Origin of the sequence: Patulibacter brassicae (assembly GCF_033949425.1) — a bacterium.
In the GTDB taxonomy this organism is placed as follows: Bacteria; Actinomycetota; Thermoleophilia; order Solirubrobacterales; family Solirubrobacteraceae; genus Patulibacter; species Patulibacter brassicae.
Genome location: NZ_JAXAVX010000010.1, coordinates 1 through 56,672, shown reverse-complemented (window position 1 = coordinate 56,672; position 56,672 = coordinate 1). Strand labels below are relative to the sequence as shown.

The following is a 56,672-nucleotide window of genomic DNA, read 5'->3' as shown; positions in this document are numbered from 1 at the left end:
ACTTCGCGGAGCTCTGCATCACGCGCCGGATGATCACCGCGATCAAGGCCGACAACCGGCACAAGGCGAAGCTCCTCAACGACGCCGTCTCGCTCTCCTCGCCGCCCCCGGGCGCCAGCGAGGGGGAGGGCACGTTGCACGAGGTCATCGCCGGCCCGGCGAAGCACGACCCAGCGCGCCTGGCCGTCGATCGCGACGAGCTGCGCGCGCTCGTCTCGTCGGTCCCCGACCTGCTGAGCGACCTCGAGTCGCGCGTGCTGGCGCTGTACCTGCGCGGGCGCACGTACGAGCAGATCTCGGAGACGCTCGGCTCGGACACGAAGCGCGTCGACAACGCCCTCCAGCGCGTGAAGCGCAAGATCGGCGAGTTCCTGCGGGAGCGCGAGGGCCTGCCGCGGGCCGCCTGACCGCCGAGCCCGCGCCCGCCACGGAGCGCGCGCTCGGCCCACCACCGGCGACGTCACGTCGCCGCGCGGCGCCGTAGCATCTGGCGTGATGCCGCTCGCAGCCGTCGCCGCCACCTCCACAGGACCGATCGCGACCACCGGGCCGGCCACCGTGCCACTGGCCGTCTCGGTGGTGGGCATCGTCCTCCTCGTCGTCCTTCTCGTCGTCGTGCTCCTGGCCGTCACGGGGTTCGTCGCCGGCCGTCGCCGCGCCGACGCGCACATCGACGAGGTGCTCGCCCGCGTCCGCGCGGCGAACAACGCGCTGGCCGCCGCGCACGCCGCCGATGAGGGCTGGGACCGCGCCCACCTCGAGACCGCCGCCCGCGAGGCCGCCGCCGCCCGCGGCCTCGATCCCTCCGGCGTCGAGCTCGTGCTCGTCGAGGTGGACGACCGCCCCGGCGTCGACGACGATCGCGCGACGTTCCAGATCGTCGACGGCGACCGTCGCGAGCAGCTCGTCCTCGGCCGCGTGGACGGTCGCTGGACCGCGGTCTGACCGTGGCGCTCCGGCACCGGACGGCGCCCGGCGGCGCCGCGTAGGCTGGCGCCCGCCATGGGTCCGCTGCTGCCCGACGACAGCCCGCGCGGAACGCGCTACCTCCGCCGCGTGCGGGGGATCGCCATCGAGCTGCTGGCGCTCGTCCTCGTCACGGTGCTCTCGCCCGTGCTGCAGCTCGGCGCGCTGCTCGTCGACGTGGCCCTCTGGCTCCGCCGACGCAAGCCGTGGGTCGCGCTGCGGCTCGTCGCGATGCTCTGGTGGTTCCTCGTCGGCGACCTCCTCGGGCTCACGCGCGTGCTCCTCATCCGCGCCGCCGGGCTCGGACGGGACAGCCCCACGCGGCGCTGGCGGCTCTACCGGCTGCGGATGTGGTGGGCGGGCTGGCATTTGGCCGGCGTCCGCCGCCTCTTCGGCCTGCGGCTCGAGGTCGAGGGCCAGGAGCTCGCCGGGCCCGGACGCGCGATCTACCTCGTGCGCCACGCGAGCATCATCGACAACACGCTGCCCGACGTCGTCCTCGCGCGGCCCCACGGGATCGGGCTGCGGTTCGTCGTCAAGCGCGAGCTGCGCATGATCCCGACGCTCGACCTCGGCGGCGAGCTCGTGCCGACGTCCTTCGTGCGCCGCGGGTCCGGCGACACCGACCGCGAGCTCGAGCAGCTCCGGCAGCTCGCCGTGGACCTCGGCCCGGACGAGGGGATCCTCATCTACCCCGAGGGGACCCGGATGACGCCGCGCAAGCTCGCGCGCGCGAAGGAGATCGTCCGCGAGCGCCAGCCCGAGCTCGCCGACCGGGTCGAGCGCTTCGAGCACGTCCTGCCGCCGCGGCTCGGCGGGCCCCTGACGGTCATGGCCGACGCGCCGGAGGCCGACATCGTGCTCTGCGGGCACGTCGGGTTCGACGGGTTCGTGAGCGTCGGCGACGTGTGGCGCGGCGGGCTCCTGCGCACGACGATCCGGGTGCGGGTCTGGCGCTACCCCGCCGCCGAGGTCCCGGCCGGCGAGGCCGAGCGGGCGACGTGGCTCTACGACCGCTGGCTCGAGGTCGACGCCTGGGTCGGTGAGCAGCAGCGCGCGCTGCTCGCCGCCGGCGAGGACGCGACGGCCGTCGTGCCGCACGAGTAGGCGACCGTGACCCGGATCGCGGCCATCGGCGATCTGCACGGGCATCTGCCGCCCGTGCCCGACTGCGACGTCCTCGTGCTCGCCGGCGACCTGACCCCGGCGCACGACCACGACCCGGCGTTCCAGCGCACGTGGCTGGACACGACGTTCCGCGCCTGGCTCGCGGCGGCGCCGGCCGGGCACGTCGTGGCGATCGCCGGCAACCACGACTTCCTCTTCGAGCGCGCGCCGGTGGACGTCCCCGAGCTGCCCTGGACGTACCTCGAGGACGAGCACGCGGAGGTCGCGGGCCTCGTGTTCTGGGGCTCCCCGTGGACGCCGTGGTTCTTCGACTGGGCGTTCAACGCGCCCCGCGGCGATGACGAGGAGGCGTTCCTGCGGGAGCGCTGCGCCACCGCCCCGGACCGGCTCGACGTCGCGGTCGTGCACGGACCGCCGCGCGGCTACGGCGACCGGACCGCGGCGGGCCTCGACGTCGGCTCCCGCGCGTTCCTCGATCTCGTCGACGATCGCCGGCCGGCCCTCGCGCTGTTCGGCCACATCCACGAGGGCCGCGGGCGGTGGCAGCGGGACGGGACGATCCTGGCGAACGTCGCGGCGGTCGACCTCGAGTACGCGCTGCGCCCGGAGCCGTTCCTCGTGGTCGACCTCTGAGGCCGTGCCGGGCCGCGCCTCGTCGCCGCGGGCGCGACGGCGCTAGCCGGTGGCTCCGACGACCTCGCCGGTCTGGACCGCCCACAGCGCCGCGTAGCGACCGCGGGCGGCCACGAGCTCGTCGTGCGTCCCGGACTCCACGACGCGTCCCTCGTGCAGGACGTGGATCCGGTGCGCGTGCCGGATCGTGGACAGGCGATGGGCGATGACGATCGTCGTCCGCTCGCGGCTGACCCGCAGGAGCGAGCGCTGGATCGCGGCCTCGGTCTCGTTGTCGACGGCGCTCGTCGCCTCGTCGAGCACGAGGATCGCCGGGTCCCGGACGAGGGCGCGGGCGATCGTCAGGCGCTGGCGCTGGCCGCCGGAGAGCTTCACGCCGCGCTCGCCGACCGGGGTCTCGTAGCCGCGCGGCAGGTCGCGGACGAAGGCGTCGGCCTCGGCGAGCTCGGCGGCGTGGCGCAGCTGCTCGTCCGTGGCGTCCGGCGCGCCGTAGCGGAGGTTGTCGGCGACGGTGCCGTCGAAGAGGAACGTGTCCTGCCCGACGTAGCCGATCGCGCCGCGGAGGCTCGGCAGCGAGAGCTCCTCGACGGGTGCGCCGTCGACGGCGATCGTGCCGGCGTCCGGCGCGTAGAGGCGCAGGAGGAGCTTCACCACCGTCGACTTGCCGGCGCCCGTCGCGCCGACGATGGCGTGGGTCTCGCCGGCCGGGACGTCGAGGTCGAGACCGCGCAGCACGAGCCGGTCCTCCACGGCGTCGGACGCCGGAGCCGGCCCCGCGGCGCCCGGCGGGACGGGGCGGTACGAGAAGCGCACGTCGTCGAAGCGGACGGCCCCCGGCGTCGCCGCGGCGAGCTGCCGCCCGCCGGACCGGATCCCGATCGGGGTGTCGAGCAGGTCGAGGATCCGGCGGATCGAGGCGACCCCGCGCTGGTACAGGTCGAGCGTCTCGCCGAGCTCGGTCAGCGGCCAGAGCAGGCGCTGCGTCATGAAGACGAGCACCGAGTAGAGGCCGACCTCGAGGTTCCCGTCGAGCGCCGCCTTGCCGCCGAGCACGAGCGTCACGACGAAGCCGGTGAGGATCGCCATCCGGATCAGCGGCACGAACGCCGAGCTCAGCGCGATCGCCGATCGGTTCGCCGCGGCGTACTCCGCCGAGGCGCCCGCGACGCGCGCGGCCTCGCGTCGCTCGGCGCCGAACGCCTTGATCGTCGCGATCCCGCCGAGGTTCCCGCCGAGCAGCCCGCCCACGCGGCCCGCGGCCTCGCGGACGGCGGCGTAGCGCGGGCCGAGCCGACGCTGGAAGAGCAGCGAGCCTCCGATGATGACCGGGATCGGGACGAAGGCCAGCAGCGCGAGCGTGGGCGAGATGGCGAGGAACACCGCGCCGACGGCCACGACGTTCGTCGCGGTCAGGACGATCTTGCTGGCGCCGACGTCGAGGAAGCGCTCGAGCTGGTTGACGTCGTCGCCGAGGATCGTCAGCAGCCGGCCGGACGCGCGATCCTCGAACCACGCGAGGTCGAGGTCCTGGACGTGCCGGTAGGCGTCCATCCGCAGGTCGTGCTGGAGATCCTGCGACAGCCCGCGCCACATCCGGTCCGACACGTACTGGCTGACCGACTCCAGCACCCAGGCCACGACGGTGATGGCGGCCAGCACGTAGAGCTGCTGCTCCCGGTCCTCGACGCCGAAGATCTGGGCGACGAAGCTGTCGTCCGTCCGCACCACGACATCGATCGCCACCCCGATGAGGAGCTCGGGCGCGATGTCGAAGAGCTTGTTGAGGACCGTCGCCACGACCGCGGTGACGATCCGGCGCCGGAACTCCGTGGCGTACGCCCAGAGGCGGCGCAGGGGGTGCACGACCGGATCGGAGGGCGCGGGGGAGGCCATCGACGCCGGAGCCTACGGACCCCGGGACCTCCGGCTCCGCGCGGTCGATCGGGCGCCCCAGCACCCCCGGCTTGGGGGTGCGGACGCGCCGGGAACGAGAGCCGGCGACCGGATTCGAACCGGTGACCATCCGCTTACAAGGCGGGCGCTCTACCAGCTGAGCTACGCCGGCCGGAGGCGAAGCGTACCCCGCAGGCCGGGCGACGCCCGGCGGCCCGCTCGGGCAGCCACCGGCCACGGCGGCGTCCGGAAGTCGTGATCGTCCTGTAACCGAGCCGACCGACCGGGGTCGTTGCGTGCGATGGCGCACGATCGACCTTCCCCTGCTCCCGCGACCGACGAGGCGCGTCCGCTGCCCGTCCCCGCGACCGAGGAGGCGCTCGGGCGTCCCGACATCGACCGCGACCAGCGGCTGGCCCTGCACGGCAACGTCACCGGCAAGGGCGTCAACCCGATCGTCTACTGGGTCGTCCGGGCGTTCTTCCAGCCGTTCTTCCACACGTACTTCCGGCTCTCCCGGATCGGGCGCGAGCACGTGCCGACCGAGGGCGCGGTGATCTTCGCCGCGAACCACCGGAGCTTCCTGGACCCGTTCGTCATCGGCGCGATGAGCCGCCGGCCGCTGTACTTCGTCGCGAAGAAGGAGCTGTTCCGCAAGCCGCTGCAGCGGTGGTTCCTCAACAGCCTCGGCGCGTTCCCGATCGACCGCGGCAACGCCGACGGCGACGCGATGGCCACCGCCCGCGCGATCCTCGAGCGCGGCGACTGCGTCGTGATCTTCCCGGAGGGCACCCGCACGCGGCCCGGCGGCATCGGCCGCCCGAAGCGCGGCGTCGGCCGCCTCGCGCTCGAGACCGGGGCGCCCGTGGTCCCGATCGCCGTCCACGGCACGACCCACGTGCGCAAGGGCTGGCGGATCCGGCCGCACAAGGTGCTCATCCGGGCCGGTCGCCCGCTGACCTTCCCGCACGTCGAGCAGCCGACGAGCGAGCTGGCCCGCCAGGTGACCGACCGGATCTGGCCCTGCGTCGAGCTGCAGTGGCACTCGCTCGGCGGGCACGCCACCGAGCGCGGCATCGGCGTGGACCCCGAGCTCCTGCGGCCCGAGCTCGCACCGGGCCCCGAGGCGCGCGAGCTGCCCGCCCCGTCCGTCGACCAGGAGGAGACCCGGGTCGCGAGCCGCTGACGTCGCGGCGGCCGTCGGCCGTCCGTCCACCGCCCGCCCGGCACGCGGTCCAGGCGCCCGGGCGCGCATGGGCCGCCTGTAGGCTGGCCCGGTGGACAAGGGCGAGCTCGACGACCGGTTCTCCGAGCTCTACCGCTCGCACCTGCGCGACGTCTACTCCTACGCGTACTACCGGGTCGGCAACCACCACGACGCGGAGGACCTGACGGAGCAGACCTTCCTCCAGGCCTACCGGCACTTCGAGCGCGCGCTGCGCGAGTCCGACGGACGCCCGCTGCGGCCGTGGCTCATCCGCATCGCGCACAACCTCGCCGCGAACCACTTCCGGGATCGCTCACGCCGACCCCAGACCTCGATCGACGCGGAGGACTCCCTCGTCCGCGGCGGCCTGCGCGCCACGCACACGACCGAGGACCTGGTCGAGGAGCGCGACGAGCTGGCCCGGATCCTGGCCGCCGTGGAGGACCTGCCGGACGATCGCCGCGAGGCCCTGATCATGCGCTTCGCCCTCGGCATGGACAACCGCGAGATCGCGCGCGCCATGGGCCGCTCCGACGGGGCGACGAAGGTGCTGATCCACCGGGCGATCAAGCAGCTGGAGGGGCTCGTCGCCGCCACGCCCACCCCCGGGACCTGACCATGGCCCAGAGCACGTTCGACATCGAGGCCCTCCTGCGGGAGGCGCTGTCCCCGATCGAGCCGCCCGAGCGGCTCGGCTCCCGCGTGGAGTCGACGCTGCGCAACCTCTCCGAGGCGGCGGCCGACGAGCTGGAGAGCTGGGAGCTCGGCGCCATGCGCGATCCGCGCAACTGGGTCCGCCCCGCCGTCGCGGTCGCGGTCGGCGGTGCTGCCGGCACCGGCCTGGCGGTCCTGCGCTGGCGCCAGGCGAGCAAGGCCCGCGCCCGCGCGCGCGGGTCCGTGCTCGACAAGGCCGTCGACGACGTCGCCGTCGCCGTGCGTCGCGGGGTCGAGCGGCTCCAGGACCGCTAGCCCCGCCCCGGCCCGCCGCGCGCGTCGCGTTGCCGTTCAGGGACGGCGAAGCTCGTCCTGGTACGTTCGCGCGCGATGCCCACCTGCTACCGCCACCCGGCGATCGAGACCGGCGTGGCGTGCTCGAACTGCGACCGGCCGATCTGCCCGGATTGCATGACGCCGACGCCGGTGGGCATGCGCTGCCCCGAGTGCGCACGCGACCGCACGAAGGTCCACACCGCCCGGTCGATGACCGCGGGGCAGGGCACGACCGTCACGATCGGCATCATCGCCGTCTGCGTCGTGGCGTTCCTCGCCGGCGGGTCGTTCGGGGTCGGCGAGAGCAGCACGACGAGCTGGCTCTACCGCGAGGGCGCGCTCTGGGGCCCGTACGTCCAGGACGGCGAGCTCTGGCGCCTCGTGAGCAGCGGCTTCCTGCACTCCGGGCTGCTGCACATCGGCTTCAACATGCTGCTGCTGTACTGGCTCGGCAGCGAGATCGAGCAGCGGATCGGCGCGCCGCGCTTCGGGCTGCTCTACCTCACCGCGCTCCTCGGCGGCTCGCTCGGCGCGCTGATCCAGACGACGCAGAGCGTCACCGTCGGCGCCTCGGGGGCGGTCTTCGGGCTCATGGGCTACCTCCTCGTCGAGCAGCGCCGCCAGGGGATCTCGTTCCTCCAGAGCCAGATCGGGATCCTGCTCATCTTCAACGTCGTGCTGTCGCTGCGGCCCGGGGCGAACATCAGCTTCGGCGGCCACGTCGGCGGGCTCGTCTTCGGCGCGCTCGCGGCGCTCGTCCTGCACGAGGCCGACCGCCGCGGTCCGCGGTGGCTCGGCCCGGCCCTCCTCGGCGTCCTCTGCGTCGTCGCGGTGGTCGGCGCGGTCGTCATGGCCGGCCAGCCGGGCATCACCGACGATCAGGTCATCGGGTGAGCAGCCCGCTCTCCAGCGCCCGGGGGCCCGCCTCACCGGGGACGGGACGCCGGCGCCTGCTCGGGGTCGCCGCCGCGGTCGTCGTGCTCGCCGCCCTCGCCCTGGTCCTGTGGCCCGAGGGCGACGGCGACCCGGTCCAGCGCCGCGCGGCGACGACCGCGGTCGAGCGCCTCGCGCGGCAGCTCGACGCCCGTCCCGGGCCCCGGGCGAGCGCGATGTGCCGCGCGGTGGGCCCCGCCACGCGCCGGCGCCTGGCGAGCCTCGCCCCGTTCGACGCGCAGCCCGGCCGCGGATGCGCCGCGCTGCCGCGGCGCGTCATCCGGATCACGCTCGAGCCGCTGGCCGGCACCGCCGACCGGGCGCTGGACGCGTCGGTCGACGGCGACGAGGCCGTGGTCCGGCTCGCCGACGGGCCGGAGGTCTCGCGGGCGACCCGGCGCGCCGGCGGCCGGTGGATCGCCGACCCCGCGGCCGGCGGCGTCGGGGCCTGGCGGCTGGAGACGGCGCGCCGTTGCTCGGCCGCGCTGACGCGCGCGCGACTCGCCCCGCTCTCGCTGGACGCCGACGCCTACCGGACGGCGGTCGCGACGCGCCTGCAGGGCGTCAGCGCCGTGCTGGAGATGCTCCAGCGCGACGCCGCGCCCGAGGCGCTGCGGGACGCGGTCGCGCAGCCCCGCGCCCAGCTCGCCGAGCTGCGCGACGGCCTGCGCCGCGGCCTGCTCGCCGTCGACGGCGGCAACCTCACGCGCGACGCGCCGTCGACGGCGGAGCTGCCGTCGCTGCTGCAGCTGCTGGAGTCCTTCCCCGCGCTGCGCGACCTCGGCGTGCCGTGCCTCGGCGGTCCCGCGGTCCCGCCGTCGGTGATCACCCAGGGGAACGCCGCCTGCGAGGCCGTCCGCCCGGCGATCGAGTCCGCCTACCGCGACGCGGGACGGGCGACGAGCAACCTCGCGGTCGGAGCGGCGTTCGACCAGCTCGCGGGGGCGTGGTCGGGCTTCAGCCAGTCGATCGGCGCCCTGCCGCTGTCCGCCGCGCCGCGCCTGCGACCGGTCCGCGGCGACGCCGTGCGCTCGAGCCGGCGGGCGGGGCAGCTCGCGGCCCAGCTGGCGACGGCGGCGCGCACGAACGCCGACGACACGCCGATCGCCCAGCGGCTCGACCTCGCGCAGCAGACGATGCAGGACGCGCTGATGGCGCTGGGACTGCGCAACTGCGGCGCGATCGGCGTCTGAGCGGGGCGAGCTCCGCGCCCCGGGACCCGCCGTCGGCCGCTCAGGCGACGAGCCGGGCGTAGAGGTCCTGCAGGCGCTCCCCGAGCGCCGCGGGACCGAACCGCGCGCGGACGTCGGCGCGCGCGGCCGCGCCGAGCCGGGCCCGCCGGCCCGGGTCGTCCCGCAGCGCGCCGAGCGCCTCGGCCAGCGCACCGGGGTCGCCGGGCGGCACGAGCAGGCCGGTCGTGCCGTTGCGCAGGATCTCCCCGAGGCCGCCGTGGTCGGCGGCCACGACGCAGCAGCCGGCCGCCGCCGCCTCGAGCGCCGCGTTCGGCAGCGGGTCCGGCTGGGTCGAGGGCACGGCGACGACGTCCGCTGCGGCGTAGAGGGCGGCGACGTCGTCGACGAACCCGGGCAGGCGCAGCTGGTCCTCGACGCCGAGCGCGGCCGCGCGGCCGCGCAGCTCCTCGGGCAGGCGCGGATCCTCCCGCCAGGCGGCGCCGGCGAGCACGGCGACCGTCCGGCCGTCGCGAGCCAGCGGCGCCCGGCCGAGCGCCTCGACGAGGACCGCCTGGCCCTTCCAGCGGGAGAGGCGCCCGAGCAGCGCCACGACGAAGGCGTCGGGGTCGAGGCCCAGTCGCCGGCGCGCCTCGTCGCGGTCGACGGCCGGCAGGTCGAGGGCGAGTCCGTCGGGCACGACCTCGGCGCGCCCGTCCCGCGGCGCCCCGTGGAACTGCGCGCGGACCGCCTCGCTGACGCAGGGCAGCGCGTCGGCGGAGAGCAGCAGGCGCCGGTACGTCGGCCACCAGCGGTCGAAGCCCGCGTAGATCTCGCGCACGTGCCAGACATGCGGCACGCGGGCGATCCGCGCGGTGGCCGCGCCGCCGAGCGTCACCGACGTGTTCGTGTGCACGAGCGCGACGTCGTGCAGGCGCGCGAGCCGTCCGAGGCCCCCGGCGTCCGCCGCGAACGACGCGCCGACGCGCGCGAGGCCGGCGGCGGACATGAGCTCGCGACGGAGGACGGCGAGCGGCCGCACGAGCACCTCGGCACCGAGATCGCGCAGGTCCCCGACGAGCGGGCCGTCCTCGGCCAGCACGACGATCGCCCGGAACGACGCGCGGTCCAGGCCGCCGACGATCGCCGCCAGCTGCCGGTCGGCGCCGTAGCGTCCCGCGGAGCTGTGGAGGTAGAGGACCGGCCGCAGGGCCCCGGCGGTCATCGCGCGGCGGGCACGGGCCGCCCGAGCTCGTGGACGACGTCGGGTGCCTCGGGCACGCGGTCCGGGTGCAGGACGTGGGCCAGGAGCTCGAGCCCGGTGACGAGCCGCGGACCGGGGCGCGAGAAGTACGCCGAGGCGTCGAGCACGACGACGCGCTCGGCGCCCGTCGCCCAGAGGCGGTCGGCGAACGGCGTCGCCTCCTCCAGGGAGCGGTCGGCGTCGTAGCCGCACGGCATGCACACGACGACCTCGGGCTGCTGCGCGGCGAGCTGCTCCCAGGTGACGACCTCGCTGCGCTCGCCCGCGTTGCCGCAGACGTCGAGGCCGCCGGCCATCTCCACGAGCTGCGGGGTCCAGTGGCCGGCGACGAAGACGGGATCGAACCACTCCACGGCGGCCACGCGCGGGCGCGGCGCGTCGCGGACGGCGATCCGGACGTCGTCGGCCCGGCGGCTGATGTCGTCCACGAGCGCCCGTCCGGCGTCCTCCACGCCGCAGATCGCCGCGAGCGTGCGGACGTCGCCGAGCGTCTCGCCGAACGTGTGCGGGTCGAGCGCGACGACCTCCGGGCACCGCGGCAGCTCCCGGGCGACGGCGGCGACCTCGTCGTAGGAGACCGCGCAGACGGGGCAGAGCTCCTGCGTGACGATGAGGTCGGGATCGAGCTCCGCCAGGACGTCGTCGTCGAGGCGGTAGATCGCCTCGCCCTCGCCGGTGCGCTCGCGCACCGCCGCGTCGATCTCGGCCGGGCCGAGGCCGGGCGGCAGCCGGTCGGCGGTGACCTGGCGTCGTCCGAGGGCCTCCGGCGGGGCGTCGCACTCGTGGGTGACCCCGACGACCCGGTCGCCGAGCCCGAGCGCGAACAGCAGCTCGGTGGCGTGCGGGACGAGCGACACGATCCGCCGCGGCGTCCCCTGGCTGTCCTGCGCGCGATCGGCCACGATGTCCTTTATGGCAGACCTGATCGACGCGCGCCGCATGACGACGTGGGCGGCGGACCGCGAGTGGACCGGCCGCGCGGGCCCGGGCGGGGCGCTCGAGCGGACCTGGCGGTTCCCGGACTTCGCCGCCGCGCTGCGGTTCGTGGACGCCGTCGGCGCCCTCGCGGAGGCCCAGGGACATCACCCGGACCTCCACCTGCACGACTACGACCGGGTCACCGTCCGCACGACGACGCACAGCGCCGGGGGGCCGACCGAGCACGACCTCGAGCTCGCCGAGCGCGTCGACGAGCTGCAGTAGCGCCTGCAGCGCCGCGCCCGGCATGGCGCGGTCGGGGGAGGTGCGGGCCCCGATCGGGGGCGCACGCGCCGTGAACGAGTGGCAACGCGCCAACTTCGCGGCCCGTGGGACGATCGGGCTCCTGTCGCTCCGTCGGATGGTCGATACTGAGGGTGTCCGAGCCGATCCTGGTGCGGCTGGACGGGACAACAGGTGCGGTGCCCGGGACGGCTCCGCACCACATGACGGGACGGAGCGCTTCGGTGCTCCCAACCACCACACGCACGACGGCCCCGCGGAGCTCGCTCCGCGGGGCCGTTCGTGTCCCTGGGGTGGGCGGACTCGGCGCGGCGCCGGGCCCGCGCCGGGCTACTTGCGCCAGTCGAGGAAGCCCTCGCCGCTCTTGCGGCCGAGCTTCCCCGCGTCGACGAGCGCGTCGAGCGACGCCGGGATCGGGGCGCCGATGACCTCGCCGATCGCCTTCGAGACGTCGAGGCCGACGAAGTCCAGCAGGGCGAAGGGTCCCATCGGCTGGCCGGTGCCGAGCGTCATCGCGGTGTCGATGTCCGCGGGGCTCACGCCGGTCTGCTCCTGGAGCTCCACCGCGGAGAAGAGGTACGGGAAGAGGAGCTTGTTGACGACGAAGCCCGGGGTGTCGGGCACCTCGACCGCGACCTTCTCCCAGAGCTCCACGAGCGCGCGGACGCGGTCCTTCGTCGCGTCGGTCGCCGCGGCGGGGAAGACGAGCTCGACGAGCTTCATCTTCGGGACCGGGTTGAAGACGTGCAGGCCGACGAACCGCTCCGGGGCGCCGGTGGCCTCGCCGAGCTTCTCGATCGAGAGCGACGAGGTGGTGGACGCGAGGATCGCGTCGGGCCCGGCGACCGCGACGAGCTCGCCGAGCACGACGGCCTTCACCTCGGGATCCTCGGCGACGGCCTCGACGACGATCGAGCCGCGACCGAGCTCGGAGAGCTCCGTCACGACGTCGACGCGCGCGGCGTCGACCTCGAGCTTCGCCGCCTGCTTCTCGATCGCCGCCTTGGCGCGCGCCGCGCTGGCCTCCGACCGCGCCCACAGGACGACGTCGGCGTGGCGGGCGGCGGTGACGGCGAGGCCGGTGGCGATCGTGCCGGAACCGGCGACGGCGACTGTCTCAGACATGCTTCTTCCAGGTCTCGGGGCAGAGGAGGCGGCGGATGCTACCGAGAGTCGCAACCATCGGCCCCCCGGCCGGGGGGCTCGGGGGCACGCGGCCGCCGGGCCGCACGGGCGGGGCGTCGGCGGCGCGCCGCGGGGTGGACCGCCGCTTCGGCGGGGAGCCCGCCGTGGGACCCGACCGGCGCCGGCTCAGTCGCCGGCGAGGCGGAAGCCGGTCGCCGCAGGCGTCAGCCGCAGCGGGGAGCGGTCGAGCGCGTCCGGCAGCTCGGCGTCGTTGAACGCCTTCGGGGCCAGGTCGTTCGGTCCCTCCGGGTGGAAGAGCGCCGCGAGCAGCTGCGCCTGGCCACGGCCGGCCCCGAGCTCGGTCTGGCCGCCGGAGTAGACGCCGATGCCGCGGCGGCGGCAGGCGGCGTAGAGGTCGGAGAGCTCGCGCAGGCTGCCCACGCGCGACGGCTTGAGGTTCACGACGCTCGGCGGGAACGGCAGCTCGTCGAGCCCGGCGACGTCCAGCAGGGGGACGTCCCACGTGAGGCGCTCGGGGTGCGCCGCGAGCAGCTCGCGCGTGGCGTCGGTGACGCCGGCGTCCTCCAGCAGCGCGTCGGGCAGCCGGTCGAGCAGCAGCGCGTAGACCTCGGGATCGATCTCGGTGTCCACCGGGGTCCCGTGGTAGTAGGCCTTGAGGTCGACGGTCGCCACGGCGCCCGTCGGCGCCAGCGCCTCGATCGCGGCCGCGTCCCACGCCGACCCGAGGTCGAGCTTCATCCGCAGGCCGGGCGACCGGTCCCGCAGGTCCGCGATGACGGCCGGGTCGGGCGGGTCGCCGACCCCGCGGCTGGAGACGAACGTCATCGGCGGGACCGGTCGGCCGACGACGGAGGCCAGCGGCCGGCCCGCCTGGCGCAGGGCGAGGTCCAGCGCCGCCGACTCGAACGCCCACCGCCGGTACCGCCGGTAGACGTCGTGGGCCGGCGGAACGGGGAAGAGGTCCAGGGCGCCGAGACGCGCGCTGAGCGCGGCGATCGTCCACTCGCCCCGCAGGTCCGGCAGCGCGTCCCAGGCCATGAGCGCGTCGTGGTCCTGCGGCTCGTAGCAGACGTCCTCGCCCACGCCCTCCTCGCCGGCGCCGCGCAGCCGCACGTGCGTGCAGCGTCGCGTCATCGTCGGCGTCTCGCGCTCGAGCGGCTCGAGCGCGACCTCCTCGAGGCGCAGCGGCAGGTCGGCGACGCAGGCCCAGAGCTCCGGGCCGGCGGTCGGCGGGGGGACCGGGACGGGCACGGGCCGCTCAGCCCGCGGCGGACGGCAGGGGCGGCTGGTCGGGGTGCGTCGACCGCCCGCGGTGCTCGCCGGTGCGGCCGAGCTCGGTGAGGCGCGCGATCTCCGACTCGCCGAAGCGCCGGACCGGATCCTCGGCGGGCAGCGGCGCGATGAGCTTCGCGACCCGGTTCCGGATCTGCTGCGCGAAGTGCGGCGTGGCCGCGCCCGTCAGCTCGCGGAGGTCGTCGAGGGAGACCGGGCGGCCGGTCTCGCGTCGGTCGGCGCGCTCTGCTTCGCTCATCGCTCGTCCTCCTTGGACGGGGGTGGGGTGGGGGTCGCCGTCGTGCCGGTCGTGGCGGTGCCGGCCGGCTCCTCGCGACGCAGGCGCGCGCCGTCGACGTCGACCGACGTGACCTCCATCAGCGCGTCGATCTGCGACTGGACGGCGGGCGAGATCGCGTCGGTGCTGCCGGAGAGCCACGCGCGGTTGTAGTAGCTGTTGACGGGGTCGCCCGCGATCCCCGGCTGGACGTCGAGCAGGTAGCTGCGGACGGGCTCGGCGAGCCGGTCGGCACGGTCCAGGAGCAGCAGCGGGCCGTGGAGGCCCGTGCCCGCCAGCGGCGCCAGGGAGAGCGCCGGCAGCGTGGCGTCGCTGCGGGCGACGAGGAACCCGTGACCCGCGTTGACGATGTTCCAGCCGAACCCGTTGTCGTCGTACCGGGCGAAGGCGATCGCGTTGCTCACCGGGTCCTGGCCGCCGACGCGGCGCACCGTGCCGTAGCGGCGCAGCTGCTTCGTCACCGCGGGCGAGATGACCTTCGAGGGGCCCAGGACGTAGATCGTGGGGTCCTGGTGGTCGCGCAGCTGCCGGACGGTGTCCGCCGGGACCGCGTCGCGTCCGACGAACGCGATCGGCGTGCCGGACTTCGCCGCGTACGCCGCCGCCGGCAGGGCGAAGGCCGGCTGCTCGCTGCTGACGACGAGGACGGCGTCGCTGGCGCGCCGCTTCGCGGCGGCGAGGAAGCGGTCGATCCCGAGGGCGACGCCGGCGGGGTCGCTGCCCTCGATCGCGGTCGCGCGCAGCCCCTCCGGCCGCGGCGCGCCGCCGACCCGGATGACCTGCGCGTTGTCGATGCCGGGGCTGCCGGCCGGGCGCAGCTGCCGCAGCGCGTCGCGGGTGGCGTCGGGCAGGTCGTCCCCGTCCGAGAAGAGGGTCGGCGCGCCGACGGGGTCCGCGTTCAGCGCGCTGGCGGCGAGCGCCACCCGCCAGTCGCGCTGATTCACGAGCGCGACGGCGCGCGCCTGGGTCTCGGCCGCTCCGCCGGAGTACACGGCGCGGGCCACGGCGGCCGCCGCCGCGGGCCCGTCGTCCGTCGCGGTCCGGGTCGTGTTGCGCGTGGCGACGACGGGGAACCCCAGGTCGGTCGCGGTCGCGGAGCGGTCGTCCTTCGGCTCCGGCGCGAACGGCGAGCGGGACGAGTCGTCCTGTCCGCAGCCGGCGAGCACCACGGCGACGAGGCCGAGCGCGAGCGACGGACGGAGGCGCGGGAGCGGAGCCATCGGCGGGAACCTACCGCCTCGGGGCCCGCCGCTCGCCGCCCGCTCCCCGCTGCGGACCGGGGCGCGACGCCGGGTGCTCGTCGCTTCCCGCGCGCAGCCCGCGCACGCGCCCGCGCACGGGGGATGCCCGACGAGCGTCCAGGCCCTGCAGGATCGCCTGCGGACACGGGTGCGAGATTGCGAGGCTCCTGTTACAGTGCCGCAAGCCGAATCACCGGATGAGTCCGGTGAGCGGGGGAACCACAGTTCTTGGGGCTTATCCGTCGCTCTGCGATGGAAGCGCTGGCTCTTTCTGCGCTAGCCCGTCAGCTAACCCCGTAGGCCGACGAAAGAGAGCAGATCGTTGCGCCCCTACACCCGAGCCCTGGCCCTGACCGCTGCGTTCGCGCTGCTCGGTGCCGGCTCAGCGTCCGCGGCCTCGGCCCCCCGGAGCGGCGGCCTCGGCACGACCGGGACCACCACGGCGCCCGTCGCCCAGCCCGCCGCCCCCGGCGCCGTCGCGGTCCCGGCCGGGATGCGCACGACGAACGGCGTGAAGGCCAAGCGGTACAAGGGCAAGACGGTCGACGGCCGCACGGCGTACTTCGCGCGGGTCCCGCTGAAGGCCCCCGCGGCCGTCCAGCAGGCCGTCATCGCCGCGAACAAGATCGTCGGCAAGCCGTACAAGTGGGGCGGCGGCCACGCGAAGATCGAGGACTCGGGCTACGACTGCTCCGGGACCGTGAGCTACGCGCTGATCGGCGCCGGCCTCATGCAGACGCCGCTCTCGTCGTACGAGTTCGACGACAAGTGGGCGGGCGCCTTCGAGGGCCCCGGCCAGTGGATCACCGTCTACGGCAACTCGGGCCACGCGTACGCGATCATCGCCGGGCTGCGGCTGGACACCTCCGCGGCGTACGACCGCGGCGGCGCGAAGGGCCCCCAGTGGCGCCCGAACAACCGCAAGGACTCCAAGAAGTTCGTCGCGGTCCATCCCGCGGACCTCTAGTCCGGCCCGACACCCGCGCGTCCCTCGCGAGCCCCGTCCGGGGCTCGTGCTCGTTCCGGCCCCGACCGCGGTGCCGCTCGGGTCCGCGACCCGTCCGCGCGTCACGGGCACGTGACGATCGGCTGGCGCGGGCGCGCTAGGGTGGATCGACGAGATCCATGGCCGTCGCGCGCGACCGGACCCGGGATCCGCACCGTCCCACTCACGCGGAACAAGGGAGCATCGATATGGGCCTCGGCGGCCGCATGTCCACCGTGATCAAGGCCAAGCTGTCCCGTGTCCTGGACAAGGCCGAGGATCCGGGCGAGACGCTCGACTACAGCTACCAGAAGCAGCTGGAGAACCTCCAGAACGTCAAGAAGGGCATCGCGGACGTCGTCACCGCGAAGAAGCGCCTCCAGCTGCAGACGGAGAAGCACCAGCAGGCGATCGTCAAGCTCGACACGCAGGCGCGTCAGGCGCTCGCCGCCGGCAACGAGGAGCTCGCCCGCACCGCGCTGGAGCGCAAGAGCACCATCCAGCAGGAGATGCAGAGCCTCGACCAGCAGGTCAGCGAGCTGGAGAACCAGCAGCAGGCGCTGATCGCCAGCGAGCAGAAGCTGCGCACGAAGGTCGAGCAGTTCCGGACGAAGAAGGAGACCATCAAGGCGCAGTACAGCGCCGCGGAGGCGCAGGTCCGGATCTCGGAGGCCGCGACGGGCGTCGGCGAGTCGATGGCCGAGGTCGGCATGGCGATGCAGCGCGCCGTCGACAAGACGGAGAACATGAAGGCGCGCGCGGACGCGGTCGCCGAGCTCGAGGCCGCCGGGACGTTCGAGGACATGACCGCGCTGGGCTCCGGCCAGGACGACATCGACCGGCAGCTCGCCGAGCTCTCGAGCTCCTCGCAGGTCGACTCGGAGCTCGCCGCGATGAAGGCCGAGCTCGGCGCGGGGAGCACCCCGGCCGCGGAGCTCGGGGCCGGCAGCGGCGACGCGGGCACCGCGTCGACCGAGCCCGCCAAGAAGGAGGCGGACGCGTGATCGTCCGGATCTTCGGCGACCAGCAGTACCGCCTGGCCGACGACCAGCACGCGCCGCTGAACGACCTCGACGACGCGGTCGTCGCGGCGGTCGAGGCCGGCGACGAGGGCGGCTACCGCAGCGCCTTCGACGCGCTGCTCGCGTTCGTGCGCGAGCAGGGCACCCCCCTGGACGAGGACGAGCTCATCGGGAGCGACGTCCTCCTGCCGCCGGCCGACCTCACGCTCGAGGAGGCCGGGCGGGAGTTCACGGGCGAGGGCCTGGTGCCCGACCCCGTCGAGGGCTGAGCCCTCCCGCGCACCGGGCGGGCGGGTCGCCCGCTCGCCCGGTGGCGTCGCCGCGCGGCCCGGAGCGCTCGTCCGCGGCGGCTCAGCCGAGCGGGGCGCCCCAGAGCGGGTACCAGCGGTCCATCTCGGGCTCGAGCGGCATCAGCGGCTCGAGGACGGCGCGGAGCTGCAGCTCGCGCTCCCGGTCGCGCTCCTTCGCCTGGCCCGGCATCGGGCTGAACGGGTACCAGCTGCCGCGCTTGGCGAGGTAGATGAGGTGCAGCGGGCGTCCCGTCGTCGCCGGCGCCTCGGCGTCCGGTCCGGCCTCGCGGAACGCGAAGACCGCGCAGAGGACCCGGTCGGCGTAACCGCCGGCCTGCAGGGCCTCCATCACCGCGTTCACGCCGATCACCTGGTCGTCGACGTCGGGGTCCTTCAGGACCATCCAGCGGTAGCCGAAGTCGTCGTCGCGGCGCTCGACCGTGGTGCCGGTCTCCTCGCCGGTGCCGCGCAGCACGGCCTCGACGTCGGCCGCGATCTGCTGGAAGTCGCCCGTGGCCAGCGGCTGGAAGACGATCGCCGCCTCGCCCGTCGTGACGATGCCCTGCGAGACCTGGAGGTCCAGCGACGCCGTGGTCAGGGCGAAGAGCCGGTCCGGACGGACCTGTTTGGCGGCCTTCGAGCCGCGACCGAGGAGCGTGTCGAGGAAGCCCATGATCGGCTCAGACCGTGCGGCCGGCCTGGAGCTGCGTCTCGATCCGCTGGAGGGCGGCGAGCCGCTTCTCCGTCGGCGGGTGCGTCGAGAAGAGCTGCGTCGCGGCGTTCTTCACGCTCGGCGGCACGATGTAGAACGCCTGGACCGCGCCGACCTCGCGCAGGTCCCGGTCCGGGGTGCGCTGGATCCCGTCGCTGATCCGGACGAGGGCGGCGGCCAGGGCGCTCGGGCGCCCGGTGACCTGGGCGGCGCCGCGGTCGGCGGCGTACTCGCGGTACCGCGAGAGCGCCCGCAGGAGGAGGAACGAGATCGCGTAGACGAGCGCGGCGACGGCGATGACCGCCAGCAGCCCGGGGCCGTCGTCGTCGCGGTCGTCCCCGCCGCCGAACCAGATGCCGTTCTGCACGATCACCGCGGCGAGCGACGCGAAGAAGCTCGCGACGGTCATGACGAGCACGTCGCGGTGGGCGATGTGCGCGAGCTCGTGCGCGAGCACGCCCTCGAGCTCGGCCGGCGGCAGGAGCTCCAGCAGGCCCGTGGTCACGCAGACGGTCGAGGCCTTCTGCGACCGGCCGACCGCGAACGCGTTCGGCATCCGGTCGTCGGCCACCGCGACCTTCGGCTTGGGCAGGTCGGCCTGGAGGCAGAGCCGATCGATCAGGGCGTGCAGCTCGGGAGCCTGCTCCGGCGTGACCTCCCGCGCGTGCATCGCGTGGAGCGCGAGCTTGTCGGCGGCGAAGGTCTGGATCACGAGCAGCACGCCGAGGATCAGGACGACCGCGGCGGCCTGCTTCGTCGCCACGACGATCACGGCGGCGAAGACCGCGTAGACGAGCCCGAGCCCGAAGAGCGTGAGGCCCATCCGGAACTGGAGGCCGGTGTCCTTGCCGAACGCAGCGCCGCGAGCCATGCCCTGGATCGTCGCACACGGCGGGGCGCGAGCCCTCCGGTCCCGTGGGGGCGGACGTGGCGACGGCCGCGCCGGCGGGCTGGCGCGACCCCGCTCGCGATGGCGCGCGGGCGCTCGCCGCACGCACGATCCCGTGCACGCCCTGCAGGATCGGTTGCGCGCCGCGACGCGACGCAACGGGGGTTGCACCGCTGGTCGCCCGGCGCCCGCCGCCGTACGGTCCGGATCCGGTCGTGGCGTCCCGCCACTCGGTCGTGCTCGTGCGCGCCCGGCGCCGCTCCTCGGAGCGGGTCGCGACCGCCCGCCGACCCGTGCTTCGCCTTCCGTGACGATCCGCCTGTCCCGATCTCCCCGCGCCGTCCTGCCCGCGCTCGGCGCCACGCTGCTCGTGACCGCCGGCCTGGCGCTGCCCTCCGGGGCACCACCCGCGCAGGCGGCCACGCAACAGGACCTCGACCGGCTGCGGGGCAAGATCGGCACCGCGCGCGGCAAGGTCGAGCGGCGCAAGCAGCGCGAGCAGGCGCTGCACGGGGACATCCAGCGGTACAGCGCCCGGATCCAGGAGATCCAGCGCAAGATCGACCCGCTGCAGCGCCGGCAGGAGGCGGTCCAGTCCGACCTGGACCGCAGCCAGGCGGTCCTCGACGAGACGCAGACCGAGCTGCGCGAGGAGCGCGAGCGCCTCACGAAGCTCCGCGCCCGCCTGAAGGAGGCGCGGCGCATCCTGGCCGCCCGGCTGCTCGAGCTCTACCAGGCGGACAAGCCCGACCTCGTGAGCGTCGTGCTGAACAGCAACGGCTTCGCCGACCTCGTCGAGCGCAGCGAGTTCCTGCGCCGGATCGGCGAGCAGGACCAGCGGATCATCGCGAGCGTCCGCGATGCCCGCGACGAGGCGATCGGCACCGAGGCGCGGCTCTCCTCCCTCGAGCAGCGCCAGCGCGCCGCGACGAACCGGATCGAGCGGCGACGGGACGAGATCGCGTCCGTGAAGGGCCAGCTCGTCAGCGCCCGCAGCTCGATCGACGAGGTCCGCGACCAGCGCCACGACCTGCTCGTGAAGGTGCGCGCCGACCGCCGGGAGATCCAGGAGGACCTCGCCGCGATGGAGCGCGAGGAGTCGAAGATCCAGTCGAAGCTCTCCGGGATGCCGTCCGGCGGGCCGATCAAGCGCGGCAGCGGCCGGCTCATCTGGCCCGCGAACGGCCAGTTCACCTCGCCGTTCGGTCAGCGCTGGGGCCGCCTGCACGCCGGCATCGACATCGCGGTCCCGACCGGGACGCCCGTCCGCGCCGCCGACAGCGGCACCGTGGCGATCGCGGGCTGGGTCGGTGGCTACGGCAACTACATCTGCATCAACCACGGCGGCGGGCTCTCCACCTGCTACGGCCACAACTCGCGCCTCGGCGTGCGCGTCGGCCAGCAGGTCACGCAGGGCCAGGTCATCGCGGCCAGCGGCAACACGGGCAACAGCACCGGTCCGCACATCCACTTCGAGACCCGCGTCAACGGTGTCCCGCGGGACCCGATGAGCTACCTGTAGGTCCCCGCGCGGTCCGCTCCGCGCGCTGGACGCGGCGTGCCCGGCGCACGCTAGCCTTCGCCGCGCATGCAGCCCGAGATCGACCTGCTCGGCCTGTCGCTGAAGACCTTCGGGATCTGCTTCGCGCTGGCCTTCCTCGCCTCGGGTGCCCTGCTCTCGCGGCGCTTCCGCGAGCTCCGGTGGCCGACCGACCAGGCGACCGAGGCGCTGCTCGCGGCGCTCGTGGGCGGCCTCGTCGGCGCCCGGCTCTACTGGGTCATCGACGCCTACGACCCGGACACGGACGGCAGCGTGCTGAGCTCGCTGTTCGGCGGGTCCGGGCTCACGTGGTACGGCGGCGCGATCGGCGGCGCCCTCGCCGTGCTCGCCTGGGCGGCGTGGCGCGGGCGGATGAACGCGCAGCTGCTGGGCGCGACCGCGCCGGCGCTCGCCCTCGGTTACGCGATCGGCCGCGTGGGCTGCCAGGTCTCCGGCGACGGCGACTACGGCAAGCCCTCCGACCTGCCCTGGGCGATGGCCTATCCCGACGGGGTCGTGCCGACGCGCGAGGAGGTCCAGCCGACGCCGATCTACGAGACGCTCGCGATGGGCATCGCGGCGCTCGTGCTCTGGCAGCTGCGGGACCGGCTGCGCCCGGGGGCGCTGTTCGCGCTCTATCTCGTCCTCGCGGGCCTCGAGCGCCTCGTCGTGGAGTTCTGGCGCCACAACCCGGACACCGCGCTCGGCCTGACCACCGCGCAGCTCACGAGCGTCGCGATGATCCTCGGGGGCGGCGTCGCCCTGGCGCTCATGCGCGGCGGCCGCGTCCCGCCGCCTGCCGCAGTGGGCTGAGCGTCGGACACCCGCCGGGCCGCGCTGGACGTTCGTTCGAACTTCCGCGTGCGATCCTCGTGCGCCCGCGCCGGATCGGCGATCCTTCGTCCGATGCCCTCGCGCTCCAGCTTGCGCTCGTTCGGCACCGGTGCCGGCGTCGGCGCCATGCCGGTCGTCGCCGCGCTCGTGATCGCGACCGGCGCCGCCGGGCTGCTCGAGGGCACCGGGGTCGTCTCGCTCCCGGGGCAGTCGCCCGACGCGTCGCTCGTCGTGCCCGCCGCGGCCACCGGCGACGGGACCCTGGTCGCCAGCGCCGACCGCGACGTCGCACCGGTCGCGACGCCCGACGCGGCCGACGACGCGTCCGCTCCGGCCGGGGGCACCCGTCCCGCGGCGGACGAGGGGCCGCGCGACGGCGCCGCGCCCGCCTCGACGGTCCGTCGCCGCGCGGGCGAGGCGGCGCGCACGCCCGACCGTCGCCAGGTCGTGCCGACGACGACCGCCCCCGCGCGTCCCACGCCGTCCGAGCCGGCCGCCGTGCCGGCGACGATGACGTCGCCGACGCTGCTCGAGGACACGGTGTCGGCCGTGAAGCAGGCGCGGGTCGGCGAGGGCGTCCGCGCGACCACCGACGCGCTGGCGGGCACGACGAACTCCCTCACCGACGGCCTGTCGAACGCCCTCGGGGGCAAGCAGCAGCCCCTCGGCGCGGTCGTCGGGGGCCTCGGCGACACGGTGGGCGACGCGGTCCGCGGCCTCGGGAACCTCCTCGGCTACGTCCTCGGCGCCGGAGCGCCGGCCCCCGCCCCGTCGCCCGCGGCCACCCCGTCGGCGGCGACCACCCCGTCGCCGGACGCCGCGACGGCGACGACCCCCGCCGGCTGAGCGACCGCGGTCCGGCCGGTCCGGGCTGCCATCATCCGCCCGGCCGATGACCCGCGATCTCCTCGCCGTCTACCCCCGCGACAGCGCGCGCGACGAGCGCGGTCGCCTCCTCCTGGGCGGCTGCGACGCGCTCGAGCTCGCCGCCGAGCACGGGACCCCCGCCTACGTCGTCGCGGAGGACGATCTCCGCGGGCAGGCGCGGGCCTACCGCGACGCGTTCGAGGCAGCGGCCCCCGGCAGCCACGTCTCCTTCGCCTCGAAGGCGTTCCCCTGCACGGCGGTCCTGCGCGTCTTCGAGCAGGAGGGGCTCGGCGTCGACGTCGCCTCGGGCGGGGAGCTCGCGCTCGCGCTCCACGCCGGGTTCGCCCCGGAGCGGATCCACCTGCACGGCAACGCGCGCTCGGAGGTCGAGCTCGCGGCCGCGGTCGACCACGGCCTGCGGCAGGTGGTGATCGACAACTTCGACGACATCGAGCGGCTCGCCCGGATCGCCGCGGAGCGCGACGCGGTCCAGGCCGTGTCGATCCGCGTCACGCCCGACGTCCGCGGCGACACGCACGACGGGATCTCGACCGGGCAGGCCGACTCGAAGTTCGGGCTCGGCGTCGCCGACGCCCGCGAGGCGATCGCGCGGATCACGGCCCAGCCGTCCCTGCGGCTCGACGGCCTGCACTTCCACATCGGCTCCCAGCTCCTGGAGCTCGACGTCTTCCGGCGCGCGGTCGCCGCGATCGCCCCGCTCGCCGACGCGGTCGAGGAGGTGAACCTCGGCGGTGGCCTCGGCGTCGCCTACGTCGCCGATCAGGCCCGCCACCTCCCCACCGTCGAGGAGTACGCGCAGGAGAAGGTCCGCGCCGTCCGCGAGCTCATCGGGGACCGGGTGCGGATCGCCGACGAGCCGGGCCGCTCGCTCGTCGGCCGCGCCGGGGTGACGCTCTACGGCGTGCAGACGGTGAAGCGCAACGTCTCCACGTGGGTCGGGGTCGACGGCGGGATGGCCGACAACCTGCGGCCGATGCTCTACGGCGCCCGCTACGAGGTCCAGGTCGTGGACCGCTTCGTCGACCCGGAGGACCCCGCGCAGGTGGCCGCCGCGACGCACTGCAAGGTCGTCGGCAAGCACTGCGAGTCCTCCGACGTCCTCGTGGCCGACGCGCTGCTGGACGCCCCGCGCGCGGGCGACGTGCTCGTCGTGCCCGTCACGGGGGCCTACGGCTACGCGATGGCCAACACGTACAACGGCGTCCCGCGGTCGCCGGTCGTGTTCGTCGGCGGTGGCCGGTCCCGCGTCGTCGTCCGCCGCGAGCGGGTCGAGGAGCTCTGGGCCCGCGACGCCGAGTAGGGCCGCCGACCGCGCTGCGCCGCGCGACGCGCCTCGCTCGCGGCGCCGGCGCGGAGGACGCTCAGGGGAGACGCGCCAGGAACGCGGCGACGTCGTCGACGATCTCGTCGGCCTCGCGCAGCCGCCGCTCGTCGACGTGCCGGCCGCGCACCGCGACGACCCGCATTCCCGCCGCGCGGCCCGCGGCGATCCCGGCGGGGGCGTCCTCCAGCACGACGCACGCCGCCGGCGCCACGCCGAGGAGCTCGGCCCCGAGCAGGTAGGGGTCCGGGTGCGGCTTGACGCGGGCGGTGCGCTCGGCGGTGACGATCGCCGGGGGCTGCGGCAGCCCCGCGGCCCGCAGGCGCGCGCGAGCGAGCGGCAGCGTGCACGAGGTCACCACCGCCACCGGGGGGCGCCGCGCCGGCGCGTCGCAGCAGCGCCGCGGCACCCGGCAGCGCGACGACGCCGTCGAGGTCGGCGATCTCGCGCCGCTCGAGCTCGGCGGCCTCCGGTCGGCGTCGAGCTGCGGCGCCAGCCGGGCGACGACCTCGCGCGCCGGGATCCCGTGGGGGTGCTCCTCCGGCGGGGTGCGCCGCAGCCCGCGGTCGTCCATCCAGCCGTGCCAGACCCGCAGCACCGCGTCCGTGGAGTCCACGAGCGTGCCGTCGAGGTCGGAGAGGATCGCGCCGATCGCCACCGGGCGGATGGTGGCGCACCGATCGGTCCCGCCGCCCGGCGGCAGCCCCGCGGCCCCGGGAGTCCTGCGATGATCCGCCGCCCATGTCGAGCGACGCCCCCGCCCCGTTCCGCGTCGGCCTGCTCGGGCACGGCACCGTCGGCTCCTCGGTCGCCGAGCTGCTGCCGCAGCGCGCCGACGCGATCGCCCACGTCACCGGCCTGCGGCCCGAGATCTCCGGGGTGCTCACGCGCAGCCGGGGCGACTTCGACGAGATCCTCGCCGACAGCGACCTGATCGTCGAGGTCATGGGCGGCACCGACGTCGCGCGCGACCACGTCACCGCCGCGATCCGCGCCGGCAAGCACGTCGTCACCGCGAACAAGCAGCTGCTCGCCGAGCACGGCGAGGAGCTCTGGGCCCTCGCCCGCGAGCACCGCGTCCAGCTGCGCTTCGAGGCGGCCGTGGCCGGTGTCGTGCCGGTCATCCGCGTCCTGCAGGAGTCCCTGACCGGCCAGCACGTCGACCGGCTGCACGGCATCGTCAACGGGACGACGAACTACATCCTCACCCAGATGGCCGCGACGGGCGCCTCGTACGCGGAGGCGCTCGCGGAGGCCCAGCGGCTCGGATACGCCGAGGCCGACCCGACGGACGACGTCACGGGCAAGGACGCCGCGGCGAAGATGGCGATCCTCGCGCGGCTGGCCTTCGACTCGCCGGTCCACCTCAGCGACGTCCCGTACGAGGGGATCACGCACCTCACGAGCGAGGACATCGAGTACGCGCGCGACCTCGACCTGTCGCTGCGGCTCATCGGCACCGCCGAGCGGATCGGCGACGAGCTCGCCGTGCGCGTGCACCCGGCGTTCCTCTATCGGGGCCACCCGCTCGCGGCGATCGAGGGCCCGTTCAACGCGGTGACCATCGAGTCGCCGGCGATCACCGAGATCACCCTGTCGGGTCCCGGCGCCGGCGGGCCGCAGACGGCGACCGCCGTGATCGGCGACGTGATCAGCGCGATGATCCCGCCGGCGCAGACGCCGCCGACGCGCAACACCCTCGGGTTCGTCGACGACGTCACGTCGAGCTTCTACCTCCACGTCGAGGTCGCCGACCGGCCGGGCGTCCTGGCGCAGGTCGCCCAGGTCCTCGGTCTCCAGGGCGTCTCGGTGAAGAGCGTCGTGCAGAAGGGCACCGGGACCGGCGCGCGCCTCGTGCTCGTCGTGCACCCGGTGCGCGAGTCCCGGTTCTACGGCGCGGTGCAGCTCATCGCGGCCAAGGACTTCGTCACCGCCCCGCCCCGCGCCATCCGCGTGATCGACGAGGAGTTCGACCGATGAGCACGCCGATCGACGCGCCGCCCCACGGACCGATGCGCGAGCAGAGCAACCGCCTCACCGGGCCGACGTCGATCCGGCGCGTCGGCCTCATCGAGCGCTACATGGATCGCCTGCCGTTCGCGGCCGGCGACCCGGTGATCAGCCTCAACGAGGGCTCGACGCCGCTGATCCTCGCCCCGCGCCTCTCCGAGCGCGTCGGTGCCGAGGTGCACCTGAAGTACGAGGGGCTGAACCCGACCGGCTCGTTCAAGGACCGCGGGATGACCGCCGCCGTCTCCGCCGCCGTGCGCGAGGGCGCCGAGGCCGTCATCTGCGCCTCGACCGGCAACACGGCCGCGTCGCTGGCCGCCTACGCCTCGCGGGCCGGCATCCGCGGCGTCGTCCTCGTCCCGGACGGCAAGATCGCGGCCGGCAAGCTCGCCCAGGCGCTCATGCACGGCGCGCAGGTCGTCGCCCTGCAGGGGAACTTCGACGAGGCGCTGCGGCTCGTGCGCCAGATCAGCGAGGTCCACCCGATCGCGCTGGTGAACTCCGTCAACGACTTCCGGCTCGAGGGCCAGAAGACGGCGGCGTTCGAGATCCTCGAGGACCTCGACGGCAAGCTCGACGCCCTCTGCATCCCGGTCGGCAACGCGGGCAACATCACCGCGTACTGGAAGGGCTTCCGCGAGATGCTCGGGGAGGGAAGCCCCGACCTGCCGCGGATGCTCGGCTTCCAGGCGCACGGGGCCAACCCCCTCGTGCGCGGCGAGATGGTGCCGGAGCCCGAGACCGTCGCATCGGCGATCCGGATCGGCAACCCGGCCCGCTGGGAGCAGGCGATGGGGGCGATGACCTCCTCCGGCGGCCTCGTCGCGGATTGCACCGACGAGGAGATCCTCGACGCCTACCGCTTCCTCGCCCGCGAGGAGGGCGTGTTCTGCGAGCCGGCCTCGGCGACCTCGGTCGCGGGGCTGCTGAAGCACGGCGCCGGCGACGCCCAGCGGGTCGTCTGCGTGCTCACCGGCCACGGGCTGAAGGATCCGCAGACGGCGCTGGACGAGTCGCCGCCGGTGATCCCCTGCGCGCCGGAGCTGCGGGCGCTCGAGAAGATCCTCGTCGGCTGAGCCGGGAGCCGGGTCGCGCCGGTGCCGCGGGTCGCCGACCGGCCGGACCGGGGTCCCCTCGCGGGTCGCGGACGTCCCGACGCGGACGCCGTCCCGACGCGGACGCCGCCTCAGCCGGCCGCGGTGGCGCCGGCGGCGCCGGGGGGCGGCGCGCTCGCCTCGCCCCGGGCCATCCGCACGAGCGCCGCGCCCGTCGTCCCCGGCTCCACCCGGATCCGGGGGAGGAGGAACGGATCGTCGCCGCGCCCGGCGATCCCGGGCTGCACCGTCGTCGCCGCGACGTAGCCCGCGGCCTTCGCCGCGGCGCGGACCGTCGCGTCGTTGCGCCCGGCGGGGTAGCAGAGGAACCGGGTCTCGACCCCGAGGCGCTCCCGCAGCCGCCGGCGGGAGCCGGCGAGCTCCTCGCGCAGGGCGTCGGGTCCGAGCGTCGTGAGGTCCGGATGGGTGAGCGTGTGCGAGTCGATCTCCCACCCCTCCCGGAGGAGGCGCCGCGCGCCCCAGCGCGGCATCCCCTTCGCGTTCAGGTGGTCGAGGGTGAGGTTCAGGACGCCCGGCCAGCCGTGGCGCCGCAGCGCGGGGCCGGCCGCCATCACCTGCGACAGCGAGCCGTCGTCGAAGCTCAGCACGACGGGGTGCCGCGGCAGCCGCCCGTCGCCGTGCCACGCGTCCCACGCCTCCGACAGCGTCACGGCGGTGAAGCCGGCGGCCGCGAGCGCGTCGACCTGCTCGCGGAAGCGCGCCGCGGGGACCCAGAGCTCCGGGTACGGCGTCCCGGCGGGCGCGGCGGCGATCAGGTGGTACATGAGGATCGGGACGCGGGTCCGTCGCGCCACGGCGCCGCGCCGGGGCCACGCCGCCCGCTCCCGCGCGCGGCGGGCGGCGACGGTCGCGGGCCGGCGCGCGGGCGCCCGGCCGGCGGACGGGGATCCCGCGGTGGTCGTCGTCGCGCGCGCTGGGGGCGCCGGGGCGTCGTCGCCTCGCGTCAGCAGGAGCGCCATGGCGACCGCCAGCGCGACCGCGACGACCGCGATCGCCGGCAGCAGCGAGCGGCTCCCGGCGGCGGGCGGGTGGTGGCGCGGCGCGGGCATCGGCGGGGAGGCTCGCAGACCGCCCGGAGGGTCGCCGCGAAGGGACGCCGGCCGAGGCGCGGCGTCCGGAGGCGGCCGGTATCGTCGCCCGGGTGGCCCGCTCCGTCACCGTGTCCGTCCCGGCCTCGAGCGCGAACCTCGGTCCCGGCTTCGACTGCATGGCGGCGGCCGTCGGCCTCTGGCTGCACCTCGAGGTCGAGGAGACCGGGACCTTCGCCGTCGAGCACGACCTGCCGCTGCCCACCGGGCGCGACAACGCGATCGTCCAGGCCTTCGAGCGGCTGCGGCCGGCCGACGGCCTGACCTTCCGGGTCCGCACCGAGGTGCCGCTCGCCGGCGGGCTCGGCTCGAGCGCCACGGCGATCGTCGCCGGCCTCGCGGCGGCGGCCGCGCTCGACGGCGGCACCACGGAGCCGGAGACCCTGCTGCCGCTCGCCGTCGACGTCGAGGGGCACGCCGACAACGTCTCGGCGGCGCTCTTCGGCGGCTTCGTCCTCACGGACGGGACCTCGACCGTGCGGATCGCCCCGCCGGCCGAGCTCGAGGCGGTCTTCGTCGTCCCGGAGGAGGCGGTCCGCACCGCGGCCGCGCGCGCCGTGCTGCCGACGCACGTGCCGCTGGAGGACGCCACGCGCAACGTCGCGTGGGGCGCGTCGCTGGCCATCGGCCTGGAGCGCGGGGACCTCGACGTCGTGGCCCACAGCCTCCGCGATCTCCTGCACCAGCAGCACCGCGCGCCGCTGTTCCCGCGGTCGGCCGATCTGCTGGAGCGCTACGAGGAGGTGGGCGCCCTCGGCGCGACCGTGTCGGGCGCCGGCCCGACCGTGATGCTCTGGGTCCGCGCGGGGGAGGGGCACCGCGTGGCCGAGGCCGCGCGACTGCGCTGCGGCAGCTGGGCGACGGTGCTGCAGGCGCCGTTCGCCGGCGACGGCGTGCGCGTCGCCGTCGGCGCGGCGCGCTCGTGAGCGGCCCTCAGGCGGCGGCCTTCGCCAGCCGGCGGAGCTTCCGTCGCGCGGCGTCCTCGCCGAGCTGGTCGCAGAGCTCGGCCGCGAGCAGCAGGTAGTCGGCGCCGAGCTCGGGCCGGTGGTCGAGGATCGAGACCGCGCGCTCGGCGGACTCGGCGTAGGCGATCGAGTGGCGGACGACCGGCTCGAGGATCGTGTCGGGGTGCGCCTCGCGCAGCTGCTCGACCGCCTCCCGGGCGTGCACGGTGCGCAGGTCGGCCTTCGTGACGACCGTGCCCAGCAGCGCGAGGTCGGGGTTCAGGCCGTCGCGGACGAGCTCGATCACCTGCAGCGCCTGCTCGACGCCCTGCAACGCGAAGTACTGCGCCTCGCACGCGATGAGGGCGTGCGTCGCGGCGACGAGGGCGTTGACGGTCAGGAGGCCGAGGTTCGGCGGGCAGTCCAGCAGCAGGACGTCGAGCTCGTCGTCGGCGCCGCGCAGGGCCTTGCGCAGCACGAGGTCGCGCCCCATCCGCCCGGCGAGGGCGAGCTCGGCCTCGGCGAGCTGGAGGTTCGCCGGCACGACGCCGCCGTGGGTGGCCTCGGCGAGCGTCGCCTGGCCCTGCAGCACCTCGCCGATGGTGGGCGACGCGTCCGGCGGGACGTCGAGGTAGTCCGAGAGGTTGCCCTGCGGGTCGAGGTCGATCGCCAGCACCCGCAGGCCGGCGCGCTCCAGCGCGTCGGCGAGCGTGCGGACGGTCGTCGTCTTGCCCGTGCCGCCCTTCTGGGAGAGCACCGCGATCCGGTGGGCCATGCGCGGCAGTCTACGGTCGGGCCGGACGGCGGCGGCCGTCGGTCGGGCTCGGTCGCGCACGGGGCCGTGCGACGAGGAGGAGGATCCGCCGCGGCGGCGAGGAGGAGCCGGGCGACCGCCGGCGAACAGGGGAGGCGTGATGCGCCGCGAACCGATCTCCGAGCGCGACCTCGAGCGGCACCTGCTGCGGATCGGGGTCTCCTCCCTGCACGCCGACCGCCTCCACTGCGACCGCTGCGGTCGCACCCCGCTCGTCGGCGAGGTGGTCTACCGGTACCGGAAGGAGCGCACGATCTGCGCGCTCTGCCGCCCGCTCACGAAGGGCGAGCCGCTCGCGGCGGTGCCCGTCCGTCACGGCGAGGAGATCCGCGCCCAGCGCCTGACGCCGCGGACCGATCGGGACGCCGCCTGAGCGACCCGGACGGGTCGGACCGCGGTCGTCGTGCCGCGGCGCCGGGCGGGGGTAGACTGGCCCCTCGTGGACCCGGTCAGCGCCTCCGTCAGCATCCAGCGCCCGCGCGAGGAGGTCTTCGCCTACCTCGAGGACATCGCGAACCATCCCGAGTTCCTCGGGCACGTGCTCGGGGAGTTCCGGCTCACGCGCGAGGACTCGATCGGCAAGGGGGCGGGCGCGCGGTTCAAGGCGAAGCTCCGCTTCCACCGCTTCGCGTACTTCGACGTGACCTTCCACGAGGTCGAGGCGCCGTTCCGGATCGCGTTCGTCGGCCGGGGCGGCAAGTACCACCGCACCCTCGTCCACGGCGAGTGGCGGGTCGTGCAGGACGGCCACGGGGCCCGCGTGGACCTGACGGTCGAGACGGAGCCGAAGCTCCCCTCGGACCGGCTCATGGAGCTCGTCTCCGGGCAGGCCGGGATCGCGCGCCGCGGCACGCGCAAGGGCCTGCTGCGGCTGCGCACGATCCTCGAGGAGGGGCGCGCGTCGGCGAGGACCGGCAGCCGCGCGACCGTCGCCGGCGGCGCCCGCAAGCCGGCGTCGGGCTTCCGCCTTTGACGCCCGCCGCGCGCGCGGCGCCCCGCGGCGCGGCCGGTCCCGCGGACCGGCGAGCGACGACGGCACGGTCCGGGGTGGCCGGACACGCGTCCTGCGAACCCGGCCACTAGACTGCCGCCTCATGCGTCAGCGGCTCATCCCTCTGCTGGCGGTCGCGCTGGCCAGCACCGCCCTCACCGCCTGCGGGTCCAAGACCGACGTCGTCTCGCACGGCGAGACGGAGGCGATCTTCGTCGACGTCGGACCAGACGGCGGGCCGTACCTGAAGTACCAGGTCCAGATCTCGCGCCAGATCAGCCCGGGCAACATCTCGGCGGGCGTCGGCAACGGCGACCCGGCCAAGGCCGACGCCGAGGACTCCGAGTACCTCCGCGGCCTGACCCCGCAGCAGCTCGCGCTGAAGCAGGACCCGCAGAACCCGATCGACAACGAGGTCTTCTTCGGCGTCTGGATCGCGGCCTACAACGACACGCAGCAGCCGCTGCGCTCGGCGTCGCCGCTCGGCTTCACGATCGTCGACACCCAGGACGAGCACTTCAAGCCCGTCGTGTCGGCGCCGAACCCGCCGAACCCGTACCTCTACAAGCAGGCGATCGTGCCGAAGCACGTCGGCTCGGGGTCGGGCGTCCAGCCGGCGCCGAACAGCCCCGCCGGCTCGAGCACGACGGCCGGCGAGCTGCTGCTCTTCAAGATCCCGCAGTCCTCGCTGGAGAACCGTCCGCTCGTGCTCCACATCAAGGGGCCGGAGGGCGGCGAGGCCGAGATCGACCTCGACGTCTGATCCGCGACGGGCGGCGCGCGCCGCCCGCCGCGCAGGACCGAACGCCGGCCCCGGGCCGGCGTTCGTCGTTCCGGGGTCAGGTCGTGGCGCGGATCCGGCGCACGCCGACGGCGAGGCCCACGGTCGCCACGACGACGGTCGCGACGAGGCCGCCGGCCACCGCGCCCGTGCCGACCTGGCCGGCGAAGAGGTCGCGCTCGGCGTCGACGAGGTACGTCAGCGGGTTGGCCGCGGAGAGGACGCGCAGCCACGACGGCGCGTCGTCGAGCGGCAGCAGCATCCCGGAGAGCAGCATGAGCGGGAAGAGGAACGTCTGCTGGACGACCCAGAAGAGCTCCTGCTGATCGCGCACCGCGAGCGCCAGCGCGTAGGAGAGCGCGCCGAGGCCGACGCCGAAGCCCGCCACGAGGACGAGGCCCAGCAGCGACGCGACGTGCGGCTCGAAGCCGAAGGGCGTGGCCACCCCGACGATCAGGACGACCTGGCCGACGACCGCTCGCCGCTGCCGAAGGTCCTGGTCAGGCCGGTGGTCGTGATCATGCGGCGCAGCCTCGTCCGCAATCCGGTCACATCCTGGCCTGAATGCATGGCAGCCTTGCGGCATGGCTGATCCGACCGCCCGGATGCTGCGGCTGCTCTCGCTGCTGCAGACCCACCGCTTCTGGCCCGGCGGGGAGCTCGCGAGCGAGCTCACCGTCAGCGAGCGGACGCTGCGCCGCGACGTCGACCGGCTGCGCGAGCTCGGCTACCCGGTCGCGGCCGCGCGCGGGGCGGGCGGCGGCTACCAGCTGCAGGCCGGCAGCCAGCTGCCCCCGCTCCTGCTGGACGACGACGACGCCGTGGCGATCGCCGTCGGCCTGCGGACCGCCGCGGGCGGCACGATCGCCGGGATCGAGGAGGCGTCGGTCCGCGCGCTGGCGAAGCTCGAGCAGGTCCTGCCGCCCGGCCTGCGGCGTCGCGTCCAGGCCCTGCAGGACTCGATCGTGCCCTCGCTGGGGGAGGCGGGCACCGTCGACGGCGAGGTCCTGGCGACGATCGCGCAGGCCTGCCGCGACCAGGAGCGCCTGCGCTTCGCGTACCGGCGCGCCGACGGCACGGAGAGCGAGCGGACCGTCGAGCCGCACCGGCTCGTCGCGCACCATCGGCGGTGGTACCTCGTCGCCTGGGACGCCCGGCGCAGCGACTGGCGGACGTTTCGCGTCGACCGGATCGGCGACCCGGCGGGATCCGGCGGGCGGTTCGCCGCGCGGCGACCGCCGGGCGGGGACGCGGCCGCCTACGTGCGCTCCTCGATCAAGGCGCGCCCGACGCGCCACGAGGCCGTCGTCCTCGTCCACGTCCCCGCCGCGGAGCTCCCGCGCGAGGCGACGTGGTTCCGCGGCGAGGTCGAGCCGGTCGACGAGCGCTCCTGCCGGATCCGCACGAAGGCCGACGGCCTCGCGTGGCTCACCGTCCACCTCGCGTTCCTCGAGTGCGAGTACCGGATCGAGGGCCCGCCCGAGCTCGTCGCGTTCGCCGCCGCCCACGCGGGGCGGCTCGCGCGCTCGGCCGCCGGCTGAGCGCGGATCGCTCGCGGGGGACTCAGCCGCCGGTGGCGGCCAGCGCCGCCTGCAGCGCCTTGGACGCCACGGGCGCGGCGGTCTCGCCGCCCTGGAAGTTCCCGACCCGCAGCACGCCGATCGCGAGGGGGTCGTCGCCGCCGCCGCGCGACGACGGGGCGAACGCCGCCATCCACGCGTCGGTGTTCGAGCCGTCCTTGTTGCCGCACGCGCTGTCCACCGGCTGCGTCTCCTCGCCCGGCGGGGCGTCCGGGGCGGCCTGCTGCTCGCAGTGGTCGCCCTGGGTGGCGCGCAGCTCGGCGGTGCCCGTCTTGCCCGCCGTGGCGACGCCCGGCACGGCGGCCTTCTCGCCCGTCCCGTTGCGCACGACGGCGAGCATGAGCGTGCGGAGATCGCGCGCGGTGTCGGCCTCGATCACGCGGCGCGCCTTCGCGGTCTTCGTCGAGCGCAGGAACGTCAGCTCGGGCATCCGCCCCCCGTTGGCGACGATCGCCGCCCAGCTGGCGACGTCGAGCGGCGTCGCCTGGACCTGCGCCTGCCCGATGCCGGACTGGGCGAGGTCGCCGACGCCGAGCTCGGTCGGCAGCGACGCGGTCTGGGCGCCGGGGACGCCGGGATCGCGGTTGAACCCGAACCGCTCGGCGACGTCGACGAACTCCTTCGCCCCGACCTTCGCGGCCAGCGGCGCGAAGACCGAGTTGCAGGAGTGCGCGAACGCGCTGGTCAGCGACCCGCCGCAGGACTCCTGGTTCGAGTTCTGGATGCCGAAGCCCTTCGCCTCGGTCTCGTAGGGGTAGCTCGAGCTCATCTTCGCCTTGCCGGCCTCGAGCGCGGCCGCGGCGGTGATGATCTTCATCGTCGAGCCGGGCGGCTGGAGGTTGCTCCACGCGATGCCCTGGAAGGCGAGGACCTCGCCCGTCCGCGAGTTGATGACGACCGACCCCGTCTGACTCGGCGCGTTCTGCTGCGCCTCGACCGCGGCCTTCACGACGGCGAGCGAGATCGAGGTGCGCACGGGCTCGGCCTTCTCCGGCTCGACGCTGCGCAGCACGCGGTCGCCGGCGCGCAGCTCGCCGCCGGGCTTGCCCACGAGCTGCGCGTTGAGGATCCGCTCCAGGCCGTTCACGCCGACCTGGGCGTCCCGGGGCACGCCGAGGCGCCGCAGCCGGGCCTGGTCCTGCGGCAGCGCGGGGCCGAGGGTGCCGCGAACCTGCGCCGCCAGCTGCGGCAGGGACGAGCTGCGGTCCTTGCCACGGGCGATCGCGGTGCCGTCGCGGGCGAGGATGTCGGCGCGGTCGGGCATCGTCGTCGTGCGGGAGAGCGTCTCCCCGTCGCGCAGGCCGGGGAACGTCAGGCGGCGCGCCCACCGGACGCGCGCCTGGTCCCCGTCGCCGGTCAGCGGGATCGTCATCCGCGCCTGGAGCGTCCCGAAGAGCCGCGTCTCGGCCGCGACCGGGACGACGAACGCGTCGCCGTCGCGGTCGAGCTCCCCGACGACGAGCCGGCGGACCGTCGCGACGGTCAGCGCCTCGCGCACGAGCGACCCGAACCGCGCCTCGCTCGTGCGGTCCTGGACGTCGCCGGAGACCTCCGCGTACATCGCGCCGGGGTCCTGGGCGACCCAGGCCCGCAGGTAGCGCTCGACGGTGCTGCGCTCCGCGCGGCTCGCCGACCGGGCCTGCAGGGCGAGCGCCGCCGCGACGCCGCCGCCGACGAGCAGCACGGCGACGACGGCCGCCACCGCGCGCCGCGAGCGTCCGCCGCGGCGTCGGCCCCCACCACGTCCGCCGAGGCCCGCCGGCTGGATCGGCGATCGCGGGGGGCGGCCGCCACCACCCGGCGGGCGACCGCCGGCCCGCGCCGACGCCGGCCCGCGCGAGGGTCCGCCGCCGCGCGATGCCGCGCCCCCGCGGGACGTCGACGCCGGACGGGAGCTCGCTCGTCCGGCGCCCGCCGGACGGCCCGTCGGGGCGCTGCGACCGGCCGCGCCGTCACCGGCTGCGGGCCGCGGTCGCGGGGACGACGGCCGAGGGCGACCGGCGTCGCCGGAGCCGCGACGGGGGGGTCTGCGGTCGGGTCCCGGCATTGCGGGCCGCATTCTACGTCGCCGTCGCCGCGCGCCCGAACATGCTTCCGCGCCGGACTGGACGGGTGATCGACCGGCGCGGGTGCCGGTCGTGGACCCACGAGGGCGGAGTAGCGTTCCGCAGCACCGATGACGACGCTCGACTGGGTCCTCGTGGCGCTGGCCGTGCTGGCCGCGCTCGGCGGCGCCGCCCAGGGGCTGCTCGCGGCGGCGTCCGGGTTCCTGGGCTTCGCCGCCGGCGCCTTCGCGGGCGCGCGGCTCGCGCCGCTGATCCTCGAGGGCGGACGGGCGAACGCCGATGCGCCGCTCGTCGCGCTCATCGCGGGCAGCGTCTGCGGCGTGCTGCTCGGCGGTGGCCTCCAGCGCGTCGGCGAGCGGCTGCAGCGCCGGCTGCGCGGCGGACCGCGCCTGCGCGTCGTGGCCGTCGTCGACGCGGGCCTCGGCGCCGCGTTCACGCTGGCGCTGCTCGTGGCCGCCGCCTGGCTCGTGTCGGCGATCGCCCTGCAGACCCCGAGCCTGCCGTCCGGATGGCGGTCCGAGGTCCGCAGCTCGACGCTCCTGCGCGAGATCCGCCGGACGCTGCCCCCGGCCGACGACGCGCTCGCGGTCCTCGCCCGGTTCGACCCGCTGCCGGGGTTCGCCGGGCCGTCGGCCCTCGTCGACGAGCCCGACGACGAGATCCTCCGGGATCCCGGGGTCCGGCGCGGCCGGCAGGGCGTCGTCCGGGTCGAGACGCGCGCCTGCGGCGTCGGCGTGGTCGGGACGGGATGGGTAGCCGCGCCCGGGTACGTCGTGACGAACCAGCACGTCGTGGCCGGCAGCGACGACACGGAGGTCGTGCCGGAGGCGGGCGGCGGGCCGCTGGCCGGTCGGATCGTCTACGCCGACCCGGAGGAGGACGTCGCGGTCCTCGCGGTGTCGGGCCTGCAGGCCCGGACGCTGCGAATGGTTCGCGAGCCGGAGCGGGGGACCGCCGCCGCCGTGCTCGGGTACCCGCTCGCCGGTCCGTTCCGGGCGCGGGCGGCGCGGATCGCGTCCGCCCAGACGGTGACCGGCGAGGACGCCTACGGCCGCGGGCAGGTCGAGCGCCGGATCCTGCCGTTCCGCGGGCTCGTGCAGCAGGGCAACTCGGGCGGCCCGGTCGTCGACGCCCGCGGGCGCGTCCTCGGCACGGTCTTCGCGAGCTCCTCGAACGCGCGGCGCCGCGCCGGCTACGCGGTGCCCAACGACGTGGTGCGCGGGGTGCTGCGCGACGTCGACCGCGCGAGGACGGTCGACCCGGGACCCTGCGGGCACTGAGCGGCCGCTCGTCGGCGCTCCGGTCCTCGTCCGGCACGGAGCCGGCACGGGGCGCGGAGGTCGCGACGCAGGTCGGTCGCTACGCTCCGCCGCGTGGGGAAGACGCTCGTCATCGCCGAGAAGCCGTCCGTCGGCCGCGACCTGGCCAAGGTGCTTCCCGGCTCCTTCCAGGTCGGCAAGTCGACCGGCGAGCGCAACACGCGCTGGATGGAGGGCCCCGACCACGTCATCACGTGGGCGATCGGCCACCTCGTGCAGCTCGCCGAGCCGGACGCCTACGACAAGAAGTTCAAGCGCTGGCGGATGGACGACCTGCCGATCGTGCCGGAGCGCTTCAAGCTCGTCGAGCGCGACGACAGCTCGAAGAAGCAGATGGCGGTCATCCGTAACCTCCTCAAGCGCGAGGACGTCGACGAGGTCATCAACGCCTGCGACGCCGGCCGCGAGGGCGAGCTCATCTTCCGCTGGGTCTTCGAGAAGGGGGGCGGCAAGCAGCCGACCCGCCGCCTCTGGCTCTCCTCGATGACCGAGGACGCCATGCGCCGCGCGCTGGCCGAGCTGCGCTCGTCCGACGAGGTCGAGCTCCTGGCCCAGGCCGCGCAGTCGCGGTCGGAGGCCGACTGGCTCGTCGGGATGAACGCGACCCGGGCGGCCACGATCCGCCTGCGGTCGAGCTTCGACGGCGCGGTCTCGCTCGGGCGGGTCCAGACCCCGACCCTCGCGATCCTCGCGCGCCGCGAGGAGGAGATCCGCGCGTTCGTCCCCGAGCCGTACTGGCTCGTCGACGCCCGCTTCGACGCGGGCCCCGGGGCCGACGGCCCGAAGCCGCGCACGTACTGGGGACGGCTGCACCAGGGCACGAACCCCCGCCTCCCCACGGCCGGCGAGGCGCAGGCGATCGCCGACGCGGTCCGCGACCGCCGGGGCCGGATCACGAAGCTCGAGAAGACGCGGCGCAAGGAGCGCGCGCCGCTGCTCTACGACCTCACGTCGCTGCAGCGCGAGGCCGGCAGCCGCTTCGGCTTCACCGCCCGTCGCACCCTCGCCGCCGCGCAGCGCTGCTACGAGGAGCACAAGGCGCTCACGTACCCCAGGACGAGCTCGCGCTTCCTGACGGGGGACATGATCCCCGAGATCAAGCCGACGGCCGGGCAGGTCGGGGTCCGCGCCGAGTACGCGCAGGCCGCGAAGTACGTCCAGGGCCTCGACAAGCTGCCGCTCGGGCGCGTCGTCAACGACGCGAAGGTCGCCGACCACCACGCGATCATCCCGACGAACGCGCCGCACGCGATCGAGAAGATGGGCGACGACGACCGCCGCATCTACGACCTCGTCGTGCGCCGCTTCCTCGCCGTCTTCCACCCCGACGCGGAGTTCGAGAACACGCGGATCGAGACGACGGTCGAGGCGCCCGTCACCGTCACGCGCCCCGACGAGGACGGGGTGGAGCAGCAGGTCCAGCTCGACGCCCACGTCTTCCGCACGCGGGGCCGGGTCCTGCTCGTCCCGGGCTGGCGCGGCGTCTACGGCGAGGCCACCGACGGCGGCTCGGCCGGCGACGACGAGGACGAGGGCCGGCAGCAGACGCTGCCGAGGCTCGAGCAGGGCGAGGACGTCACGACGCTCGAGATCGGCGCCGAGGAGAAGGTCACGAAGCCGCCGCGGCGCTACAGCGACGCGTCGCTGCTGGGCGCGATGGAGACCGCCGGCCAGCTCGTCGACGACGAGGAGGCCCGCGAGGCGATGAAGGACTCGGGGATCGGCACCCCGGCCACGCGCGCGGCGATCATCGAGCGGCTCATCGACGTCGGCTACGTCGAGCGCGACGGTCGCGCCCTGGTCGTCACGGAGAAGGGCTTGAACGTCATCCGGCTGATCGAGGACCCGGAGCTCGGCCTGACCTCCCCGTCGCTGACCGGCGACTGGGAGCGCAAGCTCGCGCAGATCGAGTCCGGGGCGATCACGCGCCAGGCGTTCATGGCCGAGATCGCCGAGTACGCGCAGAAGACCGTCACGAAGCTCGACGGCAAGCTCAAGGACGTGCGGATCCCGCGCGCGAACCTCGGCCCGTGCCCGGTCTGCGGACGCGACATCAGCGAGAACCGCAAGGGCTTCTCCTGCTGGTCGAAGGACGACCCGGGCTGCGGCTTCGTCATCTGGAAGAGCAAGGCCGGCAAGACGCTGCCGGCCGCCGTCGCCCGCGAGCTCGTGCGGACCGGTCGGACGCAGAAGCCGGTCACCGGCTTCAAGAGCCGCGCCGGACGGAACTTCCGCGCGCGGCTCGCCCTCCACCAGACCGAGGAGGGCAAGTGGCGCGTCGAGTTCGACGAGCCGTGGGCCCAGGACGGGCTGCGGGCTCCGGCGGGCGAGGGCGACGGGATCGCCACGACCGACGGCGCGCCCGCCGCGGGCACCGCGACCGGCGACGCCGCGGGGGACGGCGCGGCGGCCGCCTAGCGCGCGGCGCGGCAGGCCGCGATCGCGCGCTGCACGGCGGCTTGCGGTCCGTCCGCGAGCGTTGCCAGCCTCGATGACGTGACGCTGCAGCTCGTCACCGGACCGACGAACGCCCGCAAGGCGGGCGTCGTGCTGGGCCTCGTGCGGCGCTGGGCGACCGCCGGTCGCCGGCCGGTGCTCGTCGTGCCGACGGGGTCGGACGCCGACGTCTACCGGCGCGAGCTCCTCGGCCTCGCCGGCGGCGTCGTCACGGGCGTCCGCGTGGTCACGCCCGACGGCCTGGCCCGCCTGGCACGCCGCGCCGCCGGCCGGCCGCCCGCCGAGCTCGGCGCCCTGACGCGGGATCGGCTGCTCGTGGCCGGGCTGCGGGCCCTCGCGCCCGAGCGGCCCCTCGCCGCCGCCCGCGAGCGGCCGCGGCTGCGGTCCCGCCTCGACGTGCTGCTCGAGGAGCTCGCCGAGCGGGGCCTCGGCCTCGCCGACCTCGAGGACGCGCTCGGGCGGGTGGATCCGGCGGAGGCGACCGTCGACCCGCAGCTCCTCGCCGACCTGCGGGTCGTCGTCGGCGGGATGGAGGAGGCCGCGGGCGAGGGCGGCCTCGACGGCGCGCGCTCCCCCGGCACCGTCGCGGTGGAGGTGCGTCGCGCGCTCGTCGCCGGCGGCTGGCGGGCCCCGGTCGCGCTCTACGGCTTCGACGACCTGACCTTCGGGCAGCAGGCGCTGCTGCGCGTCCTGGCGCGCGGGGCGGACGTCGTCGTCTCGCTGCCGTTCGTTGACGGCCGCCGCGCGACGGCGGCGCGCCGGGACCTCGTCGAGGAGCTCCGGCGCACGGCCGAGGAGCTGCCGGAGGACGCTCCTGGCCGGACCGGACTGCTGCCGCTGCGGGCCGGCGCGGAGGTGCTGGCGGGCTCCACCGTCGCGCGGATCGGGCGCCGCGAGGTCGTCCTCGCCGGAGGACCGGCGGAGAGCGGACGGGCGCGTCTCGCCGCCTCGATCTTCGAGCCGCGCGCCGCGTCCCCGCCGGGGGCCACCGGGGACGGGGACGTCCTCGGCGACGTCGTGACCCTGACGGGCGGCGACGCGCGGGCCGAGGCCGAGGGCCTCGCGCACCTCCTCGCCGAGGCGGTCGCCGAGCACGGCCTGGCCTGGCACGACGTCGCCATCGCCACGCGCGACGCCGGCGGGGTCGGCGGCGCCCGGCTCGAGCGGGCGCTGGCGACCCTCGGCGTGCCGGTGGCGCGGCCCCGGCAGGAGCCCGCGCAGCGCACGGGCGTCGGTCGCGCGCTCCTCTCGCTGCTGGCGCTGCGGACGGGGGAGGGCGACGCCGACGACGTGGTCCGGGTGGCGACGGAGCTGCTCCCCGCCGCTCCCGCGGTCCGCGACGCCCTCGACGCGTGGGCGATCGGCCTGCGGCGCGGTGGGATCGAGCGCGCGGCAGCGGCGCTGGAGCGCGCGGAGGGCCTGCTGGACGGCACGTCCGCGGCGCCCCTGCTGGAGCGCGCGCTGACGGCGGACGACGACCCGGTGGCAGCGGTGCTGCTGCTGCGCGACGCGCTGCCCGCGCTCGTCGACGCCCAGCCCGCGACGGGCGGCGACGAGGACGTCCTGGCCCGCGCGGCGACGGCGATCGACCGCTGGCTCGCGGAGCTCGAGGAGCTGGCGCGCCGGTCGCCCGCGCTGCTGCCCACGCCGGCGGAGCTGCGCCGCGAGCTCGGGCAGCTGCCCGTCCCCGCGGGCCACGCGCCCGGACCGGGCCGGGTCGAGATCGCCGAGCCCGCGGCCCTGCGGGGGCGCCACCTCGCGGTCCTCGCGCTCGCCGGGCTCGACGAGGCGGCGTTCCCCGCTCCGGAGCCCGTCGACCCGCTCGTCGACCGCGAGACCCGCGCGGTGCTCGCCGCGGCCGCGGGCGGGGCGCTCCTCGCCGTTCCGGCGGAGCGACTGGCCGCCGAGCGGATGCTCTTCCTCGAGCTCGTGGCGCGCCCGACCCGGCTGCTCGTCCTCAGCCGCCCCGAGGCCACCGAGCGCGGCGAGCCGCGGCCGCCGTCGCCGTTCCTCGCCGACGTCGCGGCGACGCTCGCCCCGGCGCGAGCGCGGACGCTCGCGCGGTCCTCGGCCCTCGTCGCGCCGCCCGACCGGCGCTCGACCGCCACGCCGGGGCCCCTCGGCTCGGAGCTGGACGCCGTCGGGCGCGAGACGGTCCGCCGCGTGCTGCTCGAGCGCTCGCGCTTCACCGTGCGCGAGGTCGAGCGCCTGGCCCGCTGCCCGGTCTGCTGGCTCGTCGAGCACCTCGCCGGGGCGCGGGACGACCGACCGGAGACCGAGCCCCAGCGCCACGGGCAGCTCGTCCACGAGGTGCTCCAGCGTGCGATCGTCGAGGTCGCGGGGGGCGGGGACCGCCCGCCCTACGCGGCGCTCGACCGCGACGCCCTGCTGGCCGCGGGCCGCCGGGTGCTCGACGAGCTCGGGCCGGTCGCGGTCGCGGGCCTGCCGCCCCACCGCGCGGCGGTCCTGCGGCGGCGCGCCGAGACCGGCGTGGCCGCCGTCCTCGGCGCGCTGGGCGAGCGCTACGGGGAGGCGCGCCTGGAGGCCGTCGAGCTCCGGATCGACGACGACGGGGACGTCCCGCCCCTGGACCTCGGCGACGGCGCCCGGGCCGTCGGCCGCGTCGATCGCGTCGATCGCGTGCCGCTGCCCGGCGAGGGGGAGGGGATCGGCGTCGTGGACTACAAGCTCGGCGGCGGCGGCGCGGTCCCGGCCACCCGCTGGGCCGACACGGCGACGATCCAGGCCGGGGCCTATCTGGCGGCGGTCGCCGCGGCCGGTGGGGAGGCGCCCGCCTATGCGCTCTACCAGCCGGCCGCGCCCCGGACGGGCGTGCTCACGGGCGCCCGCCCCCCGGCGGGCCTCGAGCACCGCGGCGCCCTGAGCGCCAGCCGCGGTCGGGGCCCGAAGGACGTCGCCGGAGTCCAGGCCGCGCTCGACGAGCTCTTGGCCCAGGCGCGCGAGGCCGTCGGGGCGCTGCGCGCCGGCGCGATCACGCCGACCCCGGAAGGGTCGGTCCACGGCCGCGACGGCGGCTGCGACCACCCGGCGATCGCGAGGCTCTGGTGAGCGCGACCGAGCAGACCTCGCTGCTGGATCTCCTCGCCGCGGCCGAGGAGGAGGCCGCCGCGCCCGTGGACGCGCTCGTCGACCCCGCGCTGCTGCACGACGAGCGCGGGCGGCTGCGGCGCGGCCTGCCGACGGCCGACGGCGACGGCGGCACGTTCACCGACCGCCAGGCGGAGGCGATCGCCCGTCGCGGTCCGACCCTCGTGTCCGCGGGGGCGGGGGCCGGCAAGACGAGCGTCCTCGTCGAGCGGTACGTCCGCCTGCTCGTCGAGGACGAGACGCTCGACACCGGGCAGATCCTCGCGATCACCTTCACGGAGAAGGCCGCCGCCGAGATGCGCGAGCGCGCCCGGCGGCGCCTCGACGCCCTGCTCCAGGGCACCGAGACGCCCGAGCGGTGGCGGCTCGAGGACGCCTGGATCGGCACCTTCCACGCGGTCGCCCAGCGGCTGCTGCGCCGCCACGCGCTCGCCGCCGGGCTCGACCCCGACGTCGCGGTGATCGACGGGACCCGCGCGGCCGAGCTGCGACGGACGGCGTACGAGCAGGCGCTGCGCGGCTGGCTGCGCGGCGACCCCGACCGCGACGCGACGCTCGCGCTCGACCCGCTCGGCCTCGCGGGGTCCTACGGCCTCGACCTCCTGCGGCAGGAGACGCTCGCGCTGCTCGACCTGCGGCGCACCCAGGGACGCGACCCGGCCGACGAGCCGGGTCTCGCCGTCCCCGCCGCCACGCCGCTGCCGGACGGCGCGGCGACCCGGGGCGCCGGCGCGGTGGCGGCGCTGCGGGACGCGCTGCGCGACGCGCGCTCCGAGGTCGGCGACGCGCTGGACGCCGGTCCCTCGGCTGCGGCGCGCCGGGCCGGCGAGCAGCTCCTGGAGCTCGCCGTCCGGATCGAAGCCGACCTCGACGCCGCCGCGGGCCGGTCCGGCGGCGTCCCGGCGTCGTCCGTCGTGGGCGAGTGGATCGTGCCGCCGCGCCGGTCGGCGACGGTGAAGGGCCCGGCGTGCGAGGCGCTGCGCGCCGCGGTCGACGACCTCGCGCGAGCGGCCCGGGCGGCCGAGCTGCTGCCCCGCGGGGAGGCGGAGGTCGTGCTGCGCGAGGCGCTGCTGCGCGCGACGGCGCGCCGCTACCGGCGCCTGAAGCGCGAGCGCTCCGTCGTCGACTTCGACGACCTCCTCCTCGGGCTCCTGCGGCTGCTGCGCCGGCGCCGCGACCTCGCCGCGATGCTCCGGCGGCGCTTCCGCCACGTCCTCGTCGACGAGTTCCAGGACACGAACCCCGTGCAGCTCGAGCTCGTCGCGCTGCTCTCCGAGCCCGACCGGCGGTTCCACGTCGGCGACCGCCTGCAGGCGATCTACGGCTTCCGTCACGCGACCGTGCGCGGGTTCGACGAGGCGGCCGCGGAGGCCGAGGCGGGCGGGGGCCGGCTCGCCCTGGACGAGACGTTCCGCTGCCCGGCGCCCGTGCTCGCGCTGACGAACCGCGTCGGCGCGGCGGCCCACGCCGACTACCAGCCGCTCGTCGGCGGCCACGAGCGCGCCCCGGGCGACCGGCGGGACGCGCCGGAGGTCGAGGTCCACCTCGTCGCGGAGAGCCCCGAGCACGCCCGCGAGGTTGCCGCCGCCCAGGCGGCGGCCGCCGAGGAGTCCGGCGGGGAGCCCGAGCCGCCCCCGATCGACCCGGACGAGGCCGGCCACGTCGCGGCGCTCGTGCAGGAGCTGCTCGACGCCGGGCGTCGCCCGGGCGACATCGCGCTGCTCGTCCGGCGCACCGCGCCCGTCGCCGCGCTGGAGCGGGCGCTCCTGCAGCACGGGATCGACGCCGTCCCGGCCGTCGCCGCGCCGCTGCTGGAGGCCCTGGAGGTCCGGGAGCTCGAGGCGTGGCTGCGCGCCCTGGCCAATCCGCGCGACGACGTCGCGCTGCTCGGGGCGCTGCGCCTGCCGACCGCCGGGGTCGACGCCGACGCGCTCGTGCCGCTGGCGGCCGAGCATCGGGCGGCGCTCGAGGAGGCACGCGCGACCGGTGGCGAGCCCCCCGCGCTCTGGGACACCGTGCGGGCGCTCGACGACCGCGAGGCCACGGTCGCGATGCCCGATCCCGCCCGCGACGAGCTCGACCTGCAGGTGCTCGCGCTCCTGCGCCACCGGGCGCTCGCCCGGCGGGGCGGTCCGGGGGCCGTGCTCGCGGAGATCCTCGCCGACGGCGCCTACCGCGCCGCGATCCTCGCGCGGCCCGGGGCCGCGCGCCGCTGGTCCGCCGTCCAGGCCTTCGCCGACTGGGTCGAGGAGCAGGAGGCGGCCGGCGACGACCTCCACGCCCTCGTCCGCCGCATCGCCGACGACCGCGCCGACGGACCGTCGAGTCCGATCGTGCTCGACGGGGCGGCGGTCCGGATCTCGACCATCCACCGGGCGAAGGGCCTCGAGTGGCCCGTCGTCATCTGCTGCGACCTCGGCTCCCGGATCAACGCCGATCGTCCGCGGGTGATCGTCGACCCCGACCCGGCGAGCGCGCGGATCGGCCTGCGGCTCGGCGTCGGGAAGGACGCGGTGGGGCTCTGGGACCACGACGCGCTGAAGGCCGAGGCCGACCGCACGCAGGCCGAGGAGGAGCGCCGGCTGGTGCACGTCGCGCTCACCCGCGCGAAGGAGCGGCTGATCCTCTGCGGGGTCTGGCCCCCCGAGAAGGCGCAGGACGGCGTCCCCGCCACGCGGCTCGCGCCGAAGGGCGTGCCGGTCGGGGCCCGGCCCGGCGCGTCGCACCACGACCTGCTGCCCCGGACGCCGCCGATCCGCTGGCTGCTGCCGCTCGTGGCCGACGCCGAGGCGTGGCCGGCGATCGGCGAGGAGGGGACGCTGACCGTCGAGGATCCGACGTCCGGGACCCGCGCGCCGGCGACGGTCCGGCTGCTGGTCCGCGACCCCCGGGGCCCGCTCATGGCGCCGCCGCTGCGCCCCGCCGGGGCGCCCCGGCCGGTCGAGCGGGCGCGGGAGGCCGGGGACGGCCCCGCCGTGGCCCCGCATCGCGAGCCGGTGCCGGCCGCGCCCGCGCACCCCCTGCCCGCGGCCGTCTCCGCGACGAGCCTCGCGCAGCGCCTGGGGCTCGGCGTGCACGACGACGCGGTCGCGGCCCCGGAGGCGACGGTCGATCCCGATGCGGCGCGTCGTCGCGGGCTGCTCGTCCACGGCCTGCTCGAGCAGCGGCTCGCGGGCGGCGCCGGCGACCTCGCGGCGCTCGCCGCGGACCTCGAGCTCCCGCATCCCTCGGCGGGGGAGGAGGCCCGTGCGCGGGCGCTCGCCGACGCGCTCGCCGCGAGCCCGGCCGCCGCGCTCGTGCGCGCGGCGCCGCCGCAGCGGCGTCACGTCGAGCGCGACCTGCTCTACGAGCTCGGCGGCGCGCGACCGCTCGTCCAGGGCGTCGTCGACGCCTGGATCGACCACGAGGACGGCAGCGTGACGATCGTGGACTGGAAGACCGGCGTGCTCGGCGACGTCCTCGGCCCGGCGCAGGCCCTGCAGCGCGACGTCTACGCGCTCGGCGCGCTGCTCACGGGCGCCCCGGCGGTCGAGGTGCGGGTCGTCGGCGTCGACGCCGACGGGCTCGCGCGCGAGATCGTCGCGACGATCGGGAGCAGCGAGCTGCCGGCGCTGCGCGAGCGCCTGGCCGCCGCCGTCGACGCCGCGCAGGAGCAGCCGCCCCCGCGCGCCTGACCTGCGGCGCTGGGCTGGGACGATGGCCTCGTGCCGCCCGTCGTCGCCTACCGCGAGCTGCTCCGCGCCCCGGGCGTGGGGCGGCTGTTCGCCGGCTCGCTCCTGGCGCGGTGCTGCAACGGGGCGCTCGGGCTCCTGCTCGTCCTGCGGGTCCGCGAGCTCGGCGGCGACTACGGGACGGCCGGGATCGTCGCCGGCGCCTACGCGCTCGGCCTCGCCGTCGGGGCGCCGCTGCTCGGGCGCGCGATCGACCGCCGGGGCCAGACGGCCGTGCTGCGCCTCGCGGCGGCCGGCACCGCGTCCGGTCTCGTCGCGCTCGCGCTGCTCCCGCACGGCGCGGTCGCCGCCGCGATCCCGCTCGCGGCCCTGACCGGCGCGACGATGCCCCCGGTCTCCTCCTGCGCCCGCGCGCTCTGGGAGGTCGTCTTCCCCGAACCGGCGCGCCGGCACGGGATGCTCGCCCTGGACGCCACGGCGTTCGAGGCGACCTACGTCGTCGTCCCGGCGGCGCTCGTGGCCCTCGCGGCGGTCTCCGCGCCGGCGGCGCTGGGCCTCGCGGCCGGGGCGGTCCTCGCGGGCACGGCCTGGTTCACCGGCGCCCCGGCGTCGCGCGCGTGGCGGGCGGACGCGGCCGCCGCGCCGAGCCTGCTCGGCGCGCTCGCGGCCCCGGGGGTCCGCGTCGTGGTCGGCGTCTGGGTCCTGCTCGCGGTCGCGATCGGCACGACCGAGGTCGCGATCGCCGCCTTCGCGGAGGAGCACGGCGCCCGCTCGGCGACCGGCCTGCTGCTGGCGGCGTGGGGCGTGACGAGCATGATCGGCGGCCTCGTCGCCGGGCGGCGGGCGCCGCGGGAGCCGGTGGGGCGCCTCGCGGCGCTGCTCGTCGTGCTGGGCGTCGCCCACGCGGCTCTCGCGCTGGCCGGCTCGATGGCGACGCTCGCCGTCGCGCTGCTGCTCGCGGGCCTGGCGCTCGCGCCCGCGATGATCGTCGGGCTCGGCCTGCTCAGCGACGCCGCCCCGCCCGGCCGGCTGACGGAGGCGTCCACCTGGCTGGCGACCGGGCTCGGCGTCGGCATCGCGCTCGGCGCCGCCGCCGGCGGCGCGCTGGTCGACGCGCACGCCGCCTGGGCGGCGTTCGGACTCGGCGCGCCCGGGCTCCTGGTGGCCGCGTGGCTCGTCCGCGCGCGCCGGGCGGACCTCGGGCCGCCGGCCTAGTCCGATGCCGCGGCGGTCCCGGCCCGGGCCCCCGGCAGCGCCGTCGAGACCCCCGACGCCGGGGGCGGACCGCCCGTCCGCAGCAGCAGGGTGCGGGCGACCTCCGCGTCGACCTCGGCGCCGAAGAGGAACGCCGCCGAGGAGAGCCAGAGGTAGAAGAGGAGGACGACGGCGCCGCCGAGCGCGCCGTAGGCGCTGCCGAAGCCCGCCACCTGGACGTAGATCGCGAACGCGATCGACGCGACGAGCCAGAGGACGAGCGCGGTCACGGCGCCGGGGGTCACGAATCGCGTCAGCCATCCGCCCGTCGCCTCCCCGTCGTCGCGGTCGAAGTCCGGGGCGAGCTGGTAGATCACGCCGAGCGCGACGACGAGCAGGAGCGCCGCCAGCGGCCACTGCGCGATCGACCAGACCGTGCGGGAGACGTCGCCGAGGCCGAGGCTCGAGAACAGCGAGTCGCCGATGCCGCCCTGCGCCAGCACGATCGCCGCCGCGAGGGCGAGCACGAGGATCACGAGGACGGCGGTCGCCACGTCCGCGAGCTTGTGGCGGACGAAGCCGCGCGACTCGTCGAGGTGATGGACCTCGTTCAGCGCCCGCCCCGCCGCCGCGAACGCGCCGCTGGCGCCGTTCAGCGCCAGGAGCACGGAGAGCACGAGGGCGACGCTCGCGCCGCCCTTCGCCTGGTCCAGCGCGTTGGCGACGAGCTCGCGCACGCCGTCCGCCGAGGCGTCCGCGGTGGTCGACGAGGTGTGGTCCTTCAGGAGGTCGACGAACTCGTCGGCGACCGCCTGCGGCAGCGAGCTCGCGCCGACGAGGGTCGTGATCGCCGCCGCGACGAGGAGGATCGGGACGATCGACAGGATCGTGTAGTAGGCGAGCGTCGCGGCCCAGTCCGTCATGCCCTGGGCGCGGAACGCGGCGAACGCCCGGGTCGCGACGCCCTTCCACGCCGCCCGCGACAGTCGGGCTCCGTCGCCGGGGCGCATGCGCGGTGGACGCGTGGGGGACTCCGCCATCCTCCTCGACGCTATACCCCCGATCCGCGGGCGGGACGCGCGATCGGCCGGTGCGGTGCGACCCGGCCCCCTGCCACCGCGGAAGCCCGTGGCGAACAGGTGCTCGCCCGCGGGAGTAGAGCCCCTCGCGGGCGCGGTGTACCCTCTTGGGTTCCTCCGGGCGGTCCCGCGAAGCCCTGATGGGCGCGCCCCAGGCCCCCGCCGGAGCTCCCTCCTATGACTCGATTCACCCGCCTCCCGGAGGCCGCCGGCCTCTACGACCCACGCAACGAGCACGACGCCTGCGGCGTCGCGATGGTCGCGCGTCTGGACAACGTGCCGACGCACGAGACGATCACGAAGGCGCTCGTCGCGCTCGAGTGCATGGATCACCGAGGCGGCGCCGGCGCCGACGCCCGAACAGGCGACGGGGCCGGCATCCTCGTGCAGATCCCGCACGCCTTCTTCCGCGAGGTCGTGGACTTCGAGCTGCCCGATCCGGGGCAGTACGCGGTGGCGATGTGCTTCCTGCCGCAGGACGAGCAGCGGCGCACGATGATCGAGGAGCTCCTGGAGCGCAACGTCCGCGCCGAGGGGCAGATCGTCCTCGGCTGGCGCGACGTCCCCGTCCGCCCGGACGAGATCGGGCACATCGCGCGCGCCGCGCAGCCGGTCGTCCGGCAGCTCTTCGTCGAGGCCGGCCCCGGCTTCGCCGCCGACGTCGCGGCGTTCGAGCGCAAGCTCTACGTCATCCGCCGGATCTGCGAGCTGGCCACGGACGAGCTCTACGTCAGCACCTTCTCGACGCGCACGATCGTCTACAAGGGCATGCTCCTGTCGGCGCAGGTGCCGGCGTTCTACCCCGACCTCCAGGACGAGCGCTTCACCTCCGCGCTGGCCCTCGTCCACTCCCGGTTCTCGACGAACACGTTCCCGAGCTGGGACCGGGCCCACCCCAACCGCGTGATCGCCCACAACGGCGAGATCAACACGCTCATGGGCAACGTCAACTGGATGCGGGCGCGCGAGTCGCAGCTCGCCTCCGACCTCTTCGGCGGGGACATCCAGAAGATCACCCCGGTCGTGCGCCCGGGCGGCTCGGACTCCGCGACGCTCGACAACGTCCTCGAGCTGCTCATGCTCGCGGGCCGGTCGCTGCCGCACGCCGCGATGATGTGCGTGCCCGAGGCCTTCCAGGGACGCAGCGACCTGCCGCCGGAGCTCGTCGGCTTCTACGCCTACCACTCGCTGCTCATGGAGCCGTGGGACGGGCCCGCGGCGGTCTGCTTCACCGACGGCCGGATCGTCGGCGCGACGCTGGACCGCAACGGCCTGCGTCCGGGTCGCTGGGTCCAGACGAAGGACGGCTGGATCATCCTCGGCTCGGAGACCGGCATGCTGCCGCTCGAGCCGTCGAACATCGAGCGCCTCGGGCGCCTCGCGCCGGGCAAGCTCTTCCTCGTCGACCTCGAGCAGCACCGCGTGGTCGAGGACGAGGAGGTCAAGCGCGACATCGCCCGGCAGCGGCCGTACGAGGCCTGGCACCGCGAGCAGTCCGTGCACTTCAGCGACCTGCCGGTCCGCCGCGCGGTCCACGAGAGCGGTCGCCACCTGCGCCAGCTCCAGCAGTCCTTCGGCTACACGCAGGAGGACCTGCGCACGCTGCTGGCGCCGATGGCCTCCGGCGGGCAGGAGCCGCTGGGCTCGATGGGCAACGACGCCGCGCTCGCGGTGCTCTCCGACCAGCGCCCGCCGCTCTTCAGCTACTTCAAGCAGCTGTTCGCCCAGGTGACGAACCCGCCGATCGACCCGATCCGCGAGGAGCTCGTCATGTCGCTGGCGACCGCCATCGGCGGCCAGCGCAACCTCCTGGACGAGACGCCCGAGCACGCGCACCAGCTCGTGCTCGACCAGCCGATCCTGCGCAACGACGAGCTCGAGACCCTGCGCCAGGTCGACACCGGGGTCTTCAACGCCCACACGATCGACATCACCTGGCCGGCGGCCGAGGGCCCCGACGGGCTCACCACGCGGCTGGCGCAGATCTGCGACGAGGCCTACGACGTCGTCCGCCAGGGCTGCAACGTCCTCGTGCTCTCGGACCGCGCCACGGACGCGGGCCGGGTGGCGATCCCGTCGCTGCTGGCCGTCGCGGCCACGCACCACCACCTCGTGCGCGAGGGCGTGCGGCTGCAGTGCGGCCTCGTCCTGGAGTCCGCCGAGCCGCGCGAGGTGCACCACTTCTGCACGCTGCTGGGCTTCGGCGTCCAGGCGATCAACCCGTACCTCATGCTCGACTCGGTCGACCAGCTGGTCGCCGAGGGGCGCGTGGACGGCGTCACCGACGCCGAGGTCGCGCAGCGCAACACGGTGAAGGCGATCGGCAAGGGCCTCCTGAAGACGATCTCGAAGATCGGGATCTCGACGGTCGCCTCGTACTCGGGCGCCCAGATCTTCGAGGCCGTCGGCCTGGCGCCCGACGTCGTGGACCGGCACTTCACCGGCACGGCGTCGCGGATCGGCGGCATCGGCCTGGAGGTCATCGCGCAGGAGGCGATCGACCGCCACGCCCGCGCCGGCTGGGCCGGGACGGTCGCCGGCAACGAGGACCTGCTGCCGGTCGGCGGGCTCTACAAGTGGCGCCGCGACGGCGAGCACCACATGTGGAACCCGAACACGATCTCGTTCCTCCAGCACGCGGTGCGCAAGGGCCACCTCGCGCCCGACGGCAGCACGGGGGCCGAGGGCGATGCCGCCCGCGAGGCCTACGACGCGTTCTCCCGCGAGGCGAACGGCGACGCCACGCGCCGCGCGACGCTGCGCGGGCTCATGACGTTCCGCACCGACGACGTCGAGCCGGTGCCGATCGACGAGGTCGAGCCGGTCTCCGCGATCGTCGCGCGCTTCGCGACGGGCGCGATGTCGCTGGGGTCGATCTCGACGGAGGCGCACGAGACGCTGGCGATCGCGATGAACCGCCTCGGCGGCAAGTCGAACACCGGCGAGGGCGGCGAGGACCCGCGGCGGTTCACGCCCGACGCCAACGGCGACCGCCGTCGCTCGGCGATCAAGCAGGTCGCGTCGGGGCGCTTCGGCGTCACCGCGCACTACCTCGCCAACGCCGACCAGCTGCAGATCAAGATGGCGCAGGGCGCGAAGCCCGGCGAGGGCGGCCAGCTGCCCGGCCACAAGGTCGACAAGTACATCGGCTCCGTCCGGCACACGACCCCGGGCGTCGGCCTCATCTCGCCGCCGCCGCACCACGACATCTACTCGATCGAGGATCTGAAGCAGCTGATCTTCGACCTCCGCTGCGGCAACCCGGAGGCCTCCGTCTCGGTGAAGCTCGTCGCCGAGATGGGCGTCGGCACGATCGCCTCGGGCGTCGTGAAGTGCGGCGCCGACCACGTCGTGATCGCCGGTCACGACGGCGGCACCGGCGCCTCCCCGCTGAGCTCGGTCGTCTCGGCCGGCGTGCCGTGGGAGATCGGCCTCGCCGAGACGCAGCAGACGCTGCTGCTCAACGACCTGCGGACCCGCGTGCGCGTCCAGACCGACGGGCAGCTGAAGACCGGTCGCGACGTCATCATCGCGGCGCTGCTCGGCGCCGACGAGTTCGGCTTCTCCACCGCGCCGCTGATCGCGACGGGCTGCATCATGATGCGCGCCTGCCACCTCAACACGTGCCCGGTCGGCATCGCGACCCAGAACCCGGAGCTGCGCAAGCGCTTCAAGGGCACGCCGGAGCACGTCGTGAACTACTTCGTGCTCGTCGCGGAGGAGATGCGCGAGATCATGGCGACGCTCGGCGCGCGCACGCTCGACGAGCTCATCGGCCGCACGGAGCTGCTCCAGGCCGACGAGGCGATCGACCACTGGAAGGCGCGCGGCGTGGACCTCACGCGGCTCTTCGAGCGCCCCGGCCAGCGCGAGGGGGCCGTGCTCTACGGCATCGAGCCGCAGCGCACCGGGCACCTCGACACGCACCTCGACTGGAGCCTGCTCGACGACGCCGCGCCGGCGATCGAGCGCGCCGAGCCGGTCTCGCTGAGCTCGCCGGTGCGCAACATCGACCGCTGCGTCGGCGGCATCCTCAGCTCGCGGGTCGCCACGCACCAGGGGCGCGAGGGCCTGCCGGACGGCACGCTGCGCGTGAGCTTCACGGGCTCGGCGGGCCAGAGCTTCGGCGGCTGGCTCATGCCGGGCATCGAGTTCCACCTCGTCGGCGACGCGAACGACTACACCGGCAAGGGCCTCTCCGGCGGCACCGTGTCGGTCCGTCCCTCCCCGGAGGCGACGTTCGTGGCGGAGGACCAGCAGATCATCGGCAACACCTGCCTCTACGGCGCGACGAAGGGCAAGGCGTTCTTCCGTGGCCGGGCCGGCGAGCGGTTCGCCGTGCGCAACTCGGGGGCGAGCGCCGTCGTCGAGGGCGTGGGCGACCACGGGTGCGAGTACATGACCGGCGGGCGCGTCGTCGTCCTCGGACCGGTCGGGCGCAACTTCGGCGCCGGCATGTCCGGCGGTCTCGCGTTCGTCCACGACGAGCACGGCCGCTTCCGCGAGTACGTCAACCCGACGATGCTCGATCAGCTCGAGGATCCCGACGAGGCCGACCTCATCGAGCTCCGCGCGCTGATCGCCGAGCACGGCGAGCGGACCGGATCGACGGTCGCCGAGCGCCTGCTCGCCGACTGGGAGGCCGCCAAGACGCGCTTCGTGAAGGTCTATCCGACCGACTACAAGCGGGTCCTCGCGCAGCTGGCGCGCGAGGAGGAGGCGGCCGCGGCCGCCGCCACCCCGACGGCCGACGCCGTCGCCGGCACCGATTCCCTCTCGACGGAGGAGCAGGCCTGATGGGCGAGCTCGGCGGGTTCCTGAAGATCGACCGGTCCCCCGTCAAGTGGGACGACCCCTCCGAGCGCGTCGGGCGCTACACGGAGTTCATCGCCCCGCGTCCGGCCGAGGAGGTCCAGCAGCAGGGCGCGCGCTGCATGGAGTGCGGCGTGCCCTTCTGCCACAACGGCTGCCCGCTGGGCAACCTCATCCCGGACTGGAACGACCTCGTCTACCGCGGTGAGTGGAAGCGGGCGATCGACCAGCTGCACGCGACGAACAACTTCCCCGAGTTCACCGGCCGCGTCTGCCCCGCGCCGTGCGAGGCCGCCTGCGTGCTGGAGATCAACGAGGGCGACGCGGTCACGATCAAGCAGATCGAGAACACGATCATCGATCGCGCCTGGGCCGAGGGCTGGGTCACCCCGCAGCGGCCGGAGCAGGAGACGGGCCAGCGCGTGGCCGTCGTCGGCGGCGGGCCGGCCGGGATGGCCGCGGCCCAGCAGCTGCGCCGCGCCGGGCACGGCGTCGTGCTGTTCGAGCGCGACGAGGCCGCCGGCGGCCTGATCCGCTTCGGCGTCCCGGACTTCAAGATCGAGAAGCACGTCGTCGAGCGCCGCGTCCAGCAGCTGCGCGACGAGGGCGTCGAGGTGCGCTGCGGCGTCGAGGTCGGCGTCGACGTGCCGTTCGAGCAGCTGCGCGAGGAGTTCGACGCGGTGCTGCTGGCGATCGGCTCCCGGATCCCGCGCGACCTCCCCGTCGAGGGGCGCGAGCTGGGCGGCGTCCACTTCGCGATGGAGTACCTCTACGAGCGCACGCGCTGGGCACAGGACGAGCAGGGCGTCGAGCCCAGCGCGCCCCGTCCGGAGCCGCGCGGCATCAGCGCCCGGGGCAAGCACGTCGTCGTCATCGGCGGCGGCGACACCGGCGCGGACTGCGTGGCCCAGTCGATCCGCGAGGAGGCCGCGTCGGTCGTCCAGGTCGAGCTGCTGCCCGAGCCTCCGGCTCGGCGGCCCGACGACCGCACCCCGTGGCCGCTCTGGCCGGCGAAGTTCCGCCTGAGCTACGCGATGGAGGAGGCCCGTGCCATCGGCAAGGGCGTCCAGAACTTCTCGGTCGCCACGCTGAAGCTCGCGGGCGACGCGGAGGGCAACGTCCAGACGCTGCACTACGCGCAGGCCGAGCCGGCGCCGCCGTTCGGGCCGATCGCGGGCACCGAGCGCGAGCAGCCCGCCGAGCTCGTGCTGCTGGCCATGGGCTTCCTGCACCCCGACCCGAAGGTCGTCGACGGGTTCGGTCTCGCGAAGGACCCGCGAGGCAACATCAAGGCGGGCGCGTACGCGACCTCCGAGCCGGGCGTGTTCGCCGCCGGCGACTGCCGTCGCGGCCAGTCGCTCATCGTCTGGGCGATCAACGAGGGGCGCCAGGCCGCCCGGGTCTGCGACCGCTACCTCAGCGAGCAGGCCGGGCGCCGCCCGCGTCCCGCCGCCCTCGCCGGCGTCTGACCCTCGGCGCGCGACCCGCCCGGCGGCGGGTCGCGCTCGCCGCGGGGCGGCGCCGACCGTCGCCGCGCGAAGAAGGTGACGCTCCCGTCACCTTCGTGTAGCGTCGCCCTGCCCTCGATGTCCTCCCCGTCCACCGACACCTCCGACCCCGCCCGGCCGCTCGGCAAGCGCGAGCGCACGAAGCAGGCCAACCGCGAGGAGATCCTGCGCGCCGCGATCGAGGCGTTCACGGAGCTGGGCTTCGGTGCGACGACCGTCCGCGACATCGTCCGGCGCACGACCCTGGCGTCCGGCACGTTCTACAACTACTTCCCGGACAAGGACGCGATCCTCCACGAGATCGCCGCCGAGCACGTCCGCGAGGCCGACGAGCGGATGCAGGCGGCGCGCGCGACCGCTCGCACGCCGGCCGAGGCCGTCGAGCGCGGGGCCGCGGCGTACTTCGGGATCCTCGTCGAGCGGCCCGACCTGCTCGCGCTCTTCCGCCGCAACTCCGGCTCGCTGCGAGCCTTCGCCGACGACGCGCTCCTGCACGTCGTGGTCGACGCGCTCCGCGACGACCTCGACCGCCTCGGCGCGGGCGCCGCCACGCCGCTGGACACCGAGCTCCTCGCCGCCGGCCTCATCGGCGCCGGCATGGAGATCGCGATGCGCTTCGCCGAGCGCGGTGGCCAGGACCCGACGGCCGCGCTGGCAGCGCTGCGGGCGCTCGTCGTGGACGGCGTGCTCGGCCGGATCGCCGACTGAGGACCCCGTTCCCGCGCGGCGTCGCCGTCGGCCCGGCCGCGCCGCCGCCGGACCGTCGCGTCACGCCCGCCGCAGGGCGCGGACGGCCGGTCGAGGGCGGACGCGCCACGGCGCGGCCGGCCGCGGCCCCGGCGTACACTCGAGCGGTGTTCTGCCGCCACGGCCGCCGTGAGGATCGCTGCCCCATCTGCGCGAAGGCGAAGCGGCAGCCGCCGGCCCGCAGCGGCTCCTCCTCGGGCGCCCGCTCGACGTCCGGGACCGCCGCCGCGCGGCCCGTCCGGTCCAGCGCCTCGGGGAGCGCGCGGCGGTCCCGCGGCAGCGGCGACGTCCGGGTCCGCAAGCTCTCCCGCCACGCCGACGACGGCTGGCGCAGCGACCTCCTGCCCGGCGTGCTGGGCAGCGCGGAGGCGCTCGAGCTCTGCCGCTTCCTCCTGCGCGCCCGCCTGCGGCTCGAGGCCCTCGCCGGTCCCGACGCGCCCGGTCCCTACGGCCGGGCCGCGACGCTCGCCGCCGGGACGGCGGCCGAGCGCGAGGAGGCCGCGTGGCTCCTCTTCCAGGTCGCCTACTACGGGCCGGTCGAGGGGGAGGGGGCGTTCCTCGAGATCGCGCGCCTGGCGGTCGACTGGACCGCGCCGCTGCCGGACGACGCGACCCTGCGGACGGCGCGCGTCGGTCCTCGCGGGGCCCACGACCACGCCCGCGGCGCGACGACGCTCGTGGCCTACCGCGAGTGGGCGCAGCGCGCCGGTGGCCAGCTCGCGGCGCTCGGCGCGGCGACCGCCGGCCAGAGCGATCCCGCCCGCCGCTTCGACGCGGCGTTCCGCGCCCTCGCGCTGCCGGGCCTGTCGCGCGGCCCGCGGTTCGAGCTCCTCCTGAGCCTCGCCGCCGTCGGGCTGCTCGACGCCCAGCCGTGGTCGCTGCTCCTGGACGCGTCGCGCGATCCGGTCGGGGTCGCGGCGAAGCGCGCCTTCCGCAGCGACGACGGCGTCCTGCTGCAGCGCCGGCTCGGCGCGCTCGCCCGGGCGCTCGCCCTGCCGGTCGCCGCCTTCGACCTCGGCCTGCGCAACTGGGACGCGGCGCCGAAGGACCGCCTCACCGGCGGCGTCCCGGTCCAGGAGGACCCGGACGAGGTCGCGCTGCTCGGCGAGGCGCTGGGGATCGTCCCGGACGCGCCGGCGGCTGCCGAGGCCGACGCCGGGTCCGGCGACGTCGCGCCCGTCGACGGCTGAGCGTCCACCCGGACCGAGCGCGCGGCGTGGCGCGGTGGGACGGCGCTCTCGCGGCGATCCGGGAGCCGCAGGCCCCCGACCGCCCGAGGCGCCGGCAGCGCAGCCCAGGGGCGGCGGGGTGACCGCCAGAGGGCCGTCCACGCCCGGGCGGGCGGCACCAGCGGTGCCGCGCGGTCACTCGAAGCCGAACTCCGACGCGGCCCCGCCACCGGTCGCCCCGCCGCCGGTGCTCCCGTCCCCGGAGCTGCCGCCGCTCCCGCCCGCGCCGCCGGCCGCCGCGCCCGCCGCGGGGGTGGACGCCGGCGCCACGGGCGTCGGCGACGCCACCGCCCGCTCCCGGGCCCGCCGCGCGGCGG

Annotated in this window: 49 protein-coding genes, 1 tRNA gene and 1 riboswitch (1 of these 51 running past the window's edge); of the genes, 33 read left to right on the top strand and 17 right to left on the bottom strand. The window is 75.9% G+C overall.

What is annotated here, in order from left to right; translation table 11 throughout:
• The 4 genes from sigH to SK069_RS15695 form a co-directional block, all read left to right on the top strand.
• Window positions 1-407: the 3' portion of an RNA polymerase sporulation sigma factor SigH gene (sigH, locus tag SK069_RS15710; protein WP_319955195.1), read on the top strand. It extends 250 nt beyond the left edge of the window; only the last 407 of its 657 coding nucleotides appear in the window; the start codon falls outside the window, past its left edge; its stop codon occupies window positions 405-407.
• 88 nt (window positions 408-495) lie between these two features.
• Complete coding sequence (locus tag SK069_RS15705) at window positions 496-945, top strand: hypothetical protein (protein WP_319955194.1); 450 nt, start codon at window positions 496-498, stop codon at window positions 943-945.
• A 57-nt stretch (window positions 946-1,002) separates the two neighbouring features.
• Window positions 1,003-2,073, top strand: coding sequence for a lysophospholipid acyltransferase family protein (locus SK069_RS15700; protein WP_319955193.1), 1,071 nt, complete (start codon window positions 1,003-1,005; stop codon window positions 2,071-2,073).
• Window positions 2,074-2,079: 6 nt separating this feature from the next.
• Window positions 2,080-2,727, top strand: coding sequence for a metallophosphoesterase family protein (locus SK069_RS15695; protein WP_319955192.1), 648 nt, complete (start codon window positions 2,080-2,082; stop codon window positions 2,725-2,727).
• Between the two features lie 42 nt (window positions 2,728-2,769).
• On the opposite strand, the gene SK069_RS15690 is transcribed toward SK069_RS15695, so the two are convergent.
• Complete coding sequence (locus SK069_RS15690) at window positions 2,770-4,620, bottom strand: ABC transporter ATP-binding protein (protein WP_319955191.1); 1,851 nt, start codon at window positions 4,618-4,620, stop codon at window positions 2,770-2,772.
• A 99-nt stretch (window positions 4,621-4,719) separates the two neighbouring features.
• Window positions 4,720-4,792: transfer RNA gene (locus SK069_RS15685), tRNA-Thr, on the bottom strand.
• Between the two features lie 129 nt (window positions 4,793-4,921).
• On the opposite strand from SK069_RS15685, the gene SK069_RS15680 reads away from it, so the two are divergent.
• The 5 genes from SK069_RS15680 (at window position 4,922) to SK069_RS15660 (ending at window position 8,943) form a co-directional block, all read left to right on the top strand.
• On the top strand, window positions 4,922-5,806 hold the full coding sequence (locus SK069_RS15680) for a lysophospholipid acyltransferase family protein (protein WP_319955190.1): 885 nt from the start codon (window positions 4,922-4,924) through the stop codon (window positions 5,804-5,806).
• A gap of 91 nt (window positions 5,807-5,897) precedes the next feature.
• Complete coding sequence (locus SK069_RS15675) at window positions 5,898-6,443, top strand: RNA polymerase sigma factor (protein WP_319955189.1); 546 nt, start codon at window positions 5,898-5,900, stop codon at window positions 6,441-6,443.
• Window positions 6,444-6,445: 2 nt separating this feature from the next.
• Window positions 6,446-6,796, top strand: coding sequence for a hypothetical protein (locus SK069_RS15670; RefSeq protein ID WP_319955188.1), 351 nt, complete (start codon window positions 6,446-6,448; stop codon window positions 6,794-6,796).
• 75 nt (window positions 6,797-6,871) lie between these two features.
• Window positions 6,872-7,711: a rhomboid family intramembrane serine protease gene (locus tag SK069_RS15665; protein ID WP_319955187.1), complete on the top strand. Its 840-nt coding sequence runs from the start codon at window positions 6,872-6,874 to the stop codon at window positions 7,709-7,711.
• The gene (locus SK069_RS15660; RefSeq protein WP_319955186.1) at window positions 7,708-8,943 is read left to right on the top strand and encodes an acyl-CoA synthetase family protein; all 1,236 of its coding nucleotides are present in this window, start codon (window positions 7,708-7,710) and stop codon (window positions 8,941-8,943) included. Before SK069_RS15665 ends, SK069_RS15660 begins: the two co-directional genes overlap by 4 nt.
• Window positions 8,944-8,983: 40 nt before the next feature.
• On the opposite strand, the gene SK069_RS15655 is transcribed toward SK069_RS15660, so the two are convergent.
• Together SK069_RS15655 and SK069_RS15650 are read right to left on the bottom strand one after the other, a co-directional pair.
• Complete coding sequence (locus SK069_RS15655) at window positions 8,984-10,144, bottom strand: glycosyltransferase (protein ID WP_319955185.1); 1,161 nt, start codon at window positions 10,142-10,144, stop codon at window positions 8,984-8,986.
• Window positions 10,141-11,085: a cobalamin-binding protein gene (locus SK069_RS15650; RefSeq protein ID WP_319955184.1), complete on the bottom strand. Its 945-nt coding sequence runs from the start codon at window positions 11,083-11,085 to the stop codon at window positions 10,141-10,143. The genes SK069_RS15655 and SK069_RS15650 overlap by 4 nt, the downstream gene beginning before the upstream one ends.
• 10 nt (window positions 11,086-11,095) lie before the next feature.
• On the opposite strand from SK069_RS15650, the gene SK069_RS15645 reads away from it, so the two are divergent.
• Window positions 11,096-11,386: a 4a-hydroxytetrahydrobiopterin dehydratase gene (locus tag SK069_RS15645; RefSeq protein ID WP_319955183.1), complete on the top strand. Its 291-nt coding sequence runs from the start codon at window positions 11,096-11,098 to the stop codon at window positions 11,384-11,386.
• A 348-nt stretch (window positions 11,387-11,734) separates the two neighbouring features.
• Here SK069_RS15645 and SK069_RS15640 read toward each other — a convergent pair whose 3' ends face one another.
• From SK069_RS15640 to SK069_RS15625, 4 genes are all read right to left on the bottom strand, one after another.
• Window positions 11,735-12,529 carry a 3-hydroxyacyl-CoA dehydrogenase family protein gene (locus tag SK069_RS15640; protein ID WP_319955182.1) on the bottom strand — a complete coding sequence of 265 codons (795 nt, stop codon included), beginning with the start codon at window positions 12,527-12,529 and terminating at the stop codon, window positions 11,735-11,737.
• Between the two features lie 186 nt (window positions 12,530-12,715).
• Window positions 12,716-13,801 (bottom strand): hypothetical protein, encoded by a 1,086-nt coding sequence (locus SK069_RS15635; RefSeq protein WP_319955181.1) that lies wholly within the window; start codon window positions 13,799-13,801, stop codon window positions 12,716-12,718.
• A 7-nt stretch (window positions 13,802-13,808) separates the two neighbouring features.
• Complete coding sequence (locus SK069_RS15630) at window positions 13,809-14,081, bottom strand: hypothetical protein (protein WP_319955180.1); 273 nt, start codon at window positions 14,079-14,081, stop codon at window positions 13,809-13,811.
• Window positions 14,078-15,340, bottom strand: coding sequence for a cell wall-binding repeat-containing protein (locus SK069_RS15625; protein WP_319955179.1), 1,263 nt, complete (start codon window positions 15,338-15,340; stop codon window positions 14,078-14,080). Before SK069_RS15625 ends, SK069_RS15630 begins: the two co-directional genes overlap by 4 nt.
• A gap of 194 nt (window positions 15,341-15,534) precedes the next feature.
• Window positions 15,535-15,679: riboswitch (cyclic di-AMP (ydaO/yuaA leader) on the top strand.
• 4 nt (window positions 15,680-15,683) lie between these two features.
• On the opposite strand from SK069_RS15625, the gene SK069_RS15620 reads away from it, so the two are divergent.
• From SK069_RS15620 to pspAA, 3 genes are all read left to right on the top strand, one after another.
• On the top strand, window positions 15,684-16,328 hold the full coding sequence (locus SK069_RS15620; RefSeq protein WP_319955178.1) for a C40 family peptidase: 645 nt from the start codon (window positions 15,684-15,686) through the stop codon (window positions 16,326-16,328).
• 227 nt (window positions 16,329-16,555) lie between these two features.
• Window positions 16,556-17,350, top strand: coding sequence for a PspA/IM30 family protein (locus SK069_RS15615; protein WP_406628303.1), 795 nt, complete (start codon window positions 16,556-16,558; stop codon window positions 17,348-17,350).
• Window positions 17,347-17,637, top strand: a complete 291-nt coding sequence (gene pspAA / locus SK069_RS15610) for a PspA-associated protein PspAA (protein WP_319955176.1) — start codon at window positions 17,347-17,349, stop codon at window positions 17,635-17,637. Before SK069_RS15615 ends, pspAA begins: the two co-directional genes overlap by 4 nt.
• An 82-nt stretch (window positions 17,638-17,719) precedes the next feature.
• Here the strand turns inward: pspAA and pspAB are convergent, their stop codons facing one another.
• Together pspAB and htpX are read right to left on the bottom strand one after the other, a co-directional pair.
• Window positions 17,720-18,331, bottom strand: a complete 612-nt coding sequence (gene pspAB, locus SK069_RS15605; RefSeq protein ID WP_319955175.1) for a PspA-associated protein PspAB — start codon at window positions 18,329-18,331, stop codon at window positions 17,720-17,722.
• 7 nt (window positions 18,332-18,338) lie between these two features.
• Window positions 18,339-19,241, bottom strand: a complete 903-nt coding sequence (gene htpX, locus SK069_RS15600; RefSeq protein ID WP_319955174.1) for a zinc metalloprotease HtpX — start codon at window positions 19,239-19,241, stop codon at window positions 18,339-18,341.
• 325 nt (window positions 19,242-19,566) lie between these two features.
• Here htpX and SK069_RS15595 point away from each other — a divergent pair, with 325 nt between their 5' ends.
• From SK069_RS15595 to lysA, 4 genes are all read left to right on the top strand, one after another.
• The gene (locus SK069_RS15595) at window positions 19,567-20,781 is read left to right on the top strand and encodes a murein hydrolase activator EnvC family protein (protein ID WP_319955173.1); all 1,215 of its coding nucleotides are present in this window, start codon (window positions 19,567-19,569) and stop codon (window positions 20,779-20,781) included.
• Window positions 20,782-20,847: 66 nt separating this feature from the next.
• The gene (locus SK069_RS15590) at window positions 20,848-21,612 is read left to right on the top strand and encodes a prolipoprotein diacylglyceryl transferase (RefSeq protein WP_319955172.1); all 765 of its coding nucleotides are present in this window, start codon (window positions 20,848-20,850) and stop codon (window positions 21,610-21,612) included.
• 93 nt (window positions 21,613-21,705) lie between these two features.
• Entirely contained in the window at window positions 21,706-22,479 is a 774-nt protein-coding gene (locus SK069_RS15585; RefSeq protein ID WP_319955171.1) for a hypothetical protein, read from the top strand.
• 46 nt (window positions 22,480-22,525) lie between these two features.
• On the top strand, window positions 22,526-23,821 hold the full coding sequence (gene lysA / locus SK069_RS15580; protein ID WP_319955170.1) for a diaminopimelate decarboxylase: 1,296 nt from the start codon (window positions 22,526-22,528) through the stop codon (window positions 23,819-23,821).
• A gap of 61 nt (window positions 23,822-23,882) precedes the next feature.
• Here lysA and SK069_RS15575 read toward each other — a convergent pair whose 3' ends face one another.
• Window positions 23,883-24,500, bottom strand: coding sequence for an HAD-IA family hydrolase (locus SK069_RS15575; protein WP_319955169.1), 618 nt, complete (start codon window positions 24,498-24,500; stop codon window positions 23,883-23,885).
• Between the two features lie 83 nt (window positions 24,501-24,583).
• Here SK069_RS15575 and SK069_RS15570 point away from each other — a divergent pair, with 83 nt between their 5' ends.
• On the top strand, window positions 24,584-25,822 hold the full coding sequence (locus SK069_RS15570; protein ID WP_319955168.1) for a homoserine dehydrogenase: 1,239 nt from the start codon (window positions 24,584-24,586) through the stop codon (window positions 25,820-25,822).
• Between the two features lie 32 nt (window positions 25,823-25,854).
• Window positions 25,855-26,928 (top strand): threonine synthase, encoded by a 1,074-nt coding sequence (gene thrC, locus SK069_RS15565; RefSeq protein WP_406628304.1) that lies wholly within the window; start codon window positions 25,855-25,857, stop codon window positions 26,926-26,928.
• A gap of 110 nt (window positions 26,929-27,038) precedes the next feature.
• Here the strand turns inward: thrC and SK069_RS15560 are convergent, their stop codons facing one another.
• Window positions 27,039-28,016 carry a polysaccharide deacetylase family protein gene (locus SK069_RS15560; RefSeq protein WP_319955166.1) on the bottom strand — a complete coding sequence of 326 codons (978 nt, stop codon included), beginning with the start codon at window positions 28,014-28,016 and terminating at the stop codon, window positions 27,039-27,041.
• Between the two features lie 92 nt (window positions 28,017-28,108).
• Between SK069_RS15560 and thrB the strand changes: the two genes are divergently transcribed.
• A complete protein-coding gene (gene thrB / locus SK069_RS15555) occupies window positions 28,109-28,981 on the top strand; it encodes a homoserine kinase (protein ID WP_319955165.1) in 873 nt (290 codons plus the stop codon).
• A 7-nt stretch (window positions 28,982-28,988) separates the two neighbouring features.
• Here thrB and SK069_RS15550 read toward each other — a convergent pair whose 3' ends face one another.
• Window positions 28,989-29,774, bottom strand: a complete 786-nt coding sequence (locus tag SK069_RS15550; RefSeq protein WP_319955164.1) for a ParA family protein — start codon at window positions 29,772-29,774, stop codon at window positions 28,989-28,991.
• Window positions 29,775-29,913: 139 nt separating this feature from the next.
• On the opposite strand from SK069_RS15550, the gene SK069_RS15545 reads away from it, so the two are divergent.
• From SK069_RS15545 to SK069_RS15535, 3 genes are all read left to right on the top strand, one after another.
• On the top strand, window positions 29,914-30,186 hold the full coding sequence (locus SK069_RS15545) for a hypothetical protein (RefSeq protein WP_319955163.1): 273 nt from the start codon (window positions 29,914-29,916) through the stop codon (window positions 30,184-30,186).
• 66 nt (window positions 30,187-30,252) lie between these two features.
• A complete protein-coding gene (locus SK069_RS15540; RefSeq protein WP_319955162.1) occupies window positions 30,253-30,786 on the top strand; it encodes an SRPBCC family protein in 534 nt (177 codons plus the stop codon).
• 121 nt (window positions 30,787-30,907) lie between these two features.
• Window positions 30,908-31,567: a hypothetical protein gene (locus SK069_RS15535; protein ID WP_319955161.1), complete on the top strand. Its 660-nt coding sequence runs from the start codon at window positions 30,908-30,910 to the stop codon at window positions 31,565-31,567.
• Window positions 31,568-31,643: 76 nt separating this feature from the next.
• On the opposite strand, the gene SK069_RS15530 is transcribed toward SK069_RS15535, so the two are convergent.
• Window positions 31,644-32,171, bottom strand: coding sequence for an ABC transporter permease (locus SK069_RS15530; protein ID WP_319955160.1), 528 nt, complete (start codon window positions 32,169-32,171; stop codon window positions 31,644-31,646).
• Here SK069_RS15530 and SK069_RS15525 point away from each other — a divergent pair.
• Window positions 32,170-33,126 (top strand): helix-turn-helix transcriptional regulator, encoded by a 957-nt coding sequence (locus tag SK069_RS15525; RefSeq protein WP_319955159.1) that lies wholly within the window; start codon window positions 32,170-32,172, stop codon window positions 33,124-33,126. The genes SK069_RS15530 and SK069_RS15525 overlap by 2 nt on opposite strands.
• 22 nt (window positions 33,127-33,148) lie before the next feature.
• Here the strand turns inward: SK069_RS15525 and SK069_RS15520 are convergent, their stop codons facing one another.
• On the bottom strand, window positions 33,149-34,867 hold the full coding sequence (locus tag SK069_RS15520) for a penicillin-binding transpeptidase domain-containing protein (protein ID WP_319955158.1): 1,719 nt from the start codon (window positions 34,865-34,867) through the stop codon (window positions 33,149-33,151).
• 474 nt (window positions 34,868-35,341) lie between these two features.
• On the opposite strand from SK069_RS15520, the gene SK069_RS15515 reads away from it, so the two are divergent.
• From SK069_RS15515 to SK069_RS15495, 5 genes are all read left to right on the top strand, one after another.
• Window positions 35,342-36,511, top strand: coding sequence for a MarP family serine protease (locus tag SK069_RS15515; RefSeq protein WP_319955157.1), 1,170 nt, complete (start codon window positions 35,342-35,344; stop codon window positions 36,509-36,511).
• Between the two features lie 93 nt (window positions 36,512-36,604).
• Complete coding sequence (locus SK069_RS15510; protein WP_319955156.1) at window positions 36,605-38,968, top strand: type IA DNA topoisomerase; 2,364 nt, start codon at window positions 36,605-36,607, stop codon at window positions 38,966-38,968.
• A gap of 78 nt (window positions 38,969-39,046) precedes the next feature.
• A complete protein-coding gene (locus SK069_RS15505) occupies window positions 39,047-42,076 on the top strand; it encodes a PD-(D/E)XK nuclease family protein (RefSeq protein ID WP_319955155.1) in 3,030 nt (1,009 codons plus the stop codon).
• Window positions 42,073-45,789, top strand: a complete 3,717-nt coding sequence (locus SK069_RS15500; protein WP_319955154.1) for a UvrD-helicase domain-containing protein — start codon at window positions 42,073-42,075, stop codon at window positions 45,787-45,789. The genes SK069_RS15505 and SK069_RS15500 overlap by 4 nt, the downstream gene beginning before the upstream one ends.
• Window positions 45,790-45,819: 30 nt before the next feature.
• Window positions 45,820-47,001, top strand: a complete 1,182-nt coding sequence (locus SK069_RS15495; RefSeq protein WP_319955153.1) for an MFS transporter — start codon at window positions 45,820-45,822, stop codon at window positions 46,999-47,001.
• On the opposite strand, the gene SK069_RS15490 is transcribed toward SK069_RS15495, so the two are convergent.
• Window positions 46,998-48,020, bottom strand: a complete 1,023-nt coding sequence (locus SK069_RS15490) for a YihY/virulence factor BrkB family protein (protein ID WP_319955152.1) — start codon at window positions 48,018-48,020, stop codon at window positions 46,998-47,000. The genes SK069_RS15495 and SK069_RS15490 overlap by 4 nt on opposite strands.
• 216 nt (window positions 48,021-48,236) lie before the next feature.
• Here SK069_RS15490 and gltB point away from each other — a divergent pair, with 216 nt between their 5' ends.
• The 4 genes from gltB (at window position 48,237) to SK069_RS15470 (ending at window position 56,316) form a co-directional block, all read left to right on the top strand.
• Window positions 48,237-52,856: a glutamate synthase large subunit gene (gltB, locus tag SK069_RS15485; RefSeq protein ID WP_319955151.1), complete on the top strand. Its 4,620-nt coding sequence runs from the start codon at window positions 48,237-48,239 to the stop codon at window positions 52,854-52,856.
• Window positions 52,856-54,340: a glutamate synthase subunit beta gene (locus SK069_RS15480; protein WP_319955150.1), complete on the top strand. Its 1,485-nt coding sequence runs from the start codon at window positions 52,856-52,858 to the stop codon at window positions 54,338-54,340. The genes gltB and SK069_RS15480 overlap by 1 nt, the downstream gene beginning before the upstream one ends.
• A 117-nt stretch (window positions 54,341-54,457) precedes the next feature.
• Window positions 54,458-55,087: a TetR/AcrR family transcriptional regulator gene (locus SK069_RS15475; protein ID WP_319955149.1), complete on the top strand. Its 630-nt coding sequence runs from the start codon at window positions 54,458-54,460 to the stop codon at window positions 55,085-55,087.
• 146 nt (window positions 55,088-55,233) lie between these two features.
• Window positions 55,234-56,316, top strand: coding sequence for a hypothetical protein (locus SK069_RS15470; protein ID WP_319955148.1), 1,083 nt, complete (start codon window positions 55,234-55,236; stop codon window positions 56,314-56,316).
• Window positions 56,317-56,490: 174 nt separating this feature from the next.
• Here SK069_RS15470 and SK069_RS15465 read toward each other — a convergent pair.
• Window positions 56,491-56,672: hypothetical protein (locus tag SK069_RS15465; RefSeq protein WP_319955147.1), on the bottom strand; the 182-nt coding region annotated here is incomplete at its 5' end.

Coding starts and splice junctions, on each gene's coding strand:
- SK069_RS15705 (WP_319955194.1), top strand. CDS start 496: ATGCCGCTCGCAGCCGTCGCCGCCACCTCCACAGGACCGATCGCGACC.
- SK069_RS15700 (WP_319955193.1), top strand. CDS start 1,003: ATGGGTCCGCTGCTGCCCGACGACAGCCCGCGCGGAACGCGCTACCTC.
- SK069_RS15690 (WP_319955191.1), bottom strand. CDS start 4,620: ATGGCCTCCCCCGCGCCCTCCGATCCGGTCGTGCACCCCCTGCGCCGC.
- SK069_RS15680 (WP_319955190.1), top strand. CDS start 4,922: ATGGCGCACGATCGACCTTCCCCTGCTCCCGCGACCGACGAGGCGCGT.
- SK069_RS15670 (WP_319955188.1), top strand. CDS start 6,446: ATGGCCCAGAGCACGTTCGACATCGAGGCCCTCCTGCGGGAGGCGCTG.
- SK069_RS15665 (WP_319955187.1), top strand. CDS start 6,872: ATGCCCACCTGCTACCGCCACCCGGCGATCGAGACCGGCGTGGCGTGC.
- SK069_RS15655 (WP_319955185.1), bottom strand. CDS start 10,144: ATGACCGCCGGGGCCCTGCGGCCGGTCCTCTACCTCCACAGCTCCGCG.
- SK069_RS15645 (WP_319955183.1), top strand. CDS start 11,096: ATGGCAGACCTGATCGACGCGCGCCGCATGACGACGTGGGCGGCGGAC.
- SK069_RS15640 (WP_319955182.1), bottom strand. CDS start 12,529: ATGTCTGAGACAGTCGCCGTCGCCGGTTCCGGCACGATCGCCACCGGC.
- SK069_RS15630 (WP_319955180.1), bottom strand. CDS start 14,081: ATGAGCGAAGCAGAGCGCGCCGACCGACGCGAGACCGGCCGCCCGGTC.
- SK069_RS15625 (WP_319955179.1), bottom strand. CDS start 15,340: ATGGCTCCGCTCCCGCGCCTCCGTCCGTCGCTCGCGCTCGGCCTCGTC.
- SK069_RS15615 (WP_406628303.1), top strand. CDS start 16,556: ATGGGCCTCGGCGGCCGCATGTCCACCGTGATCAAGGCCAAGCTGTCC.
- pspAB (WP_319955175.1), bottom strand. CDS start 18,331: ATGGGCTTCCTCGACACGCTCCTCGGTCGCGGCTCGAAGGCCGCCAAA.
- htpX (WP_319955174.1), bottom strand. CDS start 19,241: ATGGCTCGCGGCGCTGCGTTCGGCAAGGACACCGGCCTCCAGTTCCGG.
- SK069_RS15590 (WP_319955172.1), top strand. CDS start 20,848: ATGCAGCCCGAGATCGACCTGCTCGGCCTGTCGCTGAAGACCTTCGGG.
- SK069_RS15585 (WP_319955171.1), top strand. CDS start 21,706: ATGCCCTCGCGCTCCAGCTTGCGCTCGTTCGGCACCGGTGCCGGCGTC.
- lysA (WP_319955170.1), top strand. CDS start 22,526: ATGACCCGCGATCTCCTCGCCGTCTACCCCCGCGACAGCGCGCGCGAC.
- SK069_RS15570 (WP_319955168.1), top strand. CDS start 24,584: ATGTCGAGCGACGCCCCCGCCCCGTTCCGCGTCGGCCTGCTCGGGCAC.
- thrC (WP_406628304.1), top strand. CDS start 25,855: ATGCGCGAGCAGAGCAACCGCCTCACCGGGCCGACGTCGATCCGGCGC.
- SK069_RS15560 (WP_319955166.1), bottom strand. CDS start 28,016: ATGCCCGCGCCGCGCCACCACCCGCCCGCCGCCGGGAGCCGCTCGCTG.
- SK069_RS15550 (WP_319955164.1), bottom strand. CDS start 29,774: ATGGCCCACCGGATCGCGGTGCTCTCCCAGAAGGGCGGCACGGGCAAG.
- SK069_RS15545 (WP_319955163.1), top strand. CDS start 29,914: ATGCGCCGCGAACCGATCTCCGAGCGCGACCTCGAGCGGCACCTGCTG.
- SK069_RS15535 (WP_319955161.1), top strand. CDS start 30,908: ATGCGTCAGCGGCTCATCCCTCTGCTGGCGGTCGCGCTGGCCAGCACC.
- SK069_RS15525 (WP_319955159.1), top strand. CDS start 32,170: ATGGCTGATCCGACCGCCCGGATGCTGCGGCTGCTCTCGCTGCTGCAG.
- SK069_RS15530 (WP_319955160.1), bottom strand. CDS start 32,171: ATGCCGCAAGGCTGCCATGCATTCAGGCCAGGATGTGACCGGATTGCG.
- SK069_RS15515 (WP_319955157.1), top strand. CDS start 35,342: ATGACGACGCTCGACTGGGTCCTCGTGGCGCTGGCCGTGCTGGCCGCG.
- SK069_RS15490 (WP_319955152.1), bottom strand. CDS start 48,020: ATGGCGGAGTCCCCCACGCGTCCACCGCGCATGCGCCCCGGCGACGGA.
- gltB (WP_319955151.1), top strand. CDS start 48,237: ATGACTCGATTCACCCGCCTCCCGGAGGCCGCCGGCCTCTACGACCCA.
- SK069_RS15480 (WP_319955150.1), top strand. CDS start 52,856: ATGGGCGAGCTCGGCGGGTTCCTGAAGATCGACCGGTCCCCCGTCAAG.
- SK069_RS15475 (WP_319955149.1), top strand. CDS start 54,458: ATGTCCTCCCCGTCCACCGACACCTCCGACCCCGCCCGGCCGCTCGGC.